This window comes from Desulfomonile tiedjei, from assembly GCA_016212925.1.
Lineage (GTDB): Bacteria > Desulfobacterota > Desulfomonilia > Desulfomonilales > Desulfomonilaceae > JACRDF01.
Genome location: JACRDF010000052.1, coordinates 115,343 through 173,013 on the forward strand (window position 1 = coordinate 115,343; position 57,671 = coordinate 173,013).

Below are 57,671 nucleotides of genomic sequence, written 5' to 3' on the forward strand. Positions count from 1 at the left end.
TCCTACGGCTCCATCATACACGCGGGAGAAGCTTTTAGCCGGTGAAGTGCCTTTCAACCTGGATCATGTGGACTTCATTAATCCCAACTATTCCAATATGGCACGAGAAGTGCGAGCAGGACGGTCGGGAGTGGTCAGCACCTATAACGTGGGCGGAATTCCGCGTGTCATGGCTTACGCTCCGATCTTCTATGACCGGATCCCGTACAACAGGCACGGCGTCTTTGGAGGAATGACCATCGGAGTTCAGACGGCCAAGTTCGCCGAACCTGCTTTGATGGCAAGCGCCAAGATCGATGACATAGTTGCTCAGACGAAACTGAATACCTTGATAATCCTGGGGATCACAGCTCTGGCCGTTATTCTCTTGGGGACCGTTCTGGCGCGGAGATTCACGCAACCTATCATGTATCTCGCGCGCAAAGCGCGGCAAATAGCCGAGGGACATATTCCCTACTACGTGGCGGTTCAAACCGGAGACGAATTGGAGCTGCTGGGCCGAAATTTTGATGACATGGCCACGGAGATACGCCGGCACCGGGAGAGTCTCGATAAATCATTCGCTGAACTCGCGGATTCCAAGAAATCCGTGGAAGGATACAGTCGTCAACTGGAAACGCAATTGAAAGTCCTGAAAAACGTGCATTACCTTAGCCAATACCTGACCACGGCGTATGACCGAGAACTGGTGCTCCAAACAGTGCTCAAAACGTGCGTGGAGGGTTTGGGGTATGATCGGGCCGTCCTGTATCTGTACGAACAAGATACCCGACGTCTCACTTGCCACCAGACTTTCGGATTCTCACCCGAACACGAAGCCGGAGTAATGGGCTCTTCATACGATATTGATCGCCACGATTGCATACCTACCAAGGCTTTTCGTTTTGGGGAAACCCTCTTGGTCAAGGATGTCCGCACTGATCCGAGGACGACTCCCATCGACCTCGACATCGGAGAAGCCGCAGAAACGGATTGCTTCGTGTTCACGCCTATCAAGAGCCGTGATCGGGTCATTGGAGTCCTCGGCGCGGACACGAATACAAGTTCCAGGGAGATCAGGGACGTTGAGATCGAATCACTGGAGATCGTAGCCAACGACGCGGCTCGTGCCATTGAACGCTCTGAGCTGCACAGCAAACTGGTTGCGGAACGGAATTTTATTAAGTCGATCGTCACTTCTATGACGAGCGGAATCATCACACTCGACGAGTCCGGATGCGTCACCTGGTTCAATCCATACAGCGAAGCGGTGTTCAAAATACGCCCTGAAGACGCTCTGGGCAACCACTACAGAGACGTGTTCGGGGCGTTTCCGGATTGGATTGACCTGATCGACCGTTGCCTGGATTCCCCGGAGTGTGTGCCGGGTGCCCTGGAGAAACTTTCCGTTCGTCAGGACGGCAAGGAAACTGTCCTGGAAGTTCACTTCTCGAGAATCGAGCCGCAAAAGCCTCACCAGAGCATCTTTCTGATCTTTATTCAGGACGTCACACAGCGCAAGCATATGGAAGAGCATATTAGACGTTCGGATAGGCTGGTGAGTCTGGGTGTTCTGGCGGCAGGAATCGCCCACGAGATGCGAAATCCTCTCACAGGCCTCTCTCTGCTAATGGACGACGTGCACGATCATCTTCCGGACGGTTCCCAGGCTAGGGACCTCGTGCGGCGATCGCTCCAAGAGATCGACAGGCTGGAGAATCTGATCAATGGCCTGTTGGATTTTGCCGCCCCTTCGCGGCAGGTGAATCTGGAGGTTCGTCCCCTGGGAGATGTGTTGCACAAGACCCTGTTTCTCCTGAGAAAGCTTTGCAGGAACCACAAAGTCACATTGAACGGGCACGCGGATGAATCTCTTCCCCTGCTTCACCTGGATGCCGACAAGTTGCAGCAGGCCCTGTTGAACCTTCTTCTCAATGCCGTTCAGGCGATGCCCGAAGGCGGAGATCTCACTGTCGAAGTAAAGGAAGTGCCCGCGCTCGAATCCCTTCTTTCAGGGCCTGCTGTGCGTATTATTGTGAGCGACACGGGAACAGGGATAGCGCCTGAGGACATTCCTTATATTTTCGATCCCTTTTTTACCCGCAGCCCGTCAGGATGCGGACTGGGATTGGCCATCGTGCACGGCATTGTCCAGGAGCACAAAGGCCGGATCTCCGTTTCCAGCGAACTGGGCAAGGGCACAACCTTCCAGGTGGACCTACCCACAGCGCAGGAGCCCTCGAAAGAGCAGGAGGCAATGAGTGGGCCGGCGGCCGGGAATTCGCGCGCGGTCATGCCTTGACTTCCAATGGGTGAATTGAATGGAAAAGATCCTTATCGTAGATGATGAATCGTTTATTTGCGAAAACCTGGAGAGGATTCTCCAGGAGGAGCACTATGGCACTGTGACCGTGCAACACGGTAAAGCTGCGCTGAGTGCCCTACGAGAAGAGGCTATTGATCTGGTTTTTCTCGACTTGAAACTGCCGGACATTCCAGGCCTGGATGTCCTTAGAACTATAAAGGAAATGGAGCCTGATCTCTTCGTCATCGTCATGACGGGTTACGCTTCTGTGGAATCTGCGGTGGAAGCCTTGAAGTTGGGAGCTTACGACTACATCAAGAAACCTTTCAAGGCCGATGTAATCAAGCTTATTGTCAAGTTGGCTTTGGAAGCACAGGGACTCAAGCGAGAAGTTCGGGTCCTGAAGAAGCAGCATGAAGGGCTCCTGGGAGATCGCGCGCTCATTTCAGAAAGTCGGGCTTTCGACGAGGTGCTGAAGCAGGTGCGGGAGGTGGCCAAACATGCTGAGGCCACGGTCTTGATCACCGGAGAAACAGGAACCGGAAAGGACCTGATTGCGCGAACCATTCACAATCTGAGCCCTCGAGCGAATCGGCCGTTTCTTGAGATCAACTGTGCCACTCTGCCTGAAAACCTCTTGGAAAGTGAACTCTTTGGTTATGAGAGCGGGGCGTTTACCGGAGCCAAGGGCAGAAAAATAGGACTTTTTGAAGCTGCAAACGGCGGAACGATTCTTTTGGATGAGTTGGGTGAAATGAATCTTGGCCTGCAAGCGAAGCTTCTGCGGGTTTTGGAGGACAAGAAAGTCCGAAGGTTGGGCGGGACCCACTTGCATGAGATAGACCTAAGAATCATTGCCGCCACCAATCAGGACCTGAGAGAAGCCATTAGGATAAAGCGTTTTCGGGAAGATCTTTTCTATCGCCTTCATATTGTGCCGATTCATTTACCACCTTTGAGGGAGCGGCCCGAGGATGTGATGGCACTCTCAAAGTATTTTCTATCGGAATATTCCCGCAAGTTTGCTCGGACGTTCAATGGAATTACCGTAGAAGCACAACAGCTGCTACTCAGGTACGCATGGCCCGGCAATGTTCGTGAGTTGCGCCACGTGATCGAACGGATTTGCATCATGCACGATGCCGATATGCTACAAGCGGACCATCTTCCTAAAGAATTGACCAACAACTCTCATGAGACAGAGACTCACCCGTACCCACACGATTTCAGCATTCCGCCGGAAGGAGTCAATCTGGACCAAAAAGTGGAGGAATTCACTTCCCGGCTCATCGAAAAGGCAATGCAGCTTGCAGGGGGAAACATTTCACAGGCGGCCAAATTACTGGGCATTCCGCGCGGAACCCTTCGTTACAAGCTGGAAAAGTATGAGGCAGGAAAAAGGCCCCAAGAGGATCGGCCCTAGCTCGTTGGAAATACCGCGACCTAAGTTGTCATTGCAGCATTGAAACAAAATCGGCTTATCAAATTCTTAATATGATATGAGCAGAGGCGCGCGACCGGCACCGGTTTGCCGCGCAATTGCGAATGGTGGGTTGAGGCAGTAAAAGAGGAAGGATCCGGAATGATAAGAACTTGTTTGATAATCCTCTGGGCCGGCGTTCTCGTACTATCGGATTATGGCGTCGGTTCAGCTCAACCTCTGGCAATGGAAAACCGCCTTTCGGATGCAGGCCATGTTATAAAAGATATGATGGAAGCCCCGGATGCCGGCATACCTAGCGACCTTTTGAAGCGAAGCCAAGGTATTATTGTTTTCCCGTCTCTGCTGAAGGCCGGCCTTGGAGTCGGCGGCCATTACGGCAAAGGCGTGGTGCTCCGAAGGAACCCCTCGACGGGAAAATGGGGCCCTCCGGCCTTCATAAGGCTCGTAGGAGGGAGCTTTGGCTGGCAGATAGGGGTTCAATCCACGGATCTGGTTTTGTTGATAATGAGTGACGTGAGCCTCAGAAGCCTCTTCAAGGACAAGTTTACCATCGGAGCAGACGCTTCCATCGCGGCGGGACCGGTTGGGAGAGACGCTTCCGCGGCTACGGACATCGGCTTATCCTCGGGCATTCTTTCTTACTCACGGGCCCAAGGAATCTTTGTGGGCGTTTCGGTCAAAGGTAGCGTTATTGAAGCGGATTGGGAGGCCAACGAAAGCTATTATGGTTCGGAGGTTTCCATTATTGATGTCTTCTTCAAAAGCAAAGGCACAGTATCCCCTGCCGGTCGTAACCTCATGACCCTGCTTAATAAATATGGACGGTGAACCAAGGGGGAAAGCGATCTTGCGGAGCGCTGTCGTGGGCTGCTTGATTTCATGGGGGACGAAGGGTGTCGAACACGGGAACAAAACACGTGGAATTCACAGAGTACTATCCGGGTGTGTTAGGACGCATAACCGAACTTCACGCGACTTATTACCATGAAAACTGGGGATTTGATCTTTCTTTCGAGATTCAGGTTGCCAGGGAACTGGCAGAGTTTATGAGCCGGTTCAATGAATCTCGGGACGGGCTTTGGGTCGCAAAGTCGGAAAATGGCCTTGCCGGAGCTGTGGCTATCGACGGGGACTTGTCGGAGACTGAAGGGGCCCGGCTTCGCTGGTTTATCGTGGAGCCCGTTCTTCAAGGCCGAGGGGTGGGGCGTCAGCTTATCAAAAAAGCCGTTGAATTCTGCATCGCTGCCGGTCATCGCAAGGTATTCTTGTGGACGTTCAAAGGTCTGGATTCCGCGCGGTCTTTGTACGAATTGGAGGGGTTCCGGCTCCTAGAGGAGCATGACGTGAATCAATGGGGCCAGCAGATCCAAGAGCAGAAGTTTGAATTGATCCTATGAGGCTGAGGCAAGAGAGTGTGAATGGACAGTGTTTGCACGAGGACGCAGATTGCGTTCAACTGTCATCCGCAAATGGGTTGCGGGCCATGCGGCATGTACAGTTTCCCTCGTCTCCTTTGTTCCACTCATTGATCATTTCCTTCAAGGCGGCCCTATCCAGGCCGAGGTAACTCTTAACTTTCCCTTGGGTAATAAGCCTCATCTTATATGCGAAGAAAACCGCTTCTTCCAGCAACGCGGGGGAATAGGGGAGACGCTCGGTGAGAAGCCCATGACGGTCCAGCAAGTCCAGAACCTCTTTGTAAGCCGACGTGGCCGCGGGGGACTTCCCTTGGTTTTCCATGGTTACCTCGAAGACGCACAAGATTGCCAACAACTTATAGCAGAACGTTTTCAGATGCGTAACTTTGCGAAGCCGATGCGTTGCCGGCCGCGGCAGAATTGCTCCGCTACGGGCAGCGCAGCCTGCCTTCACTTCGGAGACCCGCGGCCGCGGACTTGAGCCAATATCGCCTGTTGGACCGCGCATTGATATTAGTCCCCCGCGATCCAATTCTGTTTCCCACGAGAAAGGCTGACATCTGGTGTGCATGAAACTTTGCCACCTGGAAACTCACGATTTTCTATTCTTGCCCTTACGGCTTTCTAACAATGGAGATCCATTTTGATGAGCGGCCCCGTAAGGGAACACTCGAATCAAACATACGGAGGAGGAGAAAAATGTTTAAGAAGATTGCGCTAATTCCCGTACTAGCCGGTCTACTAGTTGCCGGCAGTGCTTTCGCAGTTCAAGTTGATCCTGAACTCCAGTCTTACCAGACCGTCAGCGGCGTGTCCGGAAATATAAAGTCCGTGGGCTCCGACACCTTGAACAACCTTATGACCCTTTGGTCGGAAGGTTTCAGATCCAAGTATCCGGGCGTAAAGATCGAGATCGAAGGTAAAGGCTCCTCCACCGCTCCGCCGGCCTTGATCGAGGGAACCGCTCAATTCGGACCTATGTCTCGCGAGATCAAAGCATCCGAGATCCAAGCCTTCGAGAAGAAATATGGGTACAAGCCTTCGGTCGTCCGCACCGCAGTCGATTCTTTGGCCGTTTTTGTCCATAAAGACAATCCGATCAAATGCCTCAGCTTGAAGCAACTTGACGCTATTTTTTCCAAGACGCGCAAGGGCGGCTTTCCGAAAGACATAAAGACTTGGGGCGATCTAGGTCTTACCGGCGAATGGGCAGGCAAACCCATCTCTTTATACGGCCGTAATTCCGCTTCAGGGACCTATGGCTATTTCAAGGACGTGGCCTTGTTTGGAGGAGATTACAAGGACGGTGTCAAAGAACAACCCGGGTCCTCAGCCGTGGTCCAAGGTATAGCCTCAGATAAGTACGCAATAGGCTATTCCGGTGTCGGTTACGCCACAGCCGATGTGAAGATCGTGCCTTTGGGCGCCGCTGAAGGGAAATGTGTCGAAGCAACTGCCGAGAATGCATACGCGGGAGACTATCCGCTTGCTCGATTCCTGTACATCTATTTCAATAAGAAACCAGCGGATGCGCTGAATCCTGTCATGGGTCAATTCATCAAGTTTGTGCTCTCGAAAGAGGGACAGCAAGTCGTGATCAAGGACGGCTTCTATCCTGTATCCAAGCTCCTGGCGGACGAGGACCTTAAAAACCTGGGGATTAAATAATAGGGTTCCCGGGCTGTGAAACTAAAAGCACCTCAGGGCGGACAGACTGCATTGCTCTCCACCCTGACTTTTTACGCCAGCTTCCCCGGAATGGAGGTGAGGCCTGCGCCAATTCCCACCAAACGGGCTCTGGCACCTCATACCAATGCCCTTTCGTACAAGTGAAGATGGCGGGCATCCCGCGTGCCGCGGGACCGCCACCGCATTATGGTAGCGGCCGGCGTCCCTGCCGGCCATTCCTAATGTCACTTCGTTGAACGCGCATTGGTATCAGGACGCATTTACCCATACCGGTCTTTCCGAAGCCAATCTCTGTAGCTCTCGTAGTCAGGTAAGAGACGTTCATATTCCGACGACATGAGGGACGACGAGATCATGAAATCAGCAGACGACCTGTTGCACGCCACGGGAATGTTCCATACCACTGCGATCCTCAGGAGCGCCTTTACATCCGGATCGTGCGGCTGCGGTTCAAGAGGGTCCCAGAAGAAAATGACAAAGTCGATCTGGCCTTCGGCAATCTTTGCACCGATTTGCTGATCACCGCCAAGGGGTCCGCTTTGCAGTTTGATGATTTCGACCCCGAGGGATTTTTCTAAAACCGCGCCGGTGGTACCTGTGGCATACAGCTCATGTTCCGCCAGCAGGTCATGGTTGAATTTGGCCCATTCAATGAGGTCGCGCTTTTTATTGTCGTGAGCCACAAGAGCGATTCTTTTCCTCTTTTTCATTTCGATCATCTGGTATTTCACGCGAATCACCTCTTCCCGTCAAGTTGCCGCGGTGCAGCCGCATTCTTTCAATTCCTCCAGGCCATTCCGGTGAAGGGAACTGCTTACCATCCATTATCATACTTGGGAGTCGCTTGCTGTATTGGTGTTGCGCCGGGTGGTCATTTGCCTTTGTCCTCGTCCGGAGCCTTCTCGTCGGCAGGTTTGCCGAAAGGGCGACCATTAAGGGCTGCCCTTTCGTCATCTTCATTTGATTCTTCCGGCAGTCTCGGTCATCCGCGCTAACGGAGGATTAGGATTGGTGGAAATCTTCATTAAACGTCACAGATAACAGACGAGGCGAGGTCACCGTCGGTTCTCGGTCACCGCGAGTAGTGAGGTGACGAAGGAATCTAAGCGCCTAAAGCGAAAGATTGCTTCCCCCGCGTTTCAGCGGGGTCGCAATGACACATTTGCCGCGCGTTTTTTGCGTCGCTAGGCTGACCGGTTATGGCCATCTCAAGAAATGGTTTGAAAATTGTCTTTTGAGAGATTATCCTCATAACTTTCAACCCATTTATTCGGTCAGGAAACATGAAAACAATAAAAGTTGAAGATGTTACGGCCGCGGTCAGGCGTTTGGCCATGGACGCGTGCACCATCCTGGGCGACGATGTAATTCAGGCCCTCGAGAGGTACCAGGTGACTGAGGAGTCGGTGACCGGCCGGGAAATACTGAGCAGAATCATCGAGAATGCGCGCATAGCGAGGACCGAGAAAATTCCCTTGTGCCAAGACACCGGCATGGCGGTAGTCTTTGTGGAGATCGGCCAGGAGGTGCATTTCTCAGGCGGAGGTTTGCTCGAAGCAATTCACGAAGGCGTGCGACAAGGATACCGAGACGGCAACCTGCGAAAATCTGTGCTCGATCCGCTTAGCCGCGTGAATACCGGGGACAATACCCCGGCGGTCATACATACGGAGTTGGTGCCCGGAGAGAAGTTCAAAATCACGCTGGCGCCCAAAGGGTTCGGATCGGAAAACATGAGCCGGGTCATGATGTTTCCCCCGTCGGCTGGAATTGATGGCGTGAAGAACTTCATTGTCCAAAGGGTCGAAGAATCCGGTGGCAATCCTTGTCCGCCGATTGTGGTAGGCGTGGGCCTTGGGGGTACTTTTGAAAAAGCGGCCTTTATGGCGAAGAAAGCCCTTCTCCGCCCGCTGGGGACTCCTAACTCGGACGAGGTCCTGGATGGGCTGGAAAAGGAACTGCTAGAGAGAATTAACAAGCTTGGGATAGGCCCAATGGGGTTGGGGGGAAGCACCACAGCTCTGGCTGTGCATGTGAATGCTTACCCCACCCACATCGCAAGCATTCCATGCGCGGTAAATATCCAGTGTCATTCGTGCCGCCACGCGGAGGTAGAACTGTGAAAAGCGAAGCCAGGAAACTGACAGCTCCTCTTGACGAGGCGGTGGCAAGGGAACTGCGCGCAGGCGATAGTGTGATTCTTTCAGGGACAATCATCACCGGCAGGGACGCGGCCCACAAACGAATGACCGAGCTGATTATAGCCGGCAAACAGCTCCCCTTCTCGATTCAAGGAGAGGTAATATATTACGTTGGACCGACGCCTGCGCCTCCGGGCAGACCCATAGGCGCTGCCGGACCAACCACCAGCTACCGCATGGATGCTTACGCTCCTTTGCTAATGGAGCACGGGCTTAGAGGTATGATAGGCAAAGGCCGTCGTTCGGAGGAAGTGAAGCAGGCCATGATGCGATGGGGAGCAGTTTACTTTGCCGCCATCGGTGGAACCGGCGCGCTGATCTCGAAGACGATAAAGGAGGCCACGGTAGTTGCTTGGGAAGAACTCGGCCCGGAGGCTGTCAGGCGATTGGTAGTGGAAGACCTACCGCTGATAGTTGCGACCGATTCCCGCGGAGGCGACCTCTATGTAACCGGCCCGGAGGCATTCAGGAAATGATGCGGCCCGGGGGCGGCCAACGCCCCCACCTGACTCGCTGGTTTGGACGCGATTAAGCCAAGATCACGGAATCCCCCCGACCTAGAACGATTGTCAAATTTTTGTCGTTTTTCATCCGTCCCTGAACGGGTGCAGATTGTCGCTCGGGTGCCACTGCTGGCTTGTCCAGTCCAACGTTTCGCGGGATTTCTTGGTGGATGCACTGCTGGACAAGCCAGCAGTGGCACCCACTACAAGTAAATCACCTGATTTCAAGACATTACCGCAAGAGACATCTTCACAGGAAATCAGACAATTTCTGAGACTTACTATAAACCCTACCTCTTATGCCCCTTCCTTATCCTCCAATTTTGATAGCTGGCAAAAAGTGATGGTCCGAACAGCACTGCCAGAAAGACCACCCCACAAAGTGCAATGACTAACGGGAGAATCAACTCAGAGGTGTCCAGAATCAATTTCGACTCCTTTCCGACGCATCAATAGGAGGGATTATAACTCCTCAAAAGACCGAAGGCCATACCGGGTTCCTTGGAAATAAACATACCCTCTTGCGTCGGTATGGACCGAGCGATCGAGATTGCGTAAGCATTCAGTTACGCGGGGGAATTTGCCATTCTCTGTCATTGCGAGGAGTGAAACGACGAAGCAATCTCAGCGCTTGAAAGCAGCGATTGCTTCGCTTCGCTCGCAATGACAATCTTTCGCCGCTAATAACTGAACACTTACAAGATTGCCCTTGAATTGCTGGATCATTTCCCTTATTCTGGTACATAAGAGGTGGAACAGATCTTCATTCCGAGGCGACTGATGAAACCCGGAGCGTAGTGATGCCCTGGGTAAACAACAATTGCCCGAACCCCTCATTTTGGACTGGGTCCGGTCTCTTGGAAGAGGCTGGATCTGACGGTTCGACTATTGAGGTCGAGAGCCGTGATAATTAAAACAGACAAACGAGAAACAAGACAGAAACAGCCAAGAATCTCCACGCGAAAAAAGTCGGTAGGCTTGTTGCCGCTCTGACGAAATTGCTGCCGGGAAACTGCCTAGTTCGCTAATTATTATAGCTATATGTCGCGGTTCGCAACAAAGGCCGGAAATCTTAAAAGGGGGTCTTCGGCCATGTTTCGTGGAATTTGGCCCAATTTTGTTCTTGGTAAATGTATTCCGGACGATCGTCCTGTCAGTACTACATTTCTGATCGGCGAAGGAAGATTTTCCACGAGATTTTTCGGCCGATCGACTTCAGCCCGCGTGCACTCTCTGTGTCGTGTCAACTTCAACCCGGAACCAAGCTATCTCCAATCACCGGCATCGGTATTCGTTCCGCCCGTAGAGCGTTCGCGGACAGACGGACTGAGGAGGCCCACCGAGTACCCGTGTGCCAACAAATCTTGTGCCTAGCCTGGCTTGCAATGAATTTACGCGACTCAGCCCTCAGGGGACCTCTTCAAACAAAGCTTTGGCTGGTCGAAAATTGCCTGGCAGTCTTGGAACCGGCACAAACAAATCTACAGGAGGTTGCCCCATGGATTTCGTCGAACGCGTCAAAGACATGACCCGAGATCAGGTGGTCAACACCATGATAGGATTGTTAACGCATGTGTCTCCGGATACGTTCATGAAGCTTAGCATTCTGGCATCGAGGCTCATACAGGGAGACCAGGCCAACGCGGCCGTGGATGCGGTCATTGAAAGTCTGCGGGAGGGAGAAAACGGCCAAGCTGCCCGCATGTTCAAGAGAGTGATGACTCAACTATCACCCCACTGCTTGAAGACCGTGGCTCGCAACCTTTTCATCAATGGGCTGCTGCGGAGTTCCAGCATCCGAGCGGACTTCGAGAAGAGGGAAGGGTTCGGGCCGCCATTCACCATACTGATCAGTCCCACCGCTCAGTGCAATCTTCAGTGCACAGGTTGCTATTCGGGGAAATACGTCAGGGAGAAAGGGCTCTCTTACGAGTTGATGGACCGTCTCCTGGGTGAGGCGCGGGATATCGGTGCTCTATTCATTGTCCTCAGCGGGGGGGAACCGCTTACTCGCAAGGACGACCTGTTCCCTCTGATAGAAAAGTACAACGACATGTATTTCATGTTTTATACAAACGGCACTCTTATAAACGATGCCGTAGCCGACGAGCTTTACAGGCTGGGCAACGCGGGCGCAATCATGAGCCTGGAGGGATTTGAAGAAGATACCGACGCGCGCCGAGGAAATGGAGTTTTCAAAAAGGTAATGGCCACGATGGACCGGTTAAGGGAGCGAGGCGTGCCGTTCGGAACCTCTCTCACAGTGACAAGCCGGAATGTGGAGAAGCTTACAAGTGACGACTTCTTTGCCCACCTTGCGGACAAGGGGGTCATGGTCTGCTGGTTCTTCCTATTCATGCCCGTGGGCAAGGACCCGGACGTGTCGCTCATGCCGTCTCCGGAGCAGCGGGAATATCTCCGACAGCGAGGCACGGCTCTCAGGGCCAAATATCCTATCTTCATCGCTGACTTTTGGAACGATGCCCCCTATGTTGGAGGCTGCATAGCCGGTGGACGAAATTATATTCACATAAACGCAAACGGTGATGTGGAGCCCTGCGTCTTCACGCATTTTGCAGTGGATAAGATCCACGAGAAAACCCTGTCGGAAGTTTTGCACAGCGACTTCTTTGCGACAATACGCTCCAAACAGCCGTACTCGGAAAACCTGCTGACACCGTGCATGATCATCGACAACCCGGACGTGTACCGGACCGTTGTACGGGCCTGCGGCGCTTACCCCACGCATGACGGAGCTGAAGACGTGATAGTCAAGATCAAGGACGACCTTGACGACTATGGGCGGCGAGTCAGAGCCTTGGAGGATGAAGTTTGGGCGACGGTCAAACACGAATTCGGTTATACGGACGCAGGGCGGGCTATTTGATACGAGTCCGCCTTTAAGCTGGAAATGTGCCGGTAAAATGAGCCTTCAGACGTTTGCGAAACTTCAGATAGCCTGTGAAGGTGGGTGAAGAGTACAGGCGACTGTCCAGATCGTCTCTCCGGATGGTACGCGTGTCGCCTGAGCAAATTCGGGCAATCGACTCTGACAGAAGCCGAATTCCGACTGCGTACTGCTTCAAGCCGATCGTCCTCGGATTGTCCCATCGGTCCAGTTCAATAGAATCTTGCAAAATGATCCCGCCGGTGTCGATTCCTGAATCGACGAAATGCACAGTGGTCCCTACGTTGTCCCAGTCTTCGTTTACCACCGCCCAAAAAGCTCCGTGGTTCCCTCGGTAACGGGGATTGATTCCACAGTGGATGTTGAGGGTGGGGGTGGAACCTAGCATGGCCAGAAGCTCGACATCAAGAATGGACGTTCCGGAGACGACCACCACGTCGGCCTTCGCGGCCCGGAGCAGGCCCCTTACCTCCGAAGAATTTACGGAGCTTACGTTCACTATCCGGGAATCTGCGAAGTTGTTTGTTCTGAATGAGATCTCGGGTCCCAGGATTTCCTCGGCTTTTAATGCCGCCTGTTTTTGAAAGAACAGAACGTCAAAGGCCTTAAAAACCATTTGATCGAGGACTGTCTTGATGCCGAGCTTACGTAGCCTGTGCCCGAGGAGCTTGAACCGCCCAATGGTCTGAGACTCGAAGACAATGAGCTTGATGGGGTAATTTTCCTGGAGTGAATTTAACAGCGCGTAGTTTGCCGCCCCGTGTGAGGTCAATATTGCGAGGGTGCACGTGTCGCGCGCAGTCATCTCATTCTCCCACAATCCGATTCATGTATTTCGCTGTCTCTCCCATAGTAAGTGACTCAATGTTCCCTGCTTTCACCTGGCCCGCGAGAAAACCGAGAACCTCGTCCAGACCTTCCGGAAGCAATGGCGAAGTGGCCAGGTTAAACGGATGGAACCAGAGATGGAACAGGGCCTTTCTTCGTATTGCTTCGCCAATTCCCTTCTTTGCTTGCAGGACTCGTCTGGACAGCCCCACCAGATTCCATAATCCGCCAAAGGGCGCGTAAAACATCGACGCCGGAACATCAAAGAGCCACTGTCGCTGTGTCTTGACTCTGTAGCAAGATAATTCCTTGTAGCATCGAGGCGAGACAGCTGTCATCCTATCGAGGTAATGGCACAGTTTCCGGGTTCGCTGCCCCAGGGCCAAGCTCCGGTACCATCTCGCCTCTTGTCCGCGGAAACTACAGAAGCCCAGTTCGGACAGCACGTCCAGGTGCCCTATCGAATTCCGGGGGAAAACCATTGATACCATCTCTGTTCCAACGGCTTTTGCAAGGCGTTGGCATTCGCTTAACTGCGAATGAGCGACCTCCCGAGAACATTCCGGATCACCCAAAATAGCATGGGTAAAGGTATGAGACGCGATCTCGTGTGCTTGCCTTGAACCCAGTATATTGTCAACGATGTCTGGAGCGTAAAAAAGAGGATCTTGGTTCAGGTTCGAGAAGGGATCATGGCTGAGCCAACCATCTGGATACCAGCTATAGGCGGGCTGCAAGACGTGATTGTGATTGTCAGGTCCGCTTTCGGAGCAGCTCTCGAGGAACAAATGTCCCACAATAGCCCACGTGGCATTGATTTTGTGGGTGTCGAACAATGCCAAGAGCCTTCTTACGATGTCCCTTTCCTGGATGTAATATTCGCTGTTGCGCCGAAGTCCGCCTTTGTCGAATGACCCCCATCCCAGCTCGGTGTCCAACGACACCACGAAAACCGCCTTATCCATTGTTGCCGTGCGGTGGATCAGATCGGTCACTCTGTGTGGTTCTCCTATAATTGAAGTGAAAGACTGAATCATTGTATTTTAGATGTGCGGCCTTTTCATCCAAAAAAAGGGGGTGGACGATGAGTGAAACGACCGAAACGCCGGGGACTCAGGGAGCCGATGAGGGCAAGCGCGTGATCCGCGGCCGGGTGCACCTGTTCGAAATATCGGGCATAAAAATCAATGTGGATTACTCGTGGCTTATCGTGTTCGTGCTGGTGTTATGGAGCCTTTCCGCCGGTTACTTCCCACTCTACTATCCAAACTACGCCACGCAACTGTACTGGTTCGCCGGACTGGTGGGAACTTTATTATTCTTTTCAAGCATTCTCGTCCATGAGCTTTCTCATTCTCTCACCGCGGTTCGCTCCGGAATACAAATCCCGGAGATCACCCTGTTCATATTCGGGGGGATCGCGCGTCTCTCACAAGAGCCCACCAGTGCGGTGACCGAGCTGAAGATAGCGGTTGCCGGTCCTTTGAGCAGCTTTGCTCTTGCGGGGATTTTCTGGGCTATCGCAGGTGCTTTGCAGGCCCATGCTCAGACTCTTATCGTCGCGGTCTTCGAATACTTGGCCTGGATCAATTTGGCGCTGGCAATATTCAATCTAGTCCCGGGGTACCCTTTGGACGGGGGGCGCATTCTCCGCGCGGTCATTTGGTGGAGGACCGGATCGGTAGCCCGAGCGACCAAATGGGCCTCGGACATTGGCAAAGGGTTCGCCTGGGCTTTGATGATATTTGGGGGCATCCAGATTTTTACGGGCGCGTTGATCGGGGGCCTTTGGTTGCTGTTTATCGGAATGTTTCTTAGAGGGGTCGCTGCAGCGGGGTATCAGGAAGTCATGATGAAGCAGTCCCTCGAAGGCGTCCGTGTGAAGGAAGTCCTGGTCGAGAATGTTGTCAGCACCGCGCCTGACCTCCACCTGGACCAGTTGATTGACAAGTTTTTCCTGAGATACGGTCACGGCGGATTTCCGGTGGTTCAGGACGGACGGCCCGTGGGCTTGGTGTCTCTGAGCGACATAAAGGACATCTCACCGGAAGAGCGAGGAACGAAGACAGTCCGGGAAGTTATGAGCCCTCTGAGCGACGGACTTGAAATCGATCCTGATGCGTCGCTCGTGGAAGCATTGAAAAAGATGACCCAACAAGGGGCAGGGCGGCTTCTGGTAATGGACCGCGATCGAATGGCCGGCATGATCACCAAAACCGGGTTGCTGCGGTTCCTGGAAATAAAGCGAATTCTGGAGGAATAAAGACCCGCTGTATAGTGGTTCTCGAAACTAACCACGGATTAATTTGCGGGTGTCCCGCCACGTGGAACGACCTCATTGAGGAAGAGATTCGGGGAAAAACTATAGTAGCCCTTTCTGTCAAACGCTGCCTTCTGTATTGGGTGCCACGGACCTGGACCTTGCCAGCCAGGTCCGTGCTTCTTGCCGGTTCTATCGCCACGACAACTCGGAAGACTCCCAGCTTTGCCGTGCCATCGGCTCGCCCTTCAATTTGGTGTTCAGTGCGGGGGACATCCTTGCTGTTTTCCAAGAAAGCCGGCACGGACCTGACGGAGCCCAGGTCCGTGGCACCCGGCGTCTCCCATGCCCCGAAGGGGCAGCTCAAAAGTAGCCACGGGCATAAGAAACTGTCTCAGAACCCTGAAATGGGGGGATTTCAGGGTAGGGGCGCTACGAGAAGCGCCCTGATTTCGGGCGGTTCACGAACCGCCTCTACCTACAACGCGGCGATGTTGTCAGTTTTGAGACAGTTTCTTCCGGCCTGCCAGCCCTAAGATGCCAATAATGGCAGGCTGGAAAGCCTGCCCCACGGTCCTTTGACATCGGCCTATGTGAAGCCCCCATCCATAACTATTAGGTTTGTGAATATAAAAAGATTGACAGCGATTTTGGTTCAGGCCATACTAGACTGACTAGTCAACCTATTAGGAGCTGCAATCTTGGCAACCAAAGGCGAATCCACCAAGGGGAAAATAGTACAAACGGCCCAGCGGCTCTTCCGTAAACAAGGATACGGCAAAACGAGCATTGATGACATTTGCAGGGAATCGGGCGTAAAAAGAGGAAATCTGTATTTCTACTTCAAATCCAAGGAAGAAGTTGCTCAAGCGGCAATCGAATATGCCGTGTCCATACACGTCCCCTTCTTCGAGACCCTGATAGCGGACGAGACAGACCCGCTGAGAAAAATTGAACTTATGATAGACGGAATCGTCGCCTACTATGTTGCCCGCGGCTGCAGTGCCGGCTGATTTTTCGGCAACATCGCCCAGGAGCTGGGCGACAGCAACCAAGACCTCGCAAAATCCGCGAATCGGTTTTTCGATTGGTGGGCCACCTTGCTCACCAACCTGTTCGATGAGGCGAAGGCCCTGGGAAAAGTTCCGGAGGGCTCGGACGGCGATGCGCTCAGCAGGCTCGTGATATGCACCATAGAAGGAGCGCTTCTGGTGTGCAAGGCATCCAAAGACACAGAATCGTTTAAGAGGACCGCGGAAGCCCTGAAGTTGCTCGCTTGCCGGCAACCGGCTTCTTGAAACCCTTTGGTAAAGAAGGGACTAATTAACGTGGAAAATTGACTGTACAGTCAGTAAGTACCATCGGGCTCCGAAGAGTTCGCGTATACCGTTCCTCGATCAGAGGAACAAGCATTTCTGTGGGAGGAAGTCATGGTAAATAAGGATTTGTTGGCGCCGTGCGGGCTGTATTGCGGTGTGTGCGGTATTCTCATGGCGCACCGCGACAATAACTCGAAATTCAAGGAAATACTGGCCGGCTTTTACGGAGTCACGCCCGATGATATAGCCTGCGAGGGATGCCTCTCTGAGAAGCGCTTCAAATTTTGTGAGGAATGCGCAATCAGGTCGTGTGTCAATGAAAAGCATTATGAGAGCTGCCACCAGTGTGGTGACTTCCCCTGTGCCTTCATTGATAATTTTCCCGTGCCTGTGGGGAAGAAAGTCATACTGAGGGCCATCCCGACCTGGCGTGAGCTTGGCACTGAAAAATGGGTTGAACAGGAAGAAATCCGCTATCACTGCCCTCATTGCGGTAATGCCCTGTTTAGGGGCGCAAAACGATGCCGCAACTGCAAAGAACCGGTGGATCGGGATTAGATCGGGGAGTTTGAGGGGAGACCCTGCGTCCCGATCGACTGGCATTAAGCGTATCTCGCGCAGACCTCTCGTCTAAAAGGCCACTATGCACAGATAGGAGGATGGATTATGGCATTCGTTTCTGTTTCGGTGGAAAGCAACACTGCCACCGTTGTTTTGAGCCGTGGAAAGGTTAATGCGCTCATCGAAGAGGTAGTCGATGAATTGCAGGGCTCTTTTCGTGAACTGGCCTCGAATCCGAGCGCAAAGACCGTGATCCTCACAGGGGCGGGAAAATTCTTTTCGTTCGGTTTTGACATTCCTCACTTCATGGATCACTCAAGGGATCAATTTACCGCATATCTAACCAAGTTTACCGAGTTCTATACCGATCTTTTTATGTTCCCCAAGCCCGTGGTTGCCGCGTTGAACGGCCACACCATGGCCGGCGGCTGCATAATCGCCACTGCCTGTGATTACAGGATAATGGTCACAGGAAAGGCAAAGATCTCGCTCAACGAAATAACGTTCGGCTCTTCAATCTTTGCCGGCTCTGTGGAAATGCTCAAGGCATGTGTCGGACAAAGCAAAGCGGAGTCCATCCTCTTGAGCGGTTCCATGTACAGCGCTGAGGAGGCGTTGGGCCTGGGTGTGATTCATCAAATCGCGTCCGAGCAAAATCTTCTGGAAGATGCCAAGCGAGTCGCCGAGGACTTTGCCGGTCGTGGCGGCCGGGCTTTTCAAAGCCTAAAACATCTTCTGCGAAGGCCGATCACCGAGACCATGAAAAAGAACGAGAGGGCTTCCATCCTCGAATTTGTAGATATTTGGTATTCTCGCGAAACACGGGAACAGATAGAGACGATAAAGATACGAGGCTGAGGTCTTGCCGAAATTCTCGTTTGCTGCGCGTCAATATTCGGAGTAGTCATGTCCGTCACGGAAATCATGAACAGCCTCTTTTTCATAGAAAGAGGCTATCTCAACGGGAACCATTTTGTTTACCGATCTGAAGCGCCGGCATTGATCGACACCGCGTACGTCGCGGACTTCGATCGGACGGAGAGACTGATTACAGACCTGGGAGTCGATCTCTCCAGTGTCGGCCTGATCGTCAATACTCATTGTCACTGCGACCATATAGGGGGAAACAAGATCATACAGGAAAGGTCGGGGTGTGATATCGCCCTGCACAGCATCGGAAAACATTTTATTGACACACAGGACGATTGGGCGACCTGGTGGCGATATTACAAACAGGATGCCGATTTCTTCAAGTGTACCAGAGGGATTGAGCACGGAGAGACGATTGAGATCGGACCGCACCGGTTCGAGGCAATTTACGCGCCGGGCCATTCTTCGGACGGAATAGTCCTGTACAGTCGGACGGAAAAGGTTCTGATCTCATCGGATACCCTATGGGAAAACGATATGGCCGTAATCACCGCCAGAGTGGAAGGCAGCCGAGCTTGCTTCGAGCTTTTTGCATCGCTGCAAAAGTTGGAACAGCTTGAGGTGGAGGTGGTTTATCCAGGGCACGGCAGACCGTTCCGGGACTTCCTTGGCGCGATTGAGCGAGCCAAAGCGCGGCTCACCAGTTTTATGGGAAATCCGAAGAAGATCGGAAACAATCTGCTCAAGAAGATCATTGTTTACACATTGATGATGCGCAAGGGGGTCGACGAGGAATCGTTTTTTCAACGGCTGATGAAGACCTACTGGTTCCCGGAAACCGTTGATCTCTATTTCGCTGGAGATTACCGGGCAATGTACGATCAAATAATGAAGGACTTTTTTCACCGGGGAATCGTTAAGATGAGGAACGGCAAGCTCTTTACAACGGTTCGACCGTGAGCGACCTCCCGGTTTTCGGAGAGACGGAGGAGGCCACTTCGTATGAAGGCGTTTCGGTCCCTCGTTCCCAGGCTCCAGCCTGGGAACGCGTACTGGGAGGCTCCGCCTCCGCTAAGAGGCTCTGAAGTAAATACCCCAAGATGTCTGGGCTGGAGCCCTAGACGACAGACATTCCCAGGCTGGAGCCTGGGAACGAGAGCGTATGGCATTCGTGGCAGAAAAGTCGCCTAATTCCAACATGAAAGGGCACGGCATGCCGTGCCCTTTCATGTTTAGAAACCATATGATCGCGGGTTTTACCGAATTACGTTGAATAGCCGCCCCCATCGAATAGATGAGAGGTCTTGGGCGGAATAATAGATCAAGAATGCCTCACCCTTAACGTCATCGAGGGGAACGAATCCCCAGAACCGGCTGTCGTGGCTATAGTCCCTGTTGTCGCCCATCACGAAAAGGTGGCCGTCCGGAACTCTGAATTGGTGAAGATTATCTCGGGGGGTCCTTTCACCAGGCAACACGTTGCTATCGCGAAAATGAGCGTGGGTCTCGGGTGTCTCCTTGCCGTTGATGATGACTTTCTTATTTTTGATTTCTACGGCATCCCCTCCAACGGCCACAACCCTCTTGATGAAGTCTTTGGTACGGTCCTCGGGATACACAAAGACGATGACATCGCCTCGCTTCGGCTGGGAGATCTGGGGCCATCGAGCCTTGGTAAACGGGATACGAATTCCGTAGTTCAGCTTCCAGACGAGAATGTGATCGCCGATAAGCAGGGTAGGCTCCATCGAGCCTGATGGTATTTTGAATGCCTGAACAAACAGGGCTCTGATCAAAATCGCGAGAATGATCGCTACCACAAAAGCTTCAGAATACTCCTGAAAGATATTGCGCTGCGATTTCTCCTGTGTGGGTGCAGGCTCGGGTTTTGCCTTCTTCACTGATCTTTCTCTGCTCATCCGCTCCGGTGTGCGCTCCTTGTGCGCGGACTAATAGCGCGAACAGCCTTTATAAAACATGACAGCAATGAAGTAAAGCGAGTTGTTGCGTTGGTAGTGTCCTAGTTTGAAATTCTCAATCTGCAAGTTGTGCGATTTCTTCCAGGGTCCAAACATGGCTGGTGACCTTAGCCTCCATCGCTGGTGTCACGCGTAGCGTCTTATGAATCCGTCCAAAGTTGTAATACATAAAGTGCAGAGCTACCGCGTGCATTAGATTCTCAACCTTCTTGCTGAAAGCGTTTGTCAGTCTCGTGAATCGTCTCATGGACATGCGCATCGTCAAATTCTGTCTCTCCACGTAGCTCGTTGAAATATGAGAGTCATGGGGCTTGCCCGTGATCGGGGTGCGCTCTGCCCTGATACACTTAGCTTGGCTATATCTTCTTTCCCCTTCCAGATCTTCGCCGTAGATCTTCACGAGCATGGCGTAATCAATGTCGGCGCCGAATGCGCCTTCCACTGCATTCAAATAAGCTCTATGGCCATCAGTGCTTAATTGTACGCGGTGGGTAAGCCGAGAGGCTACATCCTGCATGAAAAACTCAGCGGCTTCACCGTCACGGGGGCCGACCAGAAAAGAAAGAACCAGCTTCGTATCCGCATCAATGGCCGTCCAAGTCCATACATCCCCGTATCCAAACTGACCCTTCTTGTCTTCGGGTACGTTCTTTTCTTTGGCGTAGCAGAATGACCAAATTTCATCACACTGCACGCGCTTACAAGAAAGACCACGCAGCGCCTTGTCCTGATATTCCGCGCAGACCCTGCCTACATCCACAAGCAGCTTTACGACTGTATCTTTTGAGACCCCGGTCAATCTAGCAGTTGCCCTGATGCTGTTGCCCTCAACAAGACAACCCAGAATCGCCGCCCTTTTTTGTATGTCTAGTCTATTCATAATAGCCATTATGCTTGAGCGGTTAAGTAATGTCAAGAAAAAAATAGCCGGGTAGTAAGAAACCCGGCTATTTCCTTTATTCAGCTTGCTTTCGGAGTAGCGGCAGTTCGTTTTTTATTGGCAGCTTGTCCCCTGCGATTAGGTCTTCGACCATTCGGCTCCACGGTTTTTGGGGGGGCCGATATGCGTTCTCCTCTCTGAGCTGCAACAGCCGCCGCAGGTCTTCCATCATTTCCTGGCTTGTTTGCATGTTGTTCCTCCAGTGGTTGTGTTCCTTGAATTTCGTCGGATAAAAAGAATATTTGAGGAGTTTTCGCTCCTTCAATGGGGTTTATTACTGCGTTTCCCACAATAACCGCCAATTCAGCGGCAGGTCCTTCCGCAAAACTTACTCGGTTAAAGATGTTTTGAGCTTCATAGCCATCAATGACAAATCCATGTGAGACATAACCCGATATCAAGCGGTCCAACCCCTTTTCTTTTAAGTTATGACTTACTTGATCAAGCATTCTTCCGTATTGATTGGCAATATTTAGAGCACGTCCGACCTCACCCACAAATTCGGGATTGATCTGAGCGCAGATTGGGGCCACTAGGCCTGTAGTAAGATCAGCGGCTATTTTTCCAGCAGTCTGTACAGTGATCCGGCCTTCGCTTCCGTATATCAAGTTCACAAAAAATCGGTCAAAGGCGGTAGAGGCTTGTTGGGTTATGGTATTAAGGGCAGAATTTATAGCCCATCCAGATGTTTGCCCTCCAAGTTCGTCTTTCTTAAGAATTTGAACATCTAGTGGACCCAATTCGCCGTATGGCGAAAAAATAAGTTCATGGGCACCTATGGCCACGAGAGTCCCAGCACTTTTGCACAAACCAGCCACGAAGCATTGGAACTTGCCGTAATTACACTGTAGGCACTTAGCTATTAAATAGGCAGCATCAGGATCGCCGCCAGTTGTTGCCATAATCAACAACACCTGTTGCCGTCTATTTCGACCTAAAACAGTATCAACGAATTGCTTTATGAAACTACGTTCGAGAGGGCCATTGTAAAACAAAACATCCGCCCCGGTCTCTTGGGCTACCCGGTTAGCTGTTTCCTTAAGAAAGTCTCTTTTGTTGGCCTTGCCTGCCGCGGGCATACTGCAAGCCGGAGAAGACATGACTGAGTCCAGCCCTAACGCAGCCTCCAGATTTTCGATTACGGGTTTGATTTCTTCTTTTTTTCCCATCTCGCGTACGCTGCTTTCTTAGCGATTTTTGATCTCTGTTCAGCCGTGAGCCTTTGTGCCCGTACCAAGCCGCCTTTTAATCCGCCCAACCTCCCTAAAGCTACAGCGTTCGGATTCTTTTCCTCTTTTTGCGGTTCTATTTCCAGGAGAGCATCCTCGATAGTAGCTTCCTCAACGATACGCGCGGCCAGGAGATTCAAGTCGCGCGGCTTCTTTTTCTTGCTTGACCGCTTATCCATACCCCTGATTATGTCATGACGAGAAGAAAAATACTACTATTAATCGGATTCCTTCGGAGAGTCAAACACTTTCAAATTAGGACACTACCGTTGCGTTGGGTCGTTCGGCAGTGGATTTTGGCGCAGACGAAGCACAAGGTAATGCGTCGCATTACTCCCGCGCCCCAACTGCATGGGCCGATCCCAATCTGACCGGGGGGGACTGAACAGAGACCCTGGTTCCGCGAGCGAGCTTTCAAGAACGAGAAAATGAAACCGGCGGGTAGGATGACGAGCATCCTAACCCCCCGGTTTGCCGGTTTGAAGGCCCCTCCCTCCCCCGAGGTTGAGGCCGGGTCCTTCCCTACCACCAGAGTCATTCATAGTCAAGTCAGTTCTGGGGTTTATTGATGTAAGTTTTTGCAGCGTATTGAAGTTGAGGGAAATGCCGCGCGAAACCGGATTCAAGTCTCCGGTCGGTTTTAGTTCGTGATGCTTTCCCCCAGATAAGCCTGTTTCACCCTCGGGTCGGCCAGCAATTCCTCGCCGGTGCCCTCCAGGATAATCCTGCCGGTCTCCAGCAATAGCGCATAGTCCGCGATCTTGAGAGCAGCGTTGGCGTTCTGCTCGATGAGAAGGACCGTGATACCTTCTTCGCGGATTTTTTGGACCACTTTAAACACCTCGGCCACTACGAGAGGAGCGAGCCCTAACGAAGGCTCATCCATCATCAGCAACCTGGGCCTGGACATCAAGGCACGTCCTATGGCCAGCATCTGCTGCTCGCCGCCGGAAAGGGTGCCGCCAAGCTGGTCCGCTCGGGCTTCAATGATCGGGAAGGTGGAAAATACCATTCCCATAGTCCGAGCTATATCGTTTTTGTCATGGTTATTGTACGCCCCCATGAGGAGGTTTTCTCGGACCGTGAGATTTGCAAATATCTTCCTGCCTTCCGGGACGTGCACCAGGCCCAATCTTTGGATTTCATGTGGGGGGATTCCGCGGATGGTCCTTCCCTCAAAGAGGATCGTACCGGATGCAATCGGAATCATCCCGGAAATAGCCCTCACGGTGGTGCTCTTGCCCGCGCCGTTGGCTCCCAGGAGCGTCACTATCCGGTTTTCCTTTACGTCCAGAGAAATGCCTCTCAAAGCCTGAATTCCATCGTATCTGACGCAAAGGTCTTCTATTTGGAGCATCGATCTCAATTCTATTCTTCACCGGTTCCGAGATATGCTTTAATGACTTTCTCGTCTCGCTGGATCTCTTTCGGGGTCCCCCATGCAATCGGGATCCCGTGGTCGATTACTCTTATTTTATGGCAAACGCCCATTACGAAGCTCATGTCGTGCTCGATCAAACCTATCGTGAGGTTAAGGTCCGTGTGCAGTTTTGTCAAAAGTCGGCTGAAATCCTGTGTCTCAATGGGGTTCATTCCGGCAACAGGTTCGTCCAGCAGAAGCAGCACGGGGTCCAGGGCCAGGGCCCTTGCAATTTCCAGCTTCCTCTGGCTTCCGTAAGGAAGGGATGAAGCTTTTTCGTTTCTCATTTGAGTCAGCCCCATTATTTCAAGCAACTCCTCGGCCCTTGCCAGCACGCGATGCTCGTCGCCGGCAAAGCGGCCCAGCCCGATGACCGCTTCCAAGAAGGAGTAGTTAATCCACGAATGACACGCGACCATCACGTTTTCTCGCACTGTGAGGTCACTGTAAAGACGTATGTTCTGGAAGGTCCTGGCAATTCCGGCTCGAGCCACTCGATGGGCCTTCCACCCGGTTATATCAGTGCCCTGGAATGTGACCTTCCCTGTGGTGGGCCTTATCCTGCCGGTTATCGCATTGAAGGCCGTGGTCTTGCCGGCTCCGTTGGGGCCTATGAGGCCGATTATTTCGCCCCGGCCTATGTCCAGGTCAAGATTGTTCAGCGCGGCGAGGCCGCCGAATAAAACTGAGAGTTCCGCGATACGGAAAAGCGGCTCAGTCATCCGTCATCCCTCGCAGATCTGCAACGTTCCCGAATCCAGTCAAACAGCTTTTGCCAGGAGAACTCTTTTCTCCCCATCAGCCCGCTTCGTGCGAAGAGCATGACCAAAATCAGCAGGAAAGAAAATATAACCATCCGCATCCCGGGGATGCCCTCGTACTGAAAGCCGAACAATGTTGCCGGTTCCTCGAAGATCCTGAGAAGCTCTCCTCCCCACGTGACCAGCACCGCCGCAATGACCGCGCCTGTGGTACTTCCCAGGCCGCCTATCACAATGATTATCAGCAGGTTGAATGTCAGGATAAACGTGAAAAGGGAAGGCGAGATCGTAGTTATGAGGTGGGCCAGCAATCCTCCGGCCACACCTTCAAAAAACGCGCTGAAAGTAAAAGCCAGGGTCTTGATCCAAAAGGCATTGATGCCCATAGCCTCGGCAGCGGCCTCGTCTTCTCTTACGGCTTTCATAGCCCTCCCGTAAGAAGAATTCACCAGGCGTACGACGCAGAAGACAGTGACCAGGCAGACGCCCCAGCTCCACCAGATGTTCGTATGAGGCGTCAGCCCCTTTAGCCCAAGCGGTCCGTTAGTGATTGGAACCAGATTGTTGGCCACCACTTGAATCACTTCCCCGAACCCAAGGGTCACGATGGCAAGATAGTCTCCCCGAACCCGAAAGACCGGAACCGCCATGAGCAACGCGGCAAAAGCGGTGACAAGGCCTGCTATGAGCAGTGAAACCGGAAAGGAAATGCAGATGTCGGACAACGGCCAGATTATGGGCTCGATTATGAAAGAGCGGGCTTTCTCTTCCGGAGAAAGAGTCAGTAGAGCGCTGGTATAGGCCCCCACTGCCAGGAAAGCGTTGGGTTCCAGCGAGAACTGCCCGGTGATGCCGTTGATGAGGTTGTAACTAACCGCGACGATTATGAATATGGCTATGTTGTTGAGGATGCGGACCGAATACTGAGTGAAGTGATTGTCCGCGTACCAGATGAACCCCAAGAGGATCGCGACTGCTGCTCCGGTAAGAATTCGATCACGTGCCATTTTTGTCCGGAAAGGCTCCAGGTTCATATCCAAAATACGATGTGCCTACAAACAGGAAATCTACGAGGGCGCTTCTTGTGTAACCGCGGGCGCCCCGCGACCGTCAATCAGGCAATTCTTCACCCATTATTCCCGTGGGCCGGGTCAAGAGAATGATGATGAGTACCGAGAACGCTATTGCGTCCCGGTACCCGGACCATTCGGGTTCTATGGCTACTATGAGGATTTCCGCAAGTCCCAGGATCATTCCCCCGAGGGCTGCGCCCGTAACATTGCCAATGCCTCCCAGCACCGCGGCCACAAAGGCCTTCAGACCCGGGATCACTCCCATGAACGGCTCTACCGCCGGGTACTTCATGCACCACATGATTCCGCCGGCAGCGGCAAGCACGGAACCCAGGACAAAGGTGAACGATATGACTCGATTTATGTCGATCCCCATCAGGCGAACCGTCTCCATGTCCCTGGATAAGGCCCTCATAGCCATGCCCGCCCTGGAACGATGAATCACGAGTATTACCCCAAGTAACAAAACCGCGGTAATGCCAAGGATCCAGACCGACAAAATGGGTATCCTGACATCCCCTAAACTCAAGGAGCCTTCAAAGATCGCAGGGGTCGGGAAGGACTTGGGACGCCCGCCAATGACTACCAAACCGAGGTTTTCCAGCAGGAACGACACGCCAATGGCGGTTATAAGGGCGCTAATCCGAGGACTTCTCCTCAGAGGCTTGTAAGCGCCTCGATCAATCAGGATGCCCATAGCCCCTGTCAGGATCACGGCGATGCAAAATGCCGCGAACCAGGGCAATTTGAACATAATTATGCCGAAAAAGGCTATGTAAGCCGAAACCATTAAGAGATCGCCGTGGGCAAAATTGATAAGGCGAAGCACTCCGTACACCATAGTGTAACCAATGGCCAACAGACCGTACAGGCAGCCGACCGTAAGCCCGAAAACAACTTGCTGAAGGATAAACTCCCATTCCATGCGTCAGTGCCTATCGTAGCTTAGGGACTTATCGTAGTAACGTAAACGAACTGGCCGTTCTGCACTTTGTTTACCACCATGGCCTTGATCGCGTTGCCGTCGGGTTTCAGAGTAATTTTTCCCGTGACCCCGTCAAACTCCTTGGTGGATGCAAGAGCGTCGCGGATTTTAGTAGGCTCCGCGGAATTGGCCCTTTGAATCGCATCTACAATTATAAAATATGCGTCTGCGGCCATTGCCGCGAATGCGTCCAGTTCTCTCCCCGCATCTTTCTCGTACATGGCCAAAAACCTCTTGCCGCGGGCGCTGTCTATCATGTCCCGATGAAAATGAGCCGTAAAATAGACCCCTTCAACCGCACTGCCGCCCAACTGTATCAATTCAGGGGCCTGGGCGCCGTCACCCGTAACTATAGGCGCAGTCACCCCCAGATCTCTGGCCTGCTTGGCCATTAAAGCACATTCGGTGTAATAGATCGGAGCGTAGATAAGGTCAGGCTTTGCGGCTTTGATGGTACTCAATTGCGGGGAAAAATCCCTGTCACTCGACTTGAATTTGGTCTCCGCAACTATTTTGCCTCCTTGTTGGATGAATTCTTTTTTAAAGAAAGCAGCGAGAGCCACGCAGTAATCCTGCGAAATATCGTAGATTAGAGCTGCGGTTTTTGCCTTTAGTTGTTCCGTGGCAAGTTTGGCTGCAATCCGTCCCTGGTCCGGGTCAATAAAACAGACCCTGAAAATGTATTTCTTACCTTGTGTGACCAGGGCATTGGTAGCGGTGGGGGAAACCATGGGGACCTTGCTCCGCTCGGCAAAGTCTGAGCCTGCCATGGTGTTGCCGGAAATCATCTCTCCTATTAGAGCCGACACACGGTCCTTTTCAATCAGCCTGTACACCGCATTGGCAGCTTCAACCTTGTCCGACTTCGTGTCTACCAGTCGCAGTTCAACCGACCGGTCGAGGACCCTGGGTTCCATCTTGTTCGCGACTGTAATGCCGCTCCAACCCATCTGTCCGTAAGCCGCAACGCCTCCGGTCATAGGAAGGTAAGCGCCGATGAGAACAGGTTCCGCCGGCCACGCGGCATGCACAAGCGTACATAGGACCGCAACTGCTATGGCGAGAACTCTTAGCATCGCTGACCTCCAATCTCCGCGATAGGCATCGCCATTCCCAGCTTGCGCCGTCACCCCGGCCAAAGCCGGGGTCAAGTATTTGCCTGGATTCCGGCCCCGGTTTTCACCGGGGTAAACTTAAGACCGCCGGAATGACGACAGTGACTCTCCCTCCGCGAAATTGAACTGTCACCTCCGCGGCCAACTATTACTATTTTTTTAGGGATTTATCGTCGTCACATAGGCGAATTTTCCGCCCTTGACCTTGTTTATGACCATGGCCTTTATGGGGTTGCCGTCCGGCTTCATGGTGATCTTGCCGGTGACACCGTCGAAATCCTTGGTTGTTACAAGGGCTTCGCGGATTTTTCCCGGGTCGGGTGAGCCCGCCCGCTTGATAGCGTCGAGGATAATGAAATAAGCGTCCGCTGCCATTGCCGTAAACGCGTCAGGCTCTTTCTGTTTGGTTTCTTCCTCGAAAACCTGGAGGAACTTTTTCCCGCGGTCGCTCTCAATCATGTCTTTGTGGAAGTGAGTGGTGAAATAAATGTCTTCCACAGCCTCACCGCCGAGTTGTATCAGCTCCGGCGCCTGGACGCCGTCTCCGGCAAGAATCGGAACGTTCAAGCCCATTTCGCGAGCCTGTTTTGCCAGGAGTGCGCATTCGGTGTAGTAGATGGGAGCGCATATAACGTCGGGCTTTGCGGCCTTAATACTGGCCAACTGTGGCGTAAAATCCCTGTCTCCGCTCTTGAACTTCGTCTCGGAGACCAGCTTGCCGCCGTCTTTGGTGAATTCACGCTTAAAGTAAGCTGCCAATCCCACCGAGTAATCCTGAGAAATGTCATAAATAAGCGCCGCGGTCTTGGCCTTGAGTTCGTCTTTGGCAAGTTTTGCCAGAATGCGTCCCTGGTCCGGATCGAGGAAGCAGACTCGAAAGACGCATTTCTTGTTTTGATTGACAATAGGGTTCGTGGCCGTAGGAGAAACCATCGGGATCTTGCTCCTCTCGGCCAGGTCGGAGCCTGCTATGGTGTTTCCCGAGATCATTTCGCCTATTATTGCTACGACTTTTTCCTTCTCGATGAGCCTTGACACCGCGTTGGCGGATTCAACCTTGTCGCTTTTGGTGTCAACCAGCTTGACTTCCACGGGGCGGCCAAGGACTTCCGGCTCCATTTTTTTCGCGATGGAAATGCCGCTCCATCCCATCTGGCCGTAGGACGCCACACCGCCCGTCATGGAAAGATAGGCGCCCAGTACCACGGGTTCCGCGGCCCAGCTCGCAGTGGCCAGCCCAAGTGTTAACATCAAAACCAGGGACAAGATTCTTGCCATCGATCCACCTCCGGAACGTGATGGGGGAGCAGTTTACATGAAAATTGAGGTTTGTGGTGGGAAACTTTTTAGTCGCGATGGGTCCGGGTTAATCGCTATTCCACACTCGTCATTCCGACGAAGGCCCGGGTCCAGCCCCGCGAGGAACGCGGGATTGAAAAGACTAAATTCCGGCTCCCGCCAGAGTGACGGCCAAACGGCATCGAATTGAGCAACTCAATCGGATCTCTATGCGAGGATCTCCTTCAACAAAGGGATGACCGGGGGCAGGTCTTGATGGATGGTGTTCCACAGATTTTGTGGATTAACGCCCTAGTAAACATGTGCTATCAGATTACGCATATCGGCCATTTGACGCCACGGAACCGAGGGGTAAGCGGCGACTATTTCATCGGGAATGTGGCGCACTGCTTCACCAATGATGATGAATTTTCGTTCGACGGCATCCAGCAAGAGATCGTTCCGAGAGAATTCCTCGCATGGCGTATCGCCAACGTAAGCCTGAATGCGTTCGATGGTTTTGATAATATCCTCTACGAAGAATTTCCAACGCCTAGATGACATATATGGCCTCTCCGAGAATAACATCTTTCAGGGCCGGGTGTATGCCCTCACGAGTTATGAGATCCACCTTCTCAACCCCGAGCATCTGCTCAATCATGTGCTTCAGGTCGCTCAAGCCAAAGAGACCTATTGGTCGGTTCAACTCGACCACCACGTCCACATCGCTGGACTGGTCAGCCGCTCCGCGCGCTACAGACCCAAAGAGGGCCAACGACTTGACGCCTTGGGCCTGCAATTCATCCTGGTGTGCGACGAGGCGTTTGATGACTTCTTGTTTGGTCATGCCTGACGCTCCTTTTCGATCCTTTGACAAGTTTATCACGCGATGGGGGCAATCGGGAATGGTGTTTAAATTACTCGGCTTCCAAGGCCAGGCTGTTTTCCGGACGCCGTGGCCGGTAATATCATTCCGTCAATCTCCTGTGATCACGGCGCCTGAAATGGCCGGCAGGATGCCGGTCCTACCGGGGATCACGGGCCTTGCCTCACCCGTTCCAGCTCCTCCAGATCCCGTTCCAGCCCCATTTCTTTAAACAGTGTTTCGGCCTTTTCCAAATAGCCGTTTGCGTCTATTCCATTGAGCTGTTTGTACTTGCTCTGAGGTTCGAGAAGGCTCTTCCCTACTTCAAAATATGTGCGAGACAAATCCGGCCGTGCTCCGAGTCGTTCACCTTCCTTTATGGACCTGTCCCACCATTTGAGGGCCTTGCGCTGCCTGCCGATGAGCCAGTAGTAATCCCCAACCAGTCTGAGAATCCACGTCCTGTAAGGAGCATACTTCTTGGAGGCTCGGACCGCCTGTTTTGCGGTCCGGTAAGCGGTCCTCTTCTGGTGCAGGCTATCCGATTGGCTTCCGCTTCGGAAGCCGTCTTTCATCAGGTGAATGTGCGTCAGAAAACGGCCGACCAAAAACGGGGCAAGAAATAGCGGTATAACCCTGCCTTGCTCTGACAAAATGAGTTCTCCATCCCGTATGGAGCGTTGGCACAGCTTCGTTTCACCAAGGAGCGCTTCGGCTGTGGCTCTGTGTCCGAGGAATCTCAAACGATGTGGCTCGAATCCTACTTCATCCGTTAGGAATACTGTCTTCTCAACAGAAAGTATTGTCTGATGCAGCCTCAAAGTCCTGACTGATATCGCTGCTAACAGATTCTCATAGAACATCCGGGCAACCGCGTGGTCGTAACTGTCACTAATCCAAAGAAGCTTCTGTGCCAACAGGTCGGCCGAATCGAATGATCCTTGCTCTATTTTGAGAATTCCCAGATTATGAGTGTAGATTACCACCATGTCCAGTTCCCCGGATCTGACTCCTTGGTCCAGCAGTGAGTCGTCCAGATCTGCCACGGAATTCCATAAGCCCGTGTATAGGGCGTTCAACAGTCTGTTCGCAGCGTACGAAATCTCACCTGAGCCCTTCCAATCTTTCCGGATGGCTTCTGCGCGTTTCAAAAGCCTTTCACTAATTGAATAAGACAATGCTGGCGCGTAGAAAGGAGCGGCTGAACCAGAAGCCCATGCCAATCCTTGGGGTACACTCCTAATGTCCAAATTCAGTACCCGTTTGGCAGTTGATAGCATTTCGAAGAACATCCTGCGGTTGTTAACCTGTACAAGCGACAAGGCCCTCTTGTACATGAGATCCAGGATCTCGACTTCTCGCGGGTTTGGCACTCTCATTCTTCGTTGCACTGGAAAATACAGGAGAACTGCAATGGTGAACAGATCGTGCATTGCTCTTATTACGGGTGCGAGTTTGCCAGTGGAACAACGGTAGCCTTCACGATTTAATGCTTGATCGAAGTACAGCACTGCTTCCGAGGCCCTGCCGCGATTGTAGTGAGCCAAAGCAAGATTCTTCTCGAACCATGCCAACTTCTTTGGGTCGGCAGCACTGCCGCACCGACCTTCATAGAGCCTCAATGCGTCTCGGAAATAATTCAATGCCTCGCTGGAAGCTGAAGAGCGGAGGGCTTCTTCCCCGGCCTTTGTCATGTATTCTTCTGCTTTGTCCGGATCTTCACCTTTGCTGTAGTGAAAGGCTAGCATGCCATAGAATTCATGCAGCCGTTCCCGGAAGATCTTCTCTATGGACTGGGCCACCTTGAGATGAAGCGCCTTGCGTTGCTGAAGGAGGGTTGATTCGTACGCTGCTTCTTGAGCTAGGGCGTGTTTGAAGAGATACTCCAGCTCCTGCATGCGCATACGATCCCGGATGAGCTGGATACCTTTCAGATATTCAAGCCTGCGGTCCACATTTTCGATGGAATCTGCCACGTCCTTGATGACCCGGTCGAAAAAGCTCCTTCCAATCACCGAGGCCATCTTGACCAACTCTTTGGTTCGCTCTTCAAGCCGGTCGATCCTTGCCATCAAGACATCATTGATAGTCGGCGGGATGACCACTTTTTCAATCTTCTCCGTGACCTCGAACCCGCCGTCTCTCTTGACGACCGCTCCCTCATCAATAAGGGAACGGACCACCTCTTCGATGAAAAAGGGATTTCCTCCGGCTCGCTCCACAATTTGGTTCTTGACGGCGTACGGAAGCCCTTTTATCGCCAGCATATTGTCGATCAGGGTTTCGCTGTTTGTCTGGTCCAGGGGCTGGATGGTTATTTCCACATAGCAACCAGGGAGCCTTGTTCCTATGCTTGCAATTTTGCCGTCATCAGTCGCAAAGTACCCCGGTCGGAAGACGTTGATGAAAGCGATCCGGTGCTTCTCAGCCAGACGACAAAGAGCTTCCAGCAGCTCAATGGAGCTGGTGTCAGCCCAGTGAAGGTCTTCCATGACAACTACGGTCGGCCGTAATTGGGCTCCCTTGATCACAAGTTCCCGCACGTTCTTGAAAATGAGCTTCTCCAGGGCCTCGCCTTCTATGCCCTTTACCCGTTCCGCATGTTTTCCCATGAGCTTCATGCTCATGAGGGTTGCTACAAATGGCAAAATCTCTTGAGTTTCGTCAGGATGGACCTGCCTTATGGCTTTCTCAAGCTTGTCGAAAGCCGCGGCCTCCGAGTCTCCCTCTGCGATACCTGACCACTGCTTCAGAAGATCAATGATGGGATGGAAGCTCAGGTTCTTGCCGATGGAGATGGCCCGGCCTTCCAGGAGGGTTACGCGCTTCATTATATGGCTCTTCTTCAACTCCGCGATGAGGCGCGACTTGCCGATTCCCGCCTCGCCGATGACATTCACGACCGACCCTTCACCGTTGATTGCCTTCATCACCTGGAACTCAAGCTTGTCCAGCTCTTTGTCTCTGCCCACCATCTCGGAGAAGACTTGCCGATCGGAACTGATGCCCCTAGTGGGAAGCATGGCCGAGATGACCTTGAATACGTTTATGGGCTCTGCCTTGCCCTTTGTTCTCCTTGGCCCCAGATCATCAAATACGAAACGCGTTTGAGCCCTACGAACCGTCTCCGCGCCCACGAATATCTCATCGGGACCAGCCATGCCGCTCAGGCGGGATGCAACATTCACCGCGTCGCCTGCTACCCCGTGGGTGCCTTTTTCCGGGTCCACGTCCGCGGTCACCACGAGCCCTGTGTTGATTCCGCTGTGCATGGTGAGTGGCGCGCCGACCCGAGCATCGTACTGAGGGCTTAAACCCTTGACGAGTTCATGGATCTCCATTGCCGAGTGGATTGCGCGGATGGGGTCGTCCTCGTGGGCACGAGGGATGCCAAAGAAGGCCAGGCACCCGTCACCCATCACCCGCTCGATGAAGCCCTCGTACTTGGCCACGATCTGTTTGACCCCGGTAAAGATGCGGCTGGTGATCTCCTTCACCTGCTCAGGGTCGAGCTTTTCGGTCATCGCGGTGTAACCGGAGAGATCGGAAAAGAGGGCTGTGACATGTTTGCGCTCAGGTTCGGGAATAAAGGTGGGCTTGGCAGGTTCCGGCAGGAAACCAGGATTGGCATCGGTAGCTTGCAGGCTGGTACCGCACTCCCCGCAGAAATTCATGCCCGCCGGATTCTCGAATTGGCATTTCGGGCACTTCATGGCTTCCCCCGCCAGACTGTGGAGAGAGGACGATCGGCAGCGTTTCTAATCCGCGAACATGTTCAACCTGGTGGAATGAATGATGATTGTCTCTACCCCCTGATAATCCCAGTTCACTCTAATTTGCAGCGGGACCTTTGTCAATCCGTTCCTTGCAGGTATCCGGTGCAGCATGGTCACGAGCCAAGGTTTTCAAATTTTGTTGGGTGGGTTTCTGTGATCGAGCGAGAGTGGAGGGACAGCCTTGTCCCGCCGCGTTCGATTAGTCTTGGTAGGACCGGTCTCTTGCCGGTCCTACTATGTGCCTGGGCATGCTGCGTTGACGCAAGGCGGGCATATCGTCTGTCCGACAAACCTCATTGAACGATGTCCAGGGTGTAAGCCATTTTCTGACCCGCTACATTGCCGGGCTGCTCGAAAGGGTTGCGTAGCCTTTCCGTTATACCAATTGCCACAAGTTTTGTCCGATTCGAGGCAGCCTGACACCGTCATTCCGGTGCCCGCCCCGGACTTTGATCCGGGGTTCGCCGGGGTGACGAGTGTTGAATAGGTCATTGCTTTTGGCAGTGGCCACAAACCGTGTGGGACGACGTGCCGAGCGCGGCTACGAGTGAATAGGATAGTTTGACGAAACGCCGGAGCCCGTGTATGTTCCCTTTCCATGAAGAGAGCAGGAACAGATCTCAGGGTCGGGGTTATCGGTGTAGGCACTATGGGCCAACACCATGTGAGGATCGTCTCCCGAACTGCGGGGGTTTCGCTGGTCGGATTTCACGATCCTGATCCTTCAAGGTCCGCAGAAATATGTCAGCGGCATGGCTGCGAATGCTTTGACAGTGTGGAAGCGCTCCTGAAAAGGGCCGACGCGGTAAGTGTGGCCGCGCCCACTTTTCTCCATCTTGAAATTGGTAAGAAATGCCTTGAGCGAGGCATTCACGTTTTGATGGAAAAACCGTTGGCGGACAGCGTTGAAGCGGCCGAAGAACTGGTCGAACTGGCCCGCGACGCGGGGGTAGTTTTGGCAGTGGGCCACATAGAAGCGCACAACCCGGCTATGGCGGCTCTGATGGAAAGACTTGAAGCAGAACCCGAAGGAATAGTCTCCATAGACGCTCGCAGGCTGGCTCCATTCGACGGGACGCGGTGTTTGGACGTGGACGTTCTCTATGATTTGCTCGTGCATGACATAGACCTGGCCCTTGAGATAACAAAGTCGCCGATAACCGGGGTATCCGCAGCAGGACGGTCCGTCTTCTCCAAACAGACGGACGTGGCCCACGCGAGGATCGAGTTCGGAAATGGCACCATAGCCGTTTTTTGGACGGGCAAGTGCTCGCCCAAAAAGGTGCGTTCCGTGACAGTGACCACTCCTCGGCGGTTCATGGTAGCCGACACCTTATCCCCATCGCTGACCGTGTACACCGCGGAACAATTGCCTGCAATGGCAGACGGAGTGTGCCTTATGGGCGGGATTCAGTGCGAAGAGGTATCCCTTCTCAAGGAAGAGCCTCTCCGGCGGGAACTCGAGAATTTCTTCTCCGCGGTACGGGGCGGAGTCCGCCCGTTAGTTGACGGAAACAGGGCCTTGAAAGCCTTGCGAGCGGTTAGTCTGATCGCCAGGTCGATCGAAGAAAATGGTAGAGAAATCAGAGGCCATTGGGCCTGACTAATACAAGCTTGCGTTCATCTCGGCCGCAAAAAATTCGGTTCAGCTTGCGAACAGCCCGTAAACAACGATCCGCAGGGCCGTCGAAGGCGACGCGTAGCCCATTCTAATCGGCTTTACAATCCATTATGTGTATGGTAGCTTCCATTCAGCCTGTTTTCTGAGCCTCTGGTAGCAGTAGCAGGAGGCGGACCATGCGGGGGAAACAGCCGGCGCTGCGTCAGCGCCTAGCCTGTCAATGCAAATCAAATACGAGCGGTACTTCTGCCGGTTTGTCGTACGACAAACGTTTGCCTGTCCGCTGGTTCCATGCGGATTCGCAAGCAATTTTCGCGATTGACCCGAGGCCGATGGTAAGCACGCTCGCCCGAAATTCCGGAAATACTCCCAGTTCTATTCCTTTGCCCCAACTGAGTCACGTGAAGGTGCCGGGCCGCCACGGCTTGGGCCTTGAGAAAAAGCCAACGGAGACGCTTAAACGCGCGAGCCGCGAACAAGCCTGGCGGGCTTTATTAGCGATAGAACGTCGGCGGGGCGTATTTTAATGTAGCGTAAATGATTTTGTGTTACCGTCTTGGTGGTGACGGAAAAAACAAACAAACTTGGCAAACTTTAGCTGGAGGGAGGTGAAATAAAGACAAACGAGGAAACAGTTCCCACTAACATTTTGCAGGTGGGCTTCCGTCATGGGGGTCGCCTAATGCATTGCAATTGTAGGAAAGGGCTCTCCTGTCGGGACGGAAACGAGGTGTTCCGGCCTAAACCGGAGTACATTTTCTATCAGAGAAAAGGAGGTAGTAAGCGATGGCAAACGACAATAGAGGCTGGTCATCGCTGGTGAAGACTGAGGATTGGCTGGCCGTGTGGATCGGATTTTTGATCATTATCCTCACGCTGGCCGGACTCACGGTGACCATTCCGAAATTCAAATGGGCTTCCGAGGGCGAGTTTACAAAGTTTGTTGCTGGAGCTATCCCCACAGTTGATAAGATCGCTGCAAGAGCACAGGAAAAGGGCGAGACAGCGCTTCAAACTCAGGCCGCTGCCGTCAAGTCCGCTCTGGCAACTGGAGACAGAAAAGCAATCGGCGACGCGGGTAAGAAACTCGAAGCAACTTCAAAGGAGGTCAAAGACTCCGGCCTGAAGAAGATGGCCGGCGCCGTGGGCAAAGAGATCAGCGGCAATTCAGGCAATCTGTTGAGCAAGGTTTTTTCTGCCGACAACATAAAATGGTCGATCTATATCGCGATCGGAATGTTGATCCTGAGCATAATAGCCATGGCGCTCATGGGGGAGATGGCCGGCACTTTTATTGTGGGTTTCTTCGTCGTGTACATCCTGGCGTGGATCGCCATGTTCATTGCCGGCAACTTAACGGTCAACTACTATGGGATAGAATATGTCCTATGGTGCCTGTTCCTGGGCCTTTTCGTAAGTAATGTGATCGGTCTTCCGGAATGGCTCAGGCCGGCTGTCAGGACCGAGTTCTACATCAAGACGGGTCTGGTGGTCCTGGGATCGGGCATTCTGTTCAAGGAGATCCTGGAAGCAGGAGCGCTGGGCATAATACAGGCGATTGCGGTCGTCGGTATCGTGTGGTACCTGTGTTATTGGGTTGCTCGCAAGCTACAGGTGGATGAAGAATTCTCCGCCATTCTGGCGAGCGGAGTTTCGATCTGCGGTGTCTCGGCAGCCATAGCCACCTCAGGCGCGATAAAAGGTGATCCGAAGAAACTCAGCTACGTGACGTCTATTGTTTTGATTTGCGCTGTTCCAATGCTCATTCTTCAGCCACTCATAGCCAAATGGGTGGGGATGCCCGATGCAGTGGCAGGGGCATGGCTGGGCGGAACATTAGATACCAGCGGTTCCGTGGTGGCCGCGGGGGCACTGATCAGCGAAACGGCCATGAAGGTGGGCGTCATCGTCAAGATGTCCCAGAATGTGCTTATCGGTTTTGCAGCCTTCATTCTGGCGGTCGTCTGGGCCTTCAAACAGGTCGAGAATGTCCCGGGAGCAGGTAAGCCGAGCGCGATGGAAATCTGGTACAGATTCCCCAAATTCGTCCTTGGTTTCATGATCGCATCGCTGGTTTTTTCGTTTCTTCTAGACCCCAAAGTCGTGGGCGCGGTCAAAGGGCAACTGGGAGGCATCCGGACCCTGTGGTTCGCTCTGGCCTTCACATGCATCGGCCTGGAGACGAATTTCGGCGAACTGGCCAAGCTCGGTGGAGGAAGGCCGGCCGCAGCTTTCGTGATTGCCCAGGGCTTTAACGTTTTGTGGACGCTCTTGTTGGCTTACATCTTGTTCGGCGGTTGGATCTGGGCCGTGCCGCAGTTCTAGAATTGTAGAGTCTGGTTAAACAAAGGCTGGAATCAACCGAGGGGCGACTTTGATGTCGCCCCTTTTATTTTACTCTTTCACGCAGAGGATTACTTCGATAGTAATTCTCAAGAGTGTTCGCGGAACGAAATCGCCCTGCCGGACAAGCCAGCAGTGGTCCCGACTACAAGTAAATCACCTGATTTATAGCAGTTGCCAAATTTTGGTCTTTTGCACGGCCCGCGTTTTAAAAGAATCGGTAGGGCCCGGCGTCCCTGCCGGACTTAACTAGTTGATCTGTAAATAAAAAATGTGCCGACACGGAGGCCGGCACCTACCAATTTCCCAGAGGCGCTTTTCATAATCGGACACTATTCTTGACACTTACCATGATTAACCGGGAGCTACCATTAATCCTCCGGTTATCCTTTTCTCCTTAGCTGCCATTTGGTGATCTCCTCAACTACTGCCGGGACTAGCGCAAGGCCGAGCACCACTTCCCACTCAGTCAGGCTGAGGGGATTGGTGTTGAAAATGGGATTTAGGAAGGGAACGAAGACGGTCACAACCAGCATCAAGATGGATACCAGCACCGCGGCCACCAGCCAGGGATTGGAAAACGGGCCAATTTGGAAGAGAGAGAGCCGCTCCGAGCGTACGGTGAAGGCACGGAACAACTCGCACAGGGAAAGCGTGACAAAGGCCATGGTTTCCGCAGTCTGTACATCCACGCCGGCCCAGTCGTGCTTGAGGACGAAGAGCACGGGGTTGACGTCCGCGGGCAGGGCGTTGGTCGCCTGGAGATGCCAGATGAGCCCCATGAAAAAGGCGCCTAAAGTGGCTCCCGTCTGCGCAACGGTCTGAACCAGTATGCCTAGTCGCATGGGACCATGAATAATAGGTTCGGTTTTGGGGCGCGGCGGGTGCTCCATCACGTCCGGGTCTCCCTTTTCTTTCGCCAGTGCAAGGGCCGGAGCGCCGTCGGTCACCATATTGAGCCACAAGAGTTGAATGGCCGTTAGCGGGCTGGGAAGGCCGAAAAGGGTCGGCAAGAAGATGATCATAATCTCGGCTACGTTGGATGAAAGCAGAAAAAAGACGAACTTGCGGATGTTCGCGTAGATGATGCGGCCCTGCTCAACCGCGGCCACAATGCTTACGTAGTTGTCATCGGTGAGCACCATATCGGCGGTCTCTTTGGCCACATCAGTGCCGGTGATCCCCATCGCGATGCCGATGTCCGCTCGTTTGAGCGCGGGAGCGTCGTTAACGCCGTCACCGGTCATGGCCACGACTTCGCCCTTCTGCTTAAGCCCGTCGACTATGCGCACCTTGTGTTCGGGGTTAACGCGCGCGAACGCGTCGGTTGTATCGAGAGCCTTCACCAAACCGGCCGCGTCCAGCTTGTCCAGTTGCGCTCCTGACAAGACTTGGTGCCCCGGCGCCAACAGACCGATGGTTTGTCCTATGGCCGCGGCGGTATCCGGATAGTCGCCGGTAATCATGATGGTGCGGATCCCGGCGCGGCGAGCCCTCTCGATGGCCGGGGGTACTTCGGGTCGGGCCGGGTCGATGAGCCCAAAAAGGCCCAAGAACACCAAGCTGTGCTCCACCGCCTCGGGGGTGGTCGCTTCAGGTGGGACGTCGCCTACGCGGTAAGCCACAGCGATCACCCGTAAGGCTTCGTTTGCCATTGCGCTGTTCGCGGACAGTATCCGAGACCGGACCTCCTCGGTTAGCGGCTCGGGCGAGTCATTGACGCGTTGGTAGTGCGTACACAGTTGAGCGACCACATCCGGGGCGCCTTTACAAGCTGTCACGTACAGCTTTTCGGAAGTTCCCGAATAGTTGCCGAACGGGCCGTTTTCGCCGTTCAAGGGAGCAACCGCTGCCAGAACCGTGGACATACACTTTCGCTCGGAGTCGAAAGGGATCTCGCAGACTCGAGGATACGCGCATTCCAGTTCGAGTTTTTGCATCCCCGCCTTGGCCGCCGCCACTACCAGAGCACCTTCGGTGGGGTCTCCCACCACGCGATAGGTCTTTGTGTCCTCCGATTCTCCGGACCTGTCCAGGTAGGCATCGGAGGCCAACACCGCGGCTCTAAGCGCTGTGGCCGCCCCCGAATACTGGGCCATGTCCACAGGTACTCCGCTTAACTTAAATTCCCCCTGAGGCGAATAACCTTCGCCCGTCACATCGAAAAAGTGGTCATCGACCCAGAGGGACACGGCTGTCATCTGGCTTTGAGTAAGCGTGCCGGTCTTGTCGGAGCAGATAACGCTGGCCGAGCCGAGGGTTTCAACTGCGGCCAAGCGACGGATCAGGGCATGCCGCCTTATCATTTCGCGCATGCCTATCGCGAGAGTGATGGTGACTACCGCAGGCAGTCCCTCAGGCACCGCGGCAATGGCCAAGCTTACGGCAATCATGAACAGCTCGCTGAGCACGGTGGAGAATCGGCTCAGGTACACCAGGGGACCGCCGTCGGGTGCCACGATGACCCTGAGGCTGGTCTGGTTGAACATGGCCACCGCGAACACGATCGCGCAGATGGCCAGCGCTCCATAACCAAGCTGTTTGCCGAGCTGATCCAGCCGCTGTTGCAGGGGCGTGGGTTCGGCTTCCAATGTCTGGAGCATCTCGGCGATGAGGCCCATCTGGGTGTGCATGCCTGTGGCTACCACTATACCGCGGCCACGCCCGTACGTAATGAGAGTGCCCATAAATGCCGAGTTGCGACGGTCACCCAAGGGAATATCTGCCTCCAGATAAGCCTGAGCGCTTTTGTCCACGGCGACTGATTCACCAGTCAGGGCTGCTTCGTCAATCCGCAGGTTCACCGATTCCACCAGACGTAGGTCCGCGGGTACGTAGTTGCCGGCCTCCAGGATCACGATGTCTCCCGGCACAAGGTCACGGCTGGGAATTATCGTGCGCGATCCGTCACGTACGGTGGTGGCGTTTGGGGCCGCCATCTTCTTGAGCGCGGCAAGCGCCTCTTCGGCCTTCGATTCCTGCAACACGCCGATAATTGCATTGAGCAGCACTATGGCCATGATTGCCACGGCTTCCACGTAGTCGCCCAGCAACGCAGAGATCACACTCGCCACGATGAGCATCATGACAAGGAAACTCTCGAACTGCTGCAATACGAGTTTCCAGAAGGGCGGCCGCGGCGCCTCTCTCAACTCATTGGGGCCGATTTCCGCGAGGCGTTTTTCCGCGGCCTCAGAGGTGAGACCGTGTTCCAGGTGAGCCATAAGCTTCTGTGCAATGGCCTCGGCCGTTTGGCAATGCCAAGCTTCGCCTGACATGACCGACTGTTGTTTTAGCTCCGTGGGCGGCATCCAGTGCTCCTTAAGGAAATAGGTGGCGATTCTCGGAACCAATGGCCGATATCGCAAATGACATCGCGGGGACGGTTATGTTGCCCACCACCGCAAATAGAAAAGATAGACGCCTGGCTCAGCGAGAAAGAACCTGTTTGCACAGGCTATCCTTCCGGCGCGGGCACAGTTTCGGCGATCAGCGCCGGGCCGGCCCCTCGTAATGACAATGTACGCGCAGTTCTTCTTTCTCTCGTCATTGCGTGCTGACCCGGCGGCGCCCAAATTCACAGACGATTGAATTCTTTGAGCGCCATTGTCAAGCCCCGGGCTTGCCGAGGGTGTATTTTAGCAAACGCTTTTACCGGAACCCACGTGGTTTGAAGGCGGATCGGCCTTGCTCCCCAAAATGCGCCGAAATATCATGTCGAATTCCGCGGCAGTGGAATCCCAGCTCATTTCCGAGTCTAGCAGTAGTTCTCGTCCGGCCCTGCCCATCTTCTCCACCATGTCGGGGTTGGTCACGAAATATAGAAGGCTCCGCCGAAGCTCTTCTACGTCACCCGGCTGGAAGAGGAGCCCTGTCTCCCCTTCACGAACTAATTCGGGAATGCCCCCGACCCTTGACGCCACTACCGGAAGGGCCGTGGCCATCGCTTCCTTAACCACATTCGGGCTGCCTTCGGTAAAGCTGGGCAGGCAAAGGACATGAGAGGTCCTCATTGCTTGCGCCACTTCGTTAGGAGGCAATAACCCGGTCCATTCGGTACGCTCATTCAAGCCCATCTGTTCGCAGATCGTCTTCAATTCTTGCGCATAGTACCCGTCACCTACCACCGTTAGCCGAACCTTGCTCAATGCAGGATGGGCCATTGCCTCGAATAGAATTTGAAGCCCTTTTTTAGGAACCAGCGCCCCAACGAAGATGAGGCTCAGCTTACCCGGTTCTGACACGGCTCCGGTGGATGGATGAAACATATCCGTGTCCACCCCAAAAAGCGGAAGATGGCATTTCTCGGCAGGGGCGCCCAAGTCCCGCATGATCTTCATGAGTTCCGCGCTAACAGGGGCCACCATGTCGGCCTTCCTGATTACCCATTTCGTTAAGACCCGCCACAGGAACCGGTCCCGCGCAAGATAGCCGTCGTCCCCTCTAAAGGAGACCACCAGAGGCTTTCCAGTCAATGTTTTCAGGATCGCGCCAACCAGGCCCGCGCCCAGCCAGTTCGCGTAGATAATGTCCACACCTCGAGCTTTGGAGAGTGAGCTGAAAACAAAGGCCGACATCATGGGTGCCACTTGAACTTTCGCGAGCCAGCTTTTGGTAATGTTCTCAGGAATTCCGCCCAGTCCGGTGGTCAGCCTTTCCAAAGAACGGGGCCAGAAGTATCCGAACCGAAACGACTCTATGCCGTCTAGAGTGGTCCCCCCATGTACCAGGCCGTTGGTTGGGGCCACCACCTTAACGCTGTATCCTCTCCGCTGAACGGCCTTCAAAAGGTTGGCTATGAATACTCCTGCCGGGTCTTTTTCGTGCGACGGATAAGATGTCGTAAGAACCAGTAAACAGGGCATTAGTGATTTTCCCGCCAACAATCCGAGCGCAATATCAGTTCGCTTTCATAGTACGAGGATAAGCCGTCGGCAAGATGTCATGCCGCTTCAGGCAGGATTATCAAAACTGTTACAGGTTGGCAATAGTGCTGGACGCGAGTATGCATTCTAAAGGGGAATTTGCTGAGTAAACTTCGTTGCAGACTGTCCGGCGCGGTTTCCTTGTGGTCCATGCAGAGGCTTGGACGTCCCTCCTCTCTTACTTCATGAACAGATTGGGCAGCCACAAGGAAATTTGAGGAAAGAATAGCAAGACCAGAAGGCAAATGGCCATGCCCGCGACGTAGGGGTAGATCCCACTGTACACTGTAGAAACAGGTTCCTTGGTCACGCCTGAAACAACAAAAGCGTTAATGGCCATTGGGGGAAGAATGACTCCTATCATCGTAACCACGCTCACTATCACACCGAACCAGACCGGATCGTATCCCAGCTTCAGGACCACCGGCAGGAAAATGGGTGTAGCCAGAATCAGGAAGGCCAGATCTTCGATGAATGACCCTCCGATAAGGTAAACAGCGATAATTATAAGCATGATGATGTTACGGTCAACTTCGAGGCTTTGCAGCCATGTGGCAACCAGATAGGGCGTGCGGGTGACTGCAAAGAAATGACCCAGAATAGTGGCCCCGGCTATGAGCATTATCACCATGCAGGCGATGCGAAGGGTATCGCTCACAGCCCGGACAAACCGTTTCAAGTCCATGTCCCTTTTTGCAAGAGTAAGCAGGAAAACAGCGAATGTGCCTACGCTTCCCGCTTCAGTGGGTGTGAAGAACCCCATCATCAGGCCCCCAACCACCAGCAAAAAAACCACTAGAACCCATATAACCGAAGGTATCGACGCGAATCGCTCCTTCCAGGTTGATTTATCGCCTTTTGGCCCAAGTTTGGGATTGAGGAGGCTCCAGCCGAGCAAGGTAACGACAAAAGAAAATGCCACCATCAAGCCTGGCAATATGCCGGCCAAAAAAAGACGGCCGATAGATGTTTCGGTCAGAATTCCGTAAATAATGAGCACTACGCTAGGAGGAATGAGTATTCCAAGCGTCCCGACCGTGGCGACGGTTCCACAAGAAAGCCTTCGGTCGTACCCATACCTGTCCATTTCCGGGACGGCAATCGTGGCGAATGTGGCGGCAGTGGCAGGCGATGATCCGCAAATGGCTTTGAAAGCTGTGGCCGCAACCACCGTGCCTATGGCCAGGCCCCCCGGAACATGCCCGATCCACTTGTACGCACAATCGTACAAACTGCGCGCGATTCCCCCGCTGGCCCCCAATTGACCCATCAGAACGAACATCGGTATGACGGTGAACCCGTACGAAGATAAAACGCTGTAGATGTCCTTGGCTACCAGGTTAAGGGCGGCGTTCACATTGACGATTGCAGCAAAGCCTATGAAGCCTGCAAGAGCCATGGAAAAGCCTATTTCCAGCCCCATCAGGAAGAACACGAAAAGCAACAAAATGACAAGGATACTTATAGTCGCGACGCTCATGGCTCCGTTTCCCGTTTTCCCACTTGAAACAACTCGACGAGCAACACCAGGCACTCCACGAAGCAACATGTGGCGATCCCGTACGCCACCGGATAAAGCGGCACCTGGAGAGTCAAGGTGGTCTCGCCCGTTCTCCTGTAGTCGCCCGCGAGTTCCCACAGGTTCCAGGCTATGATGAGGAAAATGGCTATGGCCAGCAGTCTGGTAAGTACCTCAAATCCCTTTTGAAGTCCGACCGGCAGTTTGCCGGTGAGAAAATCCATCAACACATGCCCCCGTACTCTGGAGGTTTGCGGAATGGCAAAACCAATTACCACCGCTCCCAGCAAGCCCACAAGCTCGTACGTGCCTACAATAGGCCTTTTGAAAGCCCTCAAGGCAACATCCGCGACGGTAAGGACCATCATGCCTGTGAGCGCGACGCCGGCCACCGAGTACATGATTCTAGACAAGGTTGTAACTATCGCTGATAGTGTATTCATCGCAGTTCAGCTTGACTCCGCCTGACGCCCGCCATCGTCTGGTACATCAGGCGGAGATGAGGGGTGTCAGGGGTTTTTCTTCAGCCATTCCTGGCAGAATTTCAGCGCTTCGTCACCAGGGAGGCCCTTGGCCTTAGTGTTTTTCACATACTCTTCCAAGACGGGCTGTACCAGCTTGGCCCAGCGTGCATCCTCCTCTTTGGAAAGAGGAATGATCTTGTGACCTTTGGCTATCGCAAATTCCGTCCCTTCCTTGTCCAAGTCAACCCAAAGTTTGGCCGTTTTCTCAATCCATTCCTGGTTTATCTTCTCAATTGTTTCCTGAGCATCCTTGGGCAACGAATCCCATTTCTTCTTGTTCATGGCCACGAAGAATAAGAGCGAGTAAGAGGAACCGAAATTCTGTGTGGTTGACGCTGTAACTTCTGCGAATTTCCATCCTTTGAGCACTTCGATGGGTGAGAGCACGCCTTCCACAACGCCTTTCTGAAGGGCGTCGTAAGTCTCGGTCTGAGGCATAGCCACAGGAGCGGCACCCAGCGCAGAGGCCACCTTGGCACTGGTACCGGTACACCGCAGCTTCATGCCTTTCAGGTCCTCGAGTTTTTCAACCGGTTTCTTGGTGTTCACAATTCCCGGACCATGTCCGTGGAAGTACATGATCTTTACGTCGTCGAATTCCTTGGGTTTGAACTTGGCAAAATACGCGTTGCACAGCTTGGTCGCCTGGCTCCCGCCCCTGTAACCCAAAGGAAGGTCGATGACTTCACTCAAGGGGAACCGCCCCTTTACATAGCTGACGACGGACATGCCCACGTCCGATATCCCTTTGACAACCCCGTCGTAGCACTGGTCGGCAGGGGTAAGGGTACCGCCCGGGAACATATTGATCTTAACCGCACCGTTGGTTCGTTTCTCCACTTCCTTGGCCCACTCGGTAGCCAGAATGCAGTGGCCGTGCGTGGCCGGGAAGAAGATCGAGTAGGTCAGCTCCACGGTCTTCGCGTGAGCCACCGCAGTGGCCATCGTAAAGACCAGACACACCAGTAGACACCCGAACACGACACCCGAGAGCCGGTTCTTTCGCATCGTATGACCTCCTCTTGTGAACATTGGGGGAACCTGTTGAGACTTGTAAGGTGCAAGATAGTGATGAACGCGGGACAAGTCAACCAAAATGAGTGGCTATTAGACGGTTCTCCTGGGTGAACAATTGTTCGCCCGCTGTCCTTCTATCCTGCCGGGATGGCAATCATATCATTCGGACAAAGCCCCCCCGGGCAAGAGCTTTGCGCTTCGCAATCGCACGAGCGTCGGCCCGGCCAACGGGTTTTGCCGCAAGTCTCTAAAGATAAGGCTAGGATTGACAGCAAGGCACCAGCTTTGTTAACATCGCCAGCTTAGATTACCACAAGAGGTGCATCAGCCATGGCGGACGTCGAAGGATTGGTCGAAGCTCGTAACATCAAGGCCTCAGAGTCGGTGGGAACGGCCGGATTCCATATCAAGGGAAGCGGCCATCTTGACTGGGGCATGAAGAACCGTCTTTCAAGGATAATCAAGCCCCTTACAGGCCGCACAGTCATGCTGGCGGTGGACCACGGATATTTTCAAGGCCCGACCTCCGGCCTTGAAATCATGGAACAGACCCTCGCTCCGCTGATCCCGTTCGCGGATTGCCTCATGCTGACCAGAGGCATCCTCCGCTCGTCGGTGCCGCCTGGAGCCCAGACACCTATCGTGTTGCGAGTTTCGGGGGGACAGAGTGTCTTGACTGAATTGTCCAACGAGACCTGGAACGTGTCTGTTGACGAGTGCGTACGTCTGAACGTCGCGGGTATGGCCTTGTCCTTTTACGTGGGAGCGCCTCATGAACACCAGACGCTGGTGGCGCTTTCGGATCTTATCGACGCTGGTTATGACGCGGGTATCCCGGTCCTGGGCGTGACGGCTGTGGGCCGCGAAATGGCTCGGGACGCGCGTTACCTGTCGCTTTGTTCCAGACTGGGTGCGGAAATTGGCTGCAACATAATCAAGACGTACTACTGCAAAGACTTTGAGCGCGTGACAAGTACATGCCCCGTTCCCATTGTCATGGCAGGCGGAAAGAAACTTCCTGAGCTGGAAGCCCTCACCATGGCGTCCAACGCTATTGCGGAGGGAGCGGTGGGCGTAGACATGGGGCGCAACATCTTCCAGTCCGACTGCCCCGTCGGGATGATCAAAGCGGTCCGGGCCGTGGTCCATTACGACGAAAAGCCCAAGTCGGCTATCAAGATCTATAAAGACGAAAAGAAAGCCCGATAAATGGAGAAACGGAGCCTTTGACAGGTAAAGGAATGCAACTGTAGAAGGACTATCCGGAATTCAAACAGAGTCGCCGGTGATTCGTCCAACAATAATTGGGAGTTTTTGGGGAGGGGTCCGGGGAACCCTTTTTTGCAAAAAAGGGTTCCCCGGAATTCTTCCTCTTTCCTACGCTTCCCGTCCTCCGAGGTGAACCGCCATGCGCGTGGCCATGTATTACAACAACAGGGATGTCAGGATCGAGGAGATGGAGGTTCCTAGGATCGGTCCGGATGAGCTTTTGGTGAAAGTGTGGGCCAGCGGCATTTGCGGTAGTGACGTGCTGGAGTGGTATCGGTTGGCCAAGGCCCCATTGGTGTTGGGGCATGAGATTGCCGGCGAGATAGTTCTGGTAGGCGATGCCGTTCAAGGATGGAAAGAGGGCGATCGCGTATTTGTGTCGCATCATGTCCCCTGCAATATGTGTCGGTACTGCGCTTCCGGCCATCATTCTGTGTGCGACACCCTGGCAAAGACGAATTTCGACCCGGGCGGCTTTGCCGAATACCTCAGGGTGCCCGCGATTAATGTCAGGAACGGCGTTTATGCCCTCCCGGATTCCATGGCCTACGATGAGGCGGTCTTTATTGAGCCCCTGGCGTGTGTGTTTCGCGGGCAGCATCACGCCGGTTGGGTCCCCGGTCGTAGAGTTCTGGTAATCGGCAGCGGTATTGCCGGACTCATGCACATAATGCTCGCAAGGGCTTCGGGAGCCGGCCGCATTGTCGCAGTGGATATCAACGAGAAGAGGCTTGAAGCGGCCATTACGTTCGGCGCGGACCATGTGCTTTCCGCGGGGGACGACCTGTTAGACAGGTTCAAGGAAGTCAATGACGGCCGCCTGGCCGAGCTAGTGATTGTGTGCACGGGAGCCGTGCCCGCGTTGCAGCAGGCGTACCGCGCTGTGGACCGCGGGGGAACCATGCTGTTGTTCGCGCCTACCGACCCGGGCGCGGTTGTGGAGATACCCTTCAATGACCTTTGGCGCAAGGAAATCACAATGACTTCTTCTTACGCGGGGAGCCCCAGAGACATAATTGCCGCGATAGAATTGATAGCCTCGGGGAGGATAAAGGTCGTGGAAATGATTACCCATCGCCTCCCGCTTGAAGAAACCGCTGAAGGCTTCGCCCTCGTAGCCGAAGCTTTCGACTCGATGAAGGTGATCATAGAGCCGCAGCGATAGCGTCCTGCAATTGTGATTTCGACCAGGCCTGTGGCTGCCGGAAGCATTGGAAGCCCTTGCCTCAAAAAAACTGCAAGTGCCCTCCTTCCCGCTGAAGGCACTCCGCCTCGATAACACTCCTTGACTGCAAGTTGCAGTTCTTTTCAGACACATCTTTAGCAAATGTCAAAAATAATGTCCGATTGCGCAAAGCGGTTCCGGGAAAGTAGTAGGTGCCGGCCTCCGGAGACTGTCTCAAAACCCCAGATCAGAGGAATCCCCGGGTAGGGGCGCTTCGAGAAGCGCCCTGATTTCGGGCGGTTCACGAACCGCCCCTACAGAAGGTCAGGTGAAATCGTCAGTTTTGAGACAGTTTCTCCGTGCTGGCACATTTTGCCAATATAAATCACTTAGTAGGGACCGGCAGGGACGCCGGTCCCTACTGGTTTTTTAGGAACTCGGGTTGTACAAACGGTCAAGAATTGTGGCAAGTGGTATATGTGAACGGGTTCGATCCTGGCGGCCCTCCAGCCAAAGGCCTTGTGGACAACGCATACTGCAAAGGATATACTCGATTTTATCTGATACTCTGATGGGGAGGGGCTACCTGGGCACATTTTCCGGCTCCGGTTCACGTGAATTTAATGTAACTTGAAAACAGACAATGTAAGTGCACGAGGAATAAGAAGGACACGTCTTGAGCGAGTCAGAAGACATACGGAGAGCTGTCGTGGCTTTGGCCACGGGAGCCGCTCCGGAACCCGAAATGTTTGGTTTCTGGACGTCTCGCCATTGGAAGGTGCTGCGGTCGGAAGGTCTCGGTCCATGGCTCTTCAAATCACTGTCAAACTGTGCCGAATTCCACACGGATTCTGATACGCTCGCTGCATTACAGGAGGACTACAGGTACTCGGCAATTTCCCAGCTCAGCAGGGAACGGGTGTTGAGACAAATCTTAGCGGTGTTCAATGATCGCGGCATTCCCGTGGTACTCCTGAAAGGCGCATACTTAGGCCACGTCGTGTACAAAGACCCTGTACTCCGACCCATGGCCGACACGGACCTCCTGGTCCGGGAGGAAGATTTTGAGCGCGCGGGTCATGAATTGGAGGACCTTGGTTTCAAACCTGTCTTTCATTTGAATCCGGACGAAGGCCGGTTCTTGAGATTGCCCGTAGTATACGGAAGGTCTGACCGTTTCCCTCAGCTCATTGACTTGCACAGGGGAATCCAGGCTATGGATTATTACTATTTGCCTTCCGGAGCGGTCTGGGACGAGGCTATTGAGAATGAACTTTGGGGGCATCGGATCTTCTATTTCTCCGTTGAACTCAATTTAATACACCTTGCGCTGCACAATTTGAATCACCGCGGCTCGCTGAGGGACTGGATTGACCTCGTGGCAGTGGTGCAGACCATGAACTTGGACTGGAATCGCCTCATCCTCTTGGCTCAATTCCTGGGAGTTATGCGACCCCTGCTCTGGGTTTTTCGGGAATTGCAGCTAAACTGGAAGACAGCGCCCCCACCGCAGGTCTTGGCGGCCTTGGACTCATATGCTCCTCACTGGCTGGAAGATAGAGTGATCCGCAGCAGGTTTCGCTATTTTTGGCGCCTTACAGCGAAAGTAGCCCGGTACGAAGGCTGGAGGTCAAGACTTCGATACGTGCGTACGAAGCTTGTACCGCCGAGAGGTCGGGAAGACAGAGCACGCGTCCTGAGCTGCGCGATTCATTGGAGATCAAAAGTTGGCCTGTTTCACCACCTATGGAGGCGCTAGTAAAGCTTTCGGGGGGGCTGATGGTCCGGCGTTAACGACCGCTGTCCAACCCCAATCGCAACACTATTCCGAGAGAGATGACTGAATATTTTAAAAGAAAACCCGTGGATTCAATGCCTCGGCTACCCCTAGAGGGAGATCTGGACTTAACTTACCGGTGTAACAACGATTGCCGCCACTGCTGGGTTCGCATTCCCGCCAATGCGCTTGAACGTAGCCAGGAGCTTACTTTTGAGGAAATCCGCAGCATTGTAGACCAAGCTCGGGCATTAGGAACTCGAGAATGGGCAATCTCCGGTGGTGAGCCGATGCTACGAGCGGACTTTGCCGAAATCTTTAACTATCTCACCCGCAAATCGACCACTTATACTCTCAACACCAATGGAACATTGATTACCCCAAAAATCGCCCGATTGCTAAGGCGCAAGGGGTCGAAAATGGTCGCCCTTTATGGAGCGACTGCGGAGGTCAGCGATCATATCACTCGCAACCCCGGTTCTTTTGAGGCTGCATTGCGAGGGATGGCTTACCTGCGCGAAGCAGGGGCAGGATTCACGGTACAGCTCATCCCGATGAAAGACAATTACCATCAGTGGCAGGCCATGATACAACTGGCCCGATCGTACAGTGAGACATGGCGCTGCGGCTCGGCTTGGCTGTACTTGTCGGCCTCCGGCTCACCGGAAAGGAATGCTGAAATTGCTGCTCAGCGCCTCTCCCCTGCTGAGGTCGTTGCTCTTGATCCGCCTGGGTCGTCGTGCGAGGAGCGGGTTGGGGAACGCCAAGCCCACTCACTGCTGGATAGTTTTTGTGACGGTCACCGGGATGACCGCCTCTTTGCGGGCTGTATTGAAATGCGCCGCGAGTTCCACATAGACCCGTACGGCTGGATGACTTTCTGCTGTTTTGTCACAGATCCGAGCATGCGCTACGATCTCCGTTCGGGTAGCTTCCGAGAAGCCTGGGATGAGTTCATCCCGTCGCTGGCAAACCGAGTACACGGCGGCCAGGAGTGGCGTGAGAACTGCGGCTCCTGCGAGAAGCGCCACGACTGCCGTTGGTGCCCTGTCTATGGCTACCTTGAAACAGGGCGGTTCTCCGCACCGGTCCCATATTTGTGCGACGTGGCGGAAGAAAGCCGGCACTACGAACACGATTGGACCACCCACCACCAGCGCCATTTCGAGATTGCCGGAATAACGATCCGGCTGGAAAGCGATCTGCCGCTGAATCGGATGCGCTTGGCCGAGGCGTTGAAGCCTTTCGAGGTCCCGGCTCCAGGGAAGGACTTGGTCACCTTACGACACATTTTCGAGCTGCCGAGCCTTGCCGGGAAGGACCTTGGGATCGAACTCTACCGCAAGGCCCCGTGGGCCATTTATCGCAAAGGTGACAGCTACATATATCTCGGGATCTCTCCGGACCCTAAGGATGATGAACCCCACAGAGTAGGGATATTTGACGTGGATTTCGCTCGCGGAATCATTTACAGTCCGCCCGCTGAGGAAAAGAGAATTCGCAAAAAAGGTTTCCCCTGTCTGACTCTGTTCCCCACAGACCAGATTTTGGTGGCGCAACTGCTGGCAGCTCGCCAAGGCTGTTACATGCATGCTGCCGGAGTGATCCTGAACGGCCAGGGGCTGCTCTTTGTCGGCCATTCCGAAGCAGGCAAATCCACTACGACGCTTATGCTCAAAGGACAGGCCGAGATCCTCTGTGACGATCGGATCATTGTACGTCGATGGCCGGAAGGGTTTAAGATTCACGGAACATGGAGCCACGGCGACGTTCCTGATGTGTCCCCGAATTCTGCCCCCCTAAAAGCCATACTCTTCCTTAGGCAATGCGGGGGAAACCGTTTGGAACCTTTGAGCAAGGGGCCCGCAATCTCTCAACGTCTGCTGGCTTGTCTTATTAAGCCGTTGGGCACCCGAGAGTGGTGGGAGCAGAGCCTCCAAGTGGTGGAAAAAATCGTCGACGAAGTGCCCTGCTACGAAATGCATTTCGATCAAAGCGGGAAAATAGTCGCATACTTGAAAGAACTGGCAGCCAATGAATTACGTTGAACGCGTTTCTGGAGCCAATTTCAATTTGTGGCCCGCCAAAGCGCCGGTTCTGGGACACCTGGATATCGAGTTGACGGAGCGCTGCAATAACAACTGCATCCACTGCTGCATCAACCTCCCGGAACATGATCGCTCGGCCCTTGAAAGAGAGCTTGATACTGCCGCAGTCAAGGGCATCCTGAAAGAAGCTGCCTCGCTTGGGGCGCTCGAAGTTCGTTTCACCGGCGGCGAGCCGTTACTGCGTCCGGATTTCGAGGAACTCTACCTGTTCGCCCGCCGCCTGGGATTGAAGGTGCTGCTTTTTACCAACGGGCGCCTACTTACCTCCCGCCTGGTGGATCTATTTGCCCGCATCCCGCCTCTGGTTCCGCTTGAAATAACGGTCTACGGCATGGCCGCAGACTCATATGATCCCGTAAGCCGGGTCAAAGGGTCTTTTGCACAATTCCAGCAAGGAGTGGAGCTGCTCCGCGAGCGAAACGTGCCGTTTGTGGTCAAGAGTGTGGTGCTCCCGCCCAACCGGCATGAAATGGACGAGTTTGAATCCTGGGCGGCGGAACTTCCGTGGATGGACGGATCGCCGGGGTATGCTGTCTTCCTGGACAAGCGCAACCGAAGGGACGATCCGAAAAAGGATGCCCAAATCCTAGCCCTGCGTCTATCGCCGATAGAGGCGCTGGCCGTTAAGACCCGTAACCCGAAGCAATACCGGAAAGGGATGAGCGAATTCAGTCGCAAGTTTTTCGGTCCACCGGGCGATAAGTTGTTCGGTTGCGGCGCGGGGAACGCTTGCTGCGTAGATGCTTACGGCCGTTTGCAGGCGTGTCTGGGCTTGCGCGCCCCGGAACTGACCTATGATCTGAGCCATGGCTCACTGCGCGAGGCAGTAACGGATTTCTTCCCGAGGCTTCGCGACATGCGAGCTTCCAACCAGCACTACTTGGAACGCTGCGCTCGTTGTTTCCTGAAGAGTCTGTGCGAACAGTGCCCGGCTAAGTCCTGGAGCGAGACAGGGCGCCTGGACACCCCGGTCGACTGGCTGTGCTTGTCTGCTCACGCGGAAGCGCACTGGTTGGGCCTGATCGGTCCCCAAGAATACGCTTGGGAGGTACGGGATTGGCAGTCCAGGATTGAGCAGGCTTTCGGATGCTGAAGGCTTATGCTATGATAACGATAAACAGTCAGGCTCAATAGGGGGTCGTCTCGGTTCGGGGAGAGGAGGTATTGCGTGAATTCACAGGGCCAAAAGAGGGCATGGAAGCGACCGCAGTTGACAGTCCTAGTTCGGATCGACCTCGCCGAGTCTGTACTGCAAACATGCAAGCAGACCGCTCAATCGACCGGTCCCAGCAGTAACAATTCTCGGTGCCAAACCTTTGCTTGGGGCAGCGGCTGCAGCCTGTGCAGCGTGCAGCGAGAGAGTTAAAAAGATAAGCAGGGGCATCGAGCTTTACGGGCTGTTTTTTCCACTTCCAGGATTGATGCGCTCTTGCCCGAGTTTTCAGTCCGCCACCAGACCATTCTCCGGAACTTCTGCATAGGCAACCAATCTCGCTAATAACGATCAATCAGACACATGGCCGGCGAAGTTTCTCGAGGGAGGGAGAACACTTTGTGATTCCGAATGCCTGTGCTATAGTGCATATCACAGCAGTCAGACCTCAAGGAAAGGCATTCTAAATTTCGATTGGGAGGCTTCATATGGCTTCAGAGCGGAGGTTGTGGCAGAAACCTAGCTTGACCGTTTTAGTGCGCATGGAGCCCACCGAAGCCGTCCTGGTGACCTGCAAGTGGACGTCCTGGCCGTTCATTACCGGTCCCGGGACCCGACAAACCCGGTGTCGCGGAACCGCCACGAATTGCTCCGGCAATTGCCAGAATCGAGTCGCTTCGTGACGTGAAGAAGTGAGCATGTGTCAGAGGCGGGCCGCTTCCCATACAAGCACCTACACGTGAAAATTCAAAGTTGGCGGGCCACATCCCTGTGGGGACAGACTCAGGCAAATGATTGGCAGGTATCTGCCCGGCTCTCGATTTTGTAGTCATGAATTCACGTTGTCCAAGCACAGGATCATGGCTCAATGCCCGAAGGCGACATAGTAAGACGGAACGCGGCTATCACCGTGAGTTGGCGGGTTCATCTTTCCAGGTTTCTTTTTCGACTTGCAGGATGGATCCAGTCATTGCCCGTTTTTCTAATGCGCCCGAAAGACCTGATTGATTTCACCCGCACATCCTATTCCAGGCGTCATATCATTGAAGGGTGGAGTGAAAAGCAGTTTGTTGACTCGGGTCTTACGGCTGATGAAGTCCATCTGTTGGAAAAAATGCCCATTAAGAAGGGCCGGCTCCTCTTGTTAGGTTTAGGAGGCGGGCGAGACGCGATCCGTTTGGCGCAAGAAGGCTTCGATGTGACGGGGGTCGATTTCGTCCCGGAAATGCTAGCCCGGGCTCAGGCCAATGCCTGGGGCCACAATGTCGAAATTGGCGGCGTTGTCCAGGACATCTCCAATCTGGACGTTCCGCGGGATTCGTATGACGTCGTATGGTTCTCGACAGGGCTCTATTCCCAAATCCCGACGCGTTCCTTGCGGATTTCCCTATTGGAACGTGTTCGCAAGGCCCTCCGCTCTGATGGTTGTGTGGTCTGCCAATTCGATTTCAACCGATCCGGAGATTTTTCTTTATGGGGAAAACGGCTGCGGAAGTTTATCGCTGTTGTGACTCGCGGCAACCTGCAGTATGAAGACGGAGATCATATACACGCGGGTTTCGAATTCGCTCATTCGTTCAGCAATGAAGAGGAACTCCGCTCAGAGTTCGAAGCTGCAGAGTTTTCCGTACACTACTTGAGCATTCGTGAGCCAATTTGTATGACCGGCTCAATATTGGTGAAGGGATCAATCTGAGCAATGGACGTCAATGTTTCTCTCGAAAAGATCTACATTCCTTCAGAGGACATCGTTGCCCGCGAAATCGAGGGTGAAATCATCATCGTGCCCCTGGTCGCAGGAATCGGAGATGCGGACGACGAACTCTACACCTTAAATGAGACGGGGCAGGCTGTTTGGAAGCTCCTCGATGGCAAGAGAAGCTTGGGCGAAGTGGCCGCGGAGCTGGCAGAGGAATTTGAAGGGGGCGAAATCGGTCAAGATGTGATTGGTTTTGTCGCTGAACTCCTTAAACGGAGGATTTTGGTTGAAGCTTCGTGAAAATGACGAGCTTTTGCTTAGCGCTGCTGAATTTGCGGGGCTCGTGCAGGCCGTGTTGGCAAAGGACCGCGCGTTTCGTTTTTGCGCGCGCGGGACAAGCATGACTCCATTCATTCGCGATGGTGATATCGTCACAATCGCTCCGATGGCAGGACTGGCCCCACGTATGGGCGAAGTCGTCGCCTTTTGCCGGTGGAAGAAGAAAGATTCAGGCCTGGTGATTCACCGGATTGTAGGCTGCGGCAGCAGCGGGTTCGCTGTCCAGGGTGATGGGAACGCCTGTACGCAGGAGTTTGTTGCTTCGGAAGAGGTCCTGGGCAGGGTAGTCAAGGTGGAGCGTGCCGGCCGCGCTGTTCGTTTTGGTTTGGGACCGGAACGACGGCTGTTGGCCTGGTTGAGCCGCGGCAGGCTCATATGGAAATTAGTGTGGCCGGTTTGGAGGCGATTGCCGCCGGTTTTTAAACAGCGAAACTCGTGTACCTAATCTTTCAGTAATTTCCTCCTGAACGCGGCCCATGGAAAAAGCCTTCTCACATTCCTTGGAAATCCAGCGACTTCCCCTGTGGGACGCCCTCAAGCAAAGAAGGGCCCCGCTGTCCTTCACCTTCGAAGTTACTGCACGCTGTAACAACGACTGCGGACACTGCTATATAAACCTGCCTGCCGCTGATTCTCAAGCTAAGGCCGACGAACTGTCGTCGGAGGAAATCCTACGCATTGCAGAACAAGCTGTGGACATGGGAGCGCTGTGGTGCCTGCTTACAGGTGGAGAGCCGCTCCTGCGTCCCGATTTTCCAGAGATATATCTGAGCCTCAAGCGCAAAGGCCTACTGGTTAGCGTGTTTACCAACGCAACTGTCATCCGGCCAGAGCATATCCAACTCTTCAAGAGCTATCCTCCGCGGGACCTCGAAGTTACGGTCTACGGGGTCACCGAAGCGACATATGATGCAGTTACCCGCCGCTCGGGGTCATTCGCCGCTTTCCAGCGCGGTTTGCAGCTCCTGCTGTCGAATGGCCTGCCGGTGAACCTGAAAACTATGGCTCTGCGCTCCAACTTGCACGAATTGCCGCAGATAGCGGAGTTCTGTCGTAGCCACACCAAGGGCTACTATCGCTTTGACCCACTGCTGCACTTGCGTTACGATCGCGACCCGCAACGCAACGCTCTCATTCGCCGCGAACGCTTGACCCCCGAGGAAATAGTCTTCCTGGAGAAAACAGACCCGGAACGCTTCACGGCCATGCGGACGCACTGCGACGAATTTCTCGCTCCGGTAACCGGCCCCATCGGCGACGATCGCCTGTTCCACTGTGGGGCAGGAATCGGGGAGTTCGCTGTCAGTTACAAGGGAATCTTCCGGCTGTGCGAGTCACTGTGGGCGCCTGAAACCATCTATGACCTGCGCAAGGGCCCTCTCCGGCAAGCCTGGGACGATCTTGTGCCTCGCGTACGGGACCTGCGCTCACGACGGCCTGCCTTTCAGCAGACCTGTCACATATGTTCGATCATCGACTTGTGCCTTTCCTGCCCGGCCCACACTTACCTTGAAACCGGTGAGATGGATAAGGAGACGCCGTACTTTTGCGAGGTCGCCCGTGCCCGTGCCCGTATGCTCGAAGAATCAAAGGAGCACACAGGCGGCAGTTGCGGTAGCCAAAAGGCGAAAGGAAACTAGAGGGGATTACGGCAAGGGTTCAGGTAGTTATTGTCCGGATCCTGGCAGGTCGCCTTGAACGAGATCTCGGGCGCCGGCGAGGGAATATCTATCTCCCAGTACGAGCAAGTCGTCGTCGATGTCCTCTCGCTTCTCCATATATGCCCTGTCGAACGGGGTTCTTGCGTGCAGGCATCTCATATCTTTATTGAATACCGTCGTCAGGATTCCTTTTGCCCGGGTGAAAAAGTCGGCGTGATCGACCCTTTTCAACCGGGCGTCCCACCCCACCAGCCTGATCCGATCGGTTCGAGCAATAAAGAAATTGGCCACCTTGTCGTACACCGGCAAGCCGCCGATTGAACTCCCTGCCGGCATTGTTGCCTCCGCGTCGGTGGGAAACAAGCCTTCCCGACTGTAATCAGCGGTTTCAAAGAAGGGCAGATCGACCACCTCACCACCCATTATATCGATTCCGGGATGATGTTCCATGATCTCCAGTGACGTTTCAAGGCTTGTGTGCCTGTAGAAGACGAAGTCGTCGTCCAGGACCAGCACGTACTTCGTGGTAACGTGTCCCAACGCCTCGCTTCGGCCTGCGGATACCCCGCTGTCGTAAGGGAGCACTATCGTATGTGACTCGGGCAAGATCTTTGGATCGCGACTGTCATCCACGACTATTACGCGAAGGTGGGGATATCTTCTCTCTATGCTCTTGAGGAGGCGACGCAACACCAGCGGCCTTTCAAAGGTCTTGACGATCGCGGTAAGATCGCCCACCGCGGCTTGGTGATGTTTTCCGCCAACCGGGTGCACTAAATCGAGCGCCTGCTCCAGAGCCAGTTCCAGCATGATCGTCAAATCGTAGAGCAGTTTTGCTGTCCTCG

48 protein-coding genes (2 of these 48 running past the window's edge) are annotated in these 57,671 nt (G+C 53.7%); 25 read left to right on the forward strand and 23 right to left on the reverse strand.

Annotated features, from left to right (window positions below):
* The 4 genes from HY913_23845 to HY913_23860 form a co-directional block, all read left to right on the forward strand.
* Positions 1 to 2,281: the 3' portion of a GAF domain-containing protein gene (locus HY913_23845; protein ID MBI4966333.1), read on the forward strand. The gene continues 881 nt to the left of window position 1, outside the view; 2,281 of the gene's 3,162 nt are visible here — the last part of the coding sequence; the start codon falls outside the window, past its left edge; the stop codon is at positions 2,279 to 2,281.
* A 19-nt stretch (positions 2,282 to 2,300) separates the two neighbouring features.
* A complete protein-coding gene (locus HY913_23850) occupies positions 2,301 to 3,707 on the forward strand; it encodes a sigma-54-dependent Fis family transcriptional regulator (GenBank protein MBI4966334.1) in 1,407 nt (468 codons plus the stop codon).
* Between the two features lie 159 nt (positions 3,708 to 3,866).
* On the forward strand, positions 3,867 to 4,556 hold the full coding sequence (locus HY913_23855; GenBank protein ID MBI4966335.1) for a lipid-binding SYLF domain-containing protein: 690 nt from the start codon (positions 3,867 to 3,869) through the stop codon (positions 4,554 to 4,556).
* 65 nt (positions 4,557 to 4,621) lie between these two features.
* A complete protein-coding gene (locus HY913_23860) occupies positions 4,622 to 5,125 on the forward strand; it encodes a GNAT family N-acetyltransferase (protein ID MBI4966336.1) in 504 nt (167 codons plus the stop codon).
* Between the two features lie 55 nt (positions 5,126 to 5,180).
* On the opposite strand, the gene HY913_23865 is transcribed toward HY913_23860, so the two are convergent.
* Complete coding sequence (locus tag HY913_23865) at positions 5,181 to 5,468, reverse strand: hypothetical protein (GenBank protein ID MBI4966337.1); 288 nt, start codon at positions 5,466 to 5,468, stop codon at positions 5,181 to 5,183.
* A gap of 377 nt (positions 5,469 to 5,845) precedes the next feature.
* Between HY913_23865 and HY913_23870 the strand changes: the two genes are divergently transcribed.
* Positions 5,846 to 6,814 carry a phosphate ABC transporter substrate-binding protein gene (locus HY913_23870; GenBank protein ID MBI4966338.1) on the forward strand — a complete coding sequence of 323 codons (969 nt, stop codon included), beginning with the start codon at positions 5,846 to 5,848 and terminating at the stop codon, positions 6,812 to 6,814.
* Positions 6,815 to 7,095: 281 nt separating this feature from the next.
* Here the strand turns inward: HY913_23870 and HY913_23875 are convergent, their stop codons facing one another.
* A complete protein-coding gene (locus tag HY913_23875; protein ID MBI4966339.1) occupies positions 7,096 to 7,554 on the reverse strand; it encodes a methylglyoxal synthase in 459 nt (152 codons plus the stop codon).
* A 564-nt stretch (positions 7,555 to 8,118) separates the two neighbouring features.
* On the opposite strand from HY913_23875, the gene HY913_23880 reads away from it, so the two are divergent.
* From HY913_23880 to HY913_23890, 3 genes are all read left to right on the forward strand, one after another.
* The gene (locus tag HY913_23880; protein MBI4966340.1) at positions 8,119 to 8,958 is read left to right on the forward strand and encodes a fumarate hydratase; all 840 of its coding nucleotides are present in this window, start codon (positions 8,119 to 8,121) and stop codon (positions 8,956 to 8,958) included.
* Entirely contained in the window at positions 8,904 to 9,512 is a 609-nt protein-coding gene (locus HY913_23885; protein ID MBI4966341.1) for a Fe-S-containing hydro-lyase, read from the forward strand. Before HY913_23880 ends, HY913_23885 begins: the two co-directional genes overlap by 55 nt.
* Before the next feature lie 1,525 nt (positions 9,513 to 11,037).
* Positions 11,038 to 12,426 (forward strand): radical SAM protein, encoded by a 1,389-nt coding sequence (locus HY913_23890; protein MBI4966342.1) that lies wholly within the window; start codon positions 11,038 to 11,040, stop codon positions 12,424 to 12,426.
* 13 nt (positions 12,427 to 12,439) lie between these two features.
* On the opposite strand, the gene HY913_23895 is transcribed toward HY913_23890, so the two are convergent.
* Both HY913_23895 and HY913_23900 read right to left on the reverse strand, forming a co-directional pair.
* The gene (locus tag HY913_23895) at positions 12,440 to 13,252 is read right to left on the reverse strand and encodes a hypothetical protein (GenBank protein MBI4966343.1); all 813 of its coding nucleotides are present in this window, start codon (positions 13,250 to 13,252) and stop codon (positions 12,440 to 12,442) included.
* A gap of 1 nt (position 13,253) precedes the next feature.
* The gene (locus HY913_23900; protein ID MBI4966344.1) at positions 13,254 to 14,270 is read right to left on the reverse strand and encodes a polysaccharide deacetylase family protein; all 1,017 of its coding nucleotides are present in this window, start codon (positions 14,268 to 14,270) and stop codon (positions 13,254 to 13,256) included.
* Positions 14,271 to 14,359: 89 nt separating this feature from the next.
* On the opposite strand from HY913_23900, the gene HY913_23905 reads away from it, so the two are divergent.
* The 6 genes from HY913_23905 (at position 14,360) to HY913_23930 (ending at position 19,245) form a co-directional block, all read left to right on the forward strand.
* On the forward strand, positions 14,360 to 15,538 hold the full coding sequence (locus tag HY913_23905; GenBank protein ID MBI4966345.1) for a site-2 protease family protein: 1,179 nt from the start codon (positions 14,360 to 14,362) through the stop codon (positions 15,536 to 15,538).
* A gap of 698 nt (positions 15,539 to 16,236) precedes the next feature.
* A complete protein-coding gene (locus HY913_23910) occupies positions 16,237 to 16,548 on the forward strand; it encodes a TetR/AcrR family transcriptional regulator (protein MBI4966346.1) in 312 nt (103 codons plus the stop codon).
* 12 nt (positions 16,549 to 16,560) lie between these two features.
* Positions 16,561 to 16,833 (forward strand): hypothetical protein, encoded by a 273-nt coding sequence (locus HY913_23915; protein MBI4966347.1) that lies wholly within the window; start codon positions 16,561 to 16,563, stop codon positions 16,831 to 16,833.
* 132 nt (positions 16,834 to 16,965) lie between these two features.
* Positions 16,966 to 17,412 carry a DUF3795 domain-containing protein gene (locus HY913_23920; GenBank protein ID MBI4966348.1) on the forward strand — a complete coding sequence of 149 codons (447 nt, stop codon included), beginning with the start codon at positions 16,966 to 16,968 and terminating at the stop codon, positions 17,410 to 17,412.
* A gap of 108 nt (positions 17,413 to 17,520) precedes the next feature.
* The gene (locus HY913_23925) at positions 17,521 to 18,273 is read left to right on the forward strand and encodes an enoyl-CoA hydratase/isomerase family protein (protein ID MBI4966349.1); all 753 of its coding nucleotides are present in this window, start codon (positions 17,521 to 17,523) and stop codon (positions 18,271 to 18,273) included.
* 48 nt (positions 18,274 to 18,321) lie between these two features.
* On the forward strand, positions 18,322 to 19,245 hold the full coding sequence (locus HY913_23930) for an MBL fold metallo-hydrolase (protein ID MBI4966350.1): 924 nt from the start codon (positions 18,322 to 18,324) through the stop codon (positions 19,243 to 19,245).
* A 296-nt stretch (positions 19,246 to 19,541) separates the two neighbouring features.
* On the opposite strand, the gene lepB is transcribed toward HY913_23930, so the two are convergent.
* From lepB to HY913_23995, 13 genes are all read right to left on the reverse strand, one after another.
* The gene (lepB, locus tag HY913_23935; GenBank protein ID MBI4966351.1) at positions 19,542 to 20,204 is read right to left on the reverse strand and encodes a signal peptidase I; all 663 of its coding nucleotides are present in this window, start codon (positions 20,202 to 20,204) and stop codon (positions 19,542 to 19,544) included.
* A 115-nt stretch (positions 20,205 to 20,319) separates the two neighbouring features.
* A complete protein-coding gene (locus tag HY913_23940) occupies positions 20,320 to 21,144 on the reverse strand; it encodes a DDE-type integrase/transposase/recombinase (GenBank protein MBI4966352.1) in 825 nt (274 codons plus the stop codon).
* An 80-nt stretch (positions 21,145 to 21,224) separates the two neighbouring features.
* Entirely contained in the window at positions 21,225 to 22,373 is a 1,149-nt protein-coding gene (locus tag HY913_23945; protein ID MBI4966353.1) for a hypothetical protein, read from the reverse strand.
* The gene (locus tag HY913_23950; protein MBI4966354.1) at positions 22,343 to 22,612 is read right to left on the reverse strand and encodes a hypothetical protein; all 270 of its coding nucleotides are present in this window, start codon (positions 22,610 to 22,612) and stop codon (positions 22,343 to 22,345) included. The genes HY913_23945 and HY913_23950 overlap by 31 nt, the downstream gene beginning before the upstream one ends.
* A gap of 461 nt (positions 22,613 to 23,073) precedes the next feature.
* Complete coding sequence (locus HY913_23955; GenBank protein MBI4966355.1) at positions 23,074 to 23,790, reverse strand: ABC transporter ATP-binding protein; 717 nt, start codon at positions 23,788 to 23,790, stop codon at positions 23,074 to 23,076.
* Between the two features lie 11 nt (positions 23,791 to 23,801).
* Positions 23,802 to 24,575: an ABC transporter ATP-binding protein gene (locus HY913_23960; GenBank protein ID MBI4966356.1), complete on the reverse strand. Its 774-nt coding sequence runs from the start codon at positions 24,573 to 24,575 to the stop codon at positions 23,802 to 23,804.
* The gene (locus HY913_23965) at positions 24,572 to 25,648 is read right to left on the reverse strand and encodes a branched-chain amino acid ABC transporter permease (GenBank protein ID MBI4966357.1); all 1,077 of its coding nucleotides are present in this window, start codon (positions 25,646 to 25,648) and stop codon (positions 24,572 to 24,574) included. Before HY913_23965 ends, HY913_23960 begins: the two co-directional genes overlap by 4 nt.
* 76 nt (positions 25,649 to 25,724) lie before the next feature.
* On the reverse strand, positions 25,725 to 26,612 hold the full coding sequence (locus HY913_23970) for a branched-chain amino acid ABC transporter permease (protein MBI4966358.1): 888 nt from the start codon (positions 26,610 to 26,612) through the stop codon (positions 25,725 to 25,727).
* Positions 26,613 to 26,632: 20 nt separating this feature from the next.
* Positions 26,633 to 27,748, reverse strand: a complete 1,116-nt coding sequence (locus HY913_23975) for an ABC transporter substrate-binding protein (protein ID MBI4966359.1) — start codon at positions 27,746 to 27,748, stop codon at positions 26,633 to 26,635.
* Between the two features lie 198 nt (positions 27,749 to 27,946).
* Positions 27,947 to 29,065: an ABC transporter substrate-binding protein gene (locus HY913_23980; protein MBI4966360.1), complete on the reverse strand. Its 1,119-nt coding sequence runs from the start codon at positions 29,063 to 29,065 to the stop codon at positions 27,947 to 27,949.
* 312 nt (positions 29,066 to 29,377) lie between these two features.
* A complete protein-coding gene (locus HY913_23985; protein ID MBI4966361.1) occupies positions 29,378 to 29,629 on the reverse strand; it encodes a DUF86 domain-containing protein in 252 nt (83 codons plus the stop codon).
* On the reverse strand, positions 29,619 to 29,912 hold the full coding sequence (locus tag HY913_23990; protein ID MBI4966362.1) for a nucleotidyltransferase family protein: 294 nt from the start codon (positions 29,910 to 29,912) through the stop codon (positions 29,619 to 29,621). The genes HY913_23985 and HY913_23990 overlap by 11 nt, the downstream gene beginning before the upstream one ends.
* Positions 29,913 to 30,100: 188 nt before the next feature.
* Positions 30,101 to 33,643 carry an AAA family ATPase gene (locus tag HY913_23995; GenBank protein ID MBI4966363.1) on the reverse strand — a complete coding sequence of 1,181 codons (3,543 nt, stop codon included), beginning with the start codon at positions 33,641 to 33,643 and terminating at the stop codon, positions 30,101 to 30,103.
* A 661-nt stretch (positions 33,644 to 34,304) separates the two neighbouring features.
* Between HY913_23995 and HY913_24000 the strand changes: the two genes are divergently transcribed.
* Together HY913_24000 and HY913_24005 are read left to right on the forward strand one after the other, a co-directional pair.
* Positions 34,305 to 35,309, forward strand: coding sequence for a Gfo/Idh/MocA family oxidoreductase (locus tag HY913_24000; protein ID MBI4966364.1), 1,005 nt, complete (start codon positions 34,305 to 34,307; stop codon positions 35,307 to 35,309).
* Between the two features lie 804 nt (positions 35,310 to 36,113).
* Positions 36,114 to 37,652, forward strand: a complete 1,539-nt coding sequence (locus tag HY913_24005) for a putative sulfate exporter family transporter (GenBank protein ID MBI4966365.1) — start codon at positions 36,114 to 36,116, stop codon at positions 37,650 to 37,652.
* 401 nt (positions 37,653 to 38,053) lie between these two features.
* Here the strand turns inward: HY913_24005 and HY913_24010 are convergent, their stop codons facing one another.
* The 5 genes from HY913_24010 to HY913_24030 all read right to left on the reverse strand — a co-directional run bounded on the left by HY913_24010 (position 38,054) and on the right by HY913_24030 (position 45,646).
* Positions 38,054 to 40,948, reverse strand: a complete 2,895-nt coding sequence (locus tag HY913_24010; protein MBI4966366.1) for a cation-translocating P-type ATPase — start codon at positions 40,946 to 40,948, stop codon at positions 38,054 to 38,056.
* Between the two features lie 360 nt (positions 40,949 to 41,308).
* On the reverse strand, positions 41,309 to 42,535 hold the full coding sequence (locus HY913_24015; protein ID MBI4966367.1) for a glycosyltransferase: 1,227 nt from the start codon (positions 42,533 to 42,535) through the stop codon (positions 41,309 to 41,311).
* 238 nt (positions 42,536 to 42,773) lie between these two features.
* Entirely contained in the window at positions 42,774 to 44,075 is a 1,302-nt protein-coding gene (locus HY913_24020) for a TRAP transporter large permease (protein MBI4966368.1), read from the reverse strand.
* Positions 44,072 to 44,557: a TRAP transporter small permease gene (locus HY913_24025; protein ID MBI4966369.1), complete on the reverse strand. Its 486-nt coding sequence runs from the start codon at positions 44,555 to 44,557 to the stop codon at positions 44,072 to 44,074. Before HY913_24025 ends, HY913_24020 begins: the two co-directional genes overlap by 4 nt.
* 66 nt (positions 44,558 to 44,623) lie before the next feature.
* The gene (locus tag HY913_24030) at positions 44,624 to 45,646 is read right to left on the reverse strand and encodes a TRAP transporter substrate-binding protein (protein MBI4966370.1); all 1,023 of its coding nucleotides are present in this window, start codon (positions 45,644 to 45,646) and stop codon (positions 44,624 to 44,626) included.
* A gap of 339 nt (positions 45,647 to 45,985) precedes the next feature.
* Between HY913_24030 and lsrF the strand changes: the two genes are divergently transcribed.
* From lsrF to HY913_24075, 9 genes are all read left to right on the forward strand, one after another.
* Positions 45,986 to 46,864 carry a 3-hydroxy-5-phosphonooxypentane-2,4-dione thiolase gene (gene lsrF, locus HY913_24035; GenBank protein ID MBI4966371.1) on the forward strand — a complete coding sequence of 293 codons (879 nt, stop codon included), beginning with the start codon at positions 45,986 to 45,988 and terminating at the stop codon, positions 46,862 to 46,864.
* Between the two features lie 199 nt (positions 46,865 to 47,063).
* Positions 47,064 to 48,089, forward strand: a complete 1,026-nt coding sequence (locus HY913_24040; protein ID MBI4966372.1) for an alcohol dehydrogenase catalytic domain-containing protein — start codon at positions 47,064 to 47,066, stop codon at positions 48,087 to 48,089.
* Positions 48,090 to 48,765: 676 nt separating this feature from the next.
* A complete protein-coding gene (locus HY913_24045) occupies positions 48,766 to 49,848 on the forward strand; it encodes a nucleotidyltransferase family protein (protein MBI4966373.1) in 1,083 nt (360 codons plus the stop codon).
* Between the two features lie 77 nt (positions 49,849 to 49,925).
* Positions 49,926 to 51,914: a radical SAM protein gene (locus HY913_24050; GenBank protein MBI4966374.1), complete on the forward strand. Its 1,989-nt coding sequence runs from the start codon at positions 49,926 to 49,928 to the stop codon at positions 51,912 to 51,914.
* Positions 51,901 to 53,067, forward strand: coding sequence for a radical SAM protein (locus HY913_24055; protein MBI4966375.1), 1,167 nt, complete (start codon positions 51,901 to 51,903; stop codon positions 53,065 to 53,067). The genes HY913_24050 and HY913_24055 overlap by 14 nt, the downstream gene beginning before the upstream one ends.
* Before the next feature lie 928 nt (positions 53,068 to 53,995).
* A complete protein-coding gene (locus tag HY913_24060) occupies positions 53,996 to 54,823 on the forward strand; it encodes a class I SAM-dependent methyltransferase (protein MBI4966376.1) in 828 nt (275 codons plus the stop codon).
* Positions 54,824 to 54,826: 3 nt separating this feature from the next.
* A complete protein-coding gene (locus HY913_24065) occupies positions 54,827 to 55,126 on the forward strand; it encodes a PqqD family protein (protein ID MBI4966377.1) in 300 nt (99 codons plus the stop codon).
* Entirely contained in the window at positions 55,113 to 55,610 is a 498-nt protein-coding gene (locus HY913_24070) for a S24/S26 family peptidase (GenBank protein ID MBI4966378.1), read from the forward strand. The genes HY913_24065 and HY913_24070 overlap by 14 nt, the downstream gene beginning before the upstream one ends.
* A 31-nt stretch (positions 55,611 to 55,641) precedes the next feature.
* Positions 55,642 to 56,805: a radical SAM protein gene (locus tag HY913_24075; GenBank protein MBI4966379.1), complete on the forward strand. Its 1,164-nt coding sequence runs from the start codon at positions 55,642 to 55,644 to the stop codon at positions 56,803 to 56,805.
* A 27-nt stretch (positions 56,806 to 56,832) separates the two neighbouring features.
* Here the strand turns inward: HY913_24075 and HY913_24080 are convergent, their stop codons facing one another.
* Positions 56,833 to 57,671, reverse strand: the 3' portion of a protein-coding gene (locus HY913_24080) for a glycosyltransferase (protein ID MBI4966380.1). The gene runs 19 nt beyond the window's last position; the window shows 839 of its 858 coding nt (coding positions 20–858); its start codon lies off the right edge, out of view; its stop codon occupies positions 56,833 to 56,835.

What these genes read in the sequence shown, in the direction of transcription:
- HY913_24040 (MBI4966372.1), top strand. Translation starts at nt 47,064, where the DNA reads ATGCGCGTGGCCATGTATTACAACAACAGGGATGTCAGGATCGAGGAG.
- HY913_23875 (MBI4966339.1), bottom strand. Translation starts at nt 7,554, where the DNA reads ATGATCGAAATGAAAAAGAGGAAAAGAATCGCTCTTGTGGCTCACGAC.
- HY913_23975 (MBI4966359.1), bottom strand. Translation starts at nt 27,748, where the DNA reads ATGCTAAGAGTTCTCGCCATAGCAGTTGCGGTCCTATGTACGCTTGTG.
- HY913_23870 (MBI4966338.1), top strand. Translation starts at nt 5,846, where the DNA reads ATGTTTAAGAAGATTGCGCTAATTCCCGTACTAGCCGGTCTACTAGTT.
- HY913_24000 (MBI4966364.1), top strand. Translation starts at nt 34,305, where the DNA reads ATGAAGAGAGCAGGAACAGATCTCAGGGTCGGGGTTATCGGTGTAGGC.
- lepB (MBI4966351.1), bottom strand. Translation starts at nt 20,204, where the DNA reads ATGAGCAGAGAAAGATCAGTGAAGAAGGCAAAACCCGAGCCTGCACCC.
- HY913_23980 (MBI4966360.1), bottom strand. Translation starts at nt 29,065, where the DNA reads ATGGCAAGAATCTTGTCCCTGGTTTTGATGTTAACACTTGGGCTGGCC.
- HY913_23990 (MBI4966362.1), bottom strand. Translation starts at nt 29,912, where the DNA reads ATGACCAAACAAGAAGTCATCAAACGCCTCGTCGCACACCAGGATGAA.
- HY913_24030 (MBI4966370.1), bottom strand. Translation starts at nt 45,646, where the DNA reads ATGCGAAAGAACCGGCTCTCGGGTGTCGTGTTCGGGTGTCTACTGGTG.
- HY913_23925 (MBI4966349.1), top strand. Translation starts at nt 17,521, where the DNA reads ATGGCATTCGTTTCTGTTTCGGTGGAAAGCAACACTGCCACCGTTGTT.
- HY913_23955 (MBI4966355.1), bottom strand. Translation starts at nt 23,790, where the DNA reads ATGCTCCAAATAGAAGACCTTTGCGTCAGATACGATGGAATTCAGGCT.
- HY913_24050 (MBI4966374.1), top strand. Translation starts at nt 49,926, where the DNA reads ATGACTGAATATTTTAAAAGAAAACCCGTGGATTCAATGCCTCGGCTA.
- HY913_23880 (MBI4966340.1), top strand. Translation starts at nt 8,119, where the DNA reads ATGAAAACAATAAAAGTTGAAGATGTTACGGCCGCGGTCAGGCGTTTG.
- HY913_24065 (MBI4966377.1), top strand. Translation starts at nt 54,827, where the DNA reads ATGGACGTCAATGTTTCTCTCGAAAAGATCTACATTCCTTCAGAGGAC.
- HY913_23995 (MBI4966363.1), bottom strand. Translation starts at nt 33,643, where the DNA reads ATGAAGTGCCCGAAATGCCAATTCGAGAATCCGGCGGGCATGAATTTC.
- HY913_24005 (MBI4966365.1), top strand. Translation starts at nt 36,114, where the DNA reads ATGGCAAACGACAATAGAGGCTGGTCATCGCTGGTGAAGACTGAGGAT.
- HY913_24015 (MBI4966367.1), bottom strand. Translation starts at nt 42,535, where the DNA reads ATGCCCTGTTTACTGGTTCTTACGACATCTTATCCGTCGCACGAAAAA.
- HY913_24060 (MBI4966376.1), top strand. Translation starts at nt 53,996, where the DNA reads ATGCCCGAAGGCGACATAGTAAGACGGAACGCGGCTATCACCGTGAGT.
- HY913_24025 (MBI4966369.1), bottom strand. Translation starts at nt 44,557, where the DNA reads ATGAATACACTATCAGCGATAGTTACAACCTTGTCTAGAATCATGTAC.
- HY913_24010 (MBI4966366.1), bottom strand. Translation starts at nt 40,948, where the DNA reads ATGTCAGGCGAAGCTTGGCATTGCCAAACGGCCGAGGCCATTGCACAG.
- HY913_23960 (MBI4966356.1), bottom strand. Translation starts at nt 24,575, where the DNA reads ATGACTGAGCCGCTTTTCCGTATCGCGGAACTCTCAGTTTTATTCGGC.
- HY913_24055 (MBI4966375.1), top strand. Translation starts at nt 51,901, where the DNA reads ATGAATTACGTTGAACGCGTTTCTGGAGCCAATTTCAATTTGTGGCCC.
- HY913_23920 (MBI4966348.1), top strand. Translation starts at nt 16,966, where the DNA reads ATGGTAAATAAGGATTTGTTGGCGCCGTGCGGGCTGTATTGCGGTGTG.
- lsrF (MBI4966371.1), top strand. Translation starts at nt 45,986, where the DNA reads ATGGCGGACGTCGAAGGATTGGTCGAAGCTCGTAACATCAAGGCCTCA.
- HY913_23850 (MBI4966334.1), top strand. Translation starts at nt 2,301, where the DNA reads ATGGAAAAGATCCTTATCGTAGATGATGAATCGTTTATTTGCGAAAAC.
- HY913_23950 (MBI4966354.1), bottom strand. Translation starts at nt 22,612, where the DNA reads ATGGATAAGCGGTCAAGCAAGAAAAAGAAGCCGCGCGACTTGAATCTC.
- HY913_23985 (MBI4966361.1), bottom strand. Translation starts at nt 29,629, where the DNA reads ATGTCATCTAGGCGTTGGAAATTCTTCGTAGAGGATATTATCAAAACC.
- HY913_23890 (MBI4966342.1), top strand. Translation starts at nt 11,038, where the DNA reads ATGGATTTCGTCGAACGCGTCAAAGACATGACCCGAGATCAGGTGGTC.
- HY913_23885 (MBI4966341.1), top strand. Translation starts at nt 8,904, where the DNA reads ATGCGCGGTAAATATCCAGTGTCATTCGTGCCGCCACGCGGAGGTAGA.
- HY913_23855 (MBI4966335.1), top strand. Translation starts at nt 3,867, where the DNA reads ATGATAAGAACTTGTTTGATAATCCTCTGGGCCGGCGTTCTCGTACTA.
- HY913_23905 (MBI4966345.1), top strand. Translation starts at nt 14,360, where the DNA reads ATGAGTGAAACGACCGAAACGCCGGGGACTCAGGGAGCCGATGAGGGC.
- HY913_24075 (MBI4966379.1), top strand. Translation starts at nt 55,642, where the DNA reads ATGGAAAAAGCCTTCTCACATTCCTTGGAAATCCAGCGACTTCCCCTG.
- HY913_23895 (MBI4966343.1), bottom strand. Translation starts at nt 13,252, where the DNA reads ATGACTGCGCGCGACACGTGCACCCTCGCAATATTGACCTCACACGGG.
- HY913_23945 (MBI4966353.1), bottom strand. Translation starts at nt 22,373, where the DNA reads ATGGGAAAAAAAGAAGAAATCAAACCCGTAATCGAAAATCTGGAGGCT.
- HY913_24020 (MBI4966368.1), bottom strand. Translation starts at nt 44,075, where the DNA reads ATGAGCGTCGCGACTATAAGTATCCTTGTCATTTTGTTGCTTTTCGTG.
- HY913_23940 (MBI4966352.1), bottom strand. Translation starts at nt 21,144, where the DNA reads ATGAATAGACTAGACATACAAAAAAGGGCGGCGATTCTGGGTTGTCTT.
- HY913_23965 (MBI4966357.1), bottom strand. Translation starts at nt 25,648, where the DNA reads ATGAACCTGGAGCCTTTCCGGACAAAAATGGCACGTGATCGAATTCTT.
- HY913_23865 (MBI4966337.1), bottom strand. Translation starts at nt 5,468, where the DNA reads ATGGAAAACCAAGGGAAGTCCCCCGCGGCCACGTCGGCTTACAAAGAG.
- HY913_23930 (MBI4966350.1), top strand. Translation starts at nt 18,322, where the DNA reads ATGTCCGTCACGGAAATCATGAACAGCCTCTTTTTCATAGAAAGAGGC.
- HY913_23970 (MBI4966358.1), bottom strand. Translation starts at nt 26,612, where the DNA reads ATGGAATGGGAGTTTATCCTTCAGCAAGTTGTTTTCGGGCTTACGGTC.